The organism is Qipengyuania sp. (assembly GCF_042095715.1).
Taxonomy (GTDB): Bacteria; Pseudomonadota; Alphaproteobacteria; order Sphingomonadales; family Sphingomonadaceae; genus Qipengyuania.
On record NZ_JBELMO010000003.1, the window covers coordinates 1 to 56,159 of the forward strand.

Annotated in this window: 55 protein-coding genes (1 of these 55 running past the window's edge); 22 read left to right on the top strand and 33 right to left on the bottom strand. The window is 64.0% G+C overall.

What is annotated here, in order from left to right; translation table 11 throughout:
• A partial coding sequence (locus tag ACFDTG_RS01435) for a DbpA RNA binding domain-containing protein (RefSeq protein ID WP_375289301.1) occupies positions 1-920 on the top strand: 920 nt, incomplete at its 5' end.
• 34 nt (positions 921-954) lie between these two features.
• On the opposite strand, the gene uvrC is transcribed toward ACFDTG_RS01435, so the two are convergent.
• Positions 955-2,907 (bottom strand): excinuclease ABC subunit UvrC, encoded by a 1,953-nt coding sequence (gene uvrC, locus ACFDTG_RS01440; RefSeq protein ID WP_375289302.1) that lies wholly within the window; start codon positions 2,905-2,907, stop codon positions 955-957.
• Positions 2,908-2,992: 85 nt separating this feature from the next.
• Here uvrC and ACFDTG_RS01445 point away from each other — a divergent pair, with 85 nt between their 5' ends.
• Positions 2,993-4,150 (top strand): NAD(P)/FAD-dependent oxidoreductase, encoded by a 1,158-nt coding sequence (locus tag ACFDTG_RS01445; RefSeq protein WP_375289303.1) that lies wholly within the window; start codon positions 2,993-2,995, stop codon positions 4,148-4,150.
• Positions 4,151-4,415: 265 nt separating this feature from the next.
• Here the strand turns inward: ACFDTG_RS01445 and ACFDTG_RS01450 are convergent, their stop codons facing one another.
• Positions 4,416-7,355 carry a TonB-dependent receptor plug domain-containing protein gene (locus tag ACFDTG_RS01450; RefSeq protein WP_375289304.1) on the bottom strand — a complete coding sequence of 980 codons (2,940 nt, stop codon included), beginning with the start codon at positions 7,353-7,355 and terminating at the stop codon, positions 4,416-4,418.
• Positions 7,356-7,596: 241 nt separating this feature from the next.
• On the opposite strand from ACFDTG_RS01450, the gene infA reads away from it, so the two are divergent.
• From infA to ACFDTG_RS01480, 6 genes are all read left to right on the top strand, one after another.
• Positions 7,597-7,842 (top strand): translation initiation factor IF-1, encoded by a 246-nt coding sequence (infA, locus tag ACFDTG_RS01455; RefSeq protein WP_007163491.1) that lies wholly within the window; start codon positions 7,597-7,599, stop codon positions 7,840-7,842.
• Between the two features lie 13 nt (positions 7,843-7,855).
• Positions 7,856-8,428, top strand: coding sequence for a Maf family protein (locus ACFDTG_RS01460; RefSeq protein WP_375289305.1), 573 nt, complete (start codon positions 7,856-7,858; stop codon positions 8,426-8,428).
• Positions 8,421-9,404, top strand: a complete 984-nt coding sequence (locus ACFDTG_RS01465) for a ribonuclease (RefSeq protein WP_375289306.1) — start codon at positions 8,421-8,423, stop codon at positions 9,402-9,404. The genes ACFDTG_RS01460 and ACFDTG_RS01465 overlap by 8 nt, the downstream gene beginning before the upstream one ends.
• Entirely contained in the window at positions 9,385-9,573 is a 189-nt protein-coding gene (locus tag ACFDTG_RS01470; RefSeq protein ID WP_375289307.1) for a DNA gyrase inhibitor YacG, read from the top strand. The genes ACFDTG_RS01465 and ACFDTG_RS01470 overlap by 20 nt, the downstream gene beginning before the upstream one ends.
• Before the next feature lie 64 nt (positions 9,574-9,637).
• On the top strand, positions 9,638-11,791 hold the full coding sequence (locus tag ACFDTG_RS01475) for an RNA degradosome polyphosphate kinase (RefSeq protein ID WP_375289308.1): 2,154 nt from the start codon (positions 9,638-9,640) through the stop codon (positions 11,789-11,791).
• Positions 11,788-13,272, top strand: coding sequence for a hypothetical protein (locus ACFDTG_RS01480; RefSeq protein WP_375289309.1), 1,485 nt, complete (start codon positions 11,788-11,790; stop codon positions 13,270-13,272). The genes ACFDTG_RS01475 and ACFDTG_RS01480 overlap by 4 nt, the downstream gene beginning before the upstream one ends.
• Before the next feature lie 43 nt (positions 13,273-13,315).
• Here the strand turns inward: ACFDTG_RS01480 and apaG are convergent, their stop codons facing one another.
• From apaG to ACFDTG_RS01495, 3 genes are all read right to left on the bottom strand, one after another.
• Positions 13,316-13,714: a Co2+/Mg2+ efflux protein ApaG gene (apaG, locus tag ACFDTG_RS01485; protein WP_375289310.1), complete on the bottom strand. Its 399-nt coding sequence runs from the start codon at positions 13,712-13,714 to the stop codon at positions 13,316-13,318.
• A gap of 142 nt (positions 13,715-13,856) precedes the next feature.
• The gene (locus tag ACFDTG_RS01490) at positions 13,857-15,062 is read right to left on the bottom strand and encodes a trans-sulfuration enzyme family protein (RefSeq protein ID WP_375289311.1); all 1,206 of its coding nucleotides are present in this window, start codon (positions 15,060-15,062) and stop codon (positions 13,857-13,859) included.
• Positions 15,063-15,189: 127 nt separating this feature from the next.
• Positions 15,190-15,411 (bottom strand): hypothetical protein, encoded by a 222-nt coding sequence (locus tag ACFDTG_RS01495; protein ID WP_375289312.1) that lies wholly within the window; start codon positions 15,409-15,411, stop codon positions 15,190-15,192.
• Positions 15,412-15,608: 197 nt separating this feature from the next.
• On the opposite strand from ACFDTG_RS01495, the gene ACFDTG_RS01500 reads away from it, so the two are divergent.
• Positions 15,609-16,895 carry a phospholipid carrier-dependent glycosyltransferase gene (locus tag ACFDTG_RS01500; protein ID WP_375289313.1) on the top strand — a complete coding sequence of 429 codons (1,287 nt, stop codon included), beginning with the start codon at positions 15,609-15,611 and terminating at the stop codon, positions 16,893-16,895.
• Position 16,896: 1 nt separating this feature from the next.
• Here the strand turns inward: ACFDTG_RS01500 and leuB are convergent, their stop codons facing one another.
• The 10 genes from leuB to ACFDTG_RS01550 form a co-directional block, all read right to left on the bottom strand.
• Positions 16,897-17,967: a 3-isopropylmalate dehydrogenase gene (gene leuB, locus ACFDTG_RS01505; protein WP_375289314.1), complete on the bottom strand. Its 1,071-nt coding sequence runs from the start codon at positions 17,965-17,967 to the stop codon at positions 16,897-16,899.
• On the bottom strand, positions 17,964-18,572 hold the full coding sequence (locus ACFDTG_RS01510) for a recombination protein O N-terminal domain-containing protein (RefSeq protein ID WP_375289315.1): 609 nt from the start codon (positions 18,570-18,572) through the stop codon (positions 17,964-17,966). The genes leuB and ACFDTG_RS01510 overlap by 4 nt, the downstream gene beginning before the upstream one ends.
• Before the next feature lie 22 nt (positions 18,573-18,594).
• On the bottom strand, positions 18,595-18,834 hold the full coding sequence (locus ACFDTG_RS01515) for a hypothetical protein (protein WP_375289316.1): 240 nt from the start codon (positions 18,832-18,834) through the stop codon (positions 18,595-18,597).
• Between the two features lie 68 nt (positions 18,835-18,902).
• Positions 18,903-19,148, bottom strand: a complete 246-nt coding sequence (locus ACFDTG_RS01520; RefSeq protein WP_375289317.1) for an accessory factor UbiK family protein — start codon at positions 19,146-19,148, stop codon at positions 18,903-18,905.
• A gap of 31 nt (positions 19,149-19,179) precedes the next feature.
• Positions 19,180-19,743 (bottom strand): TspO/MBR family protein, encoded by a 564-nt coding sequence (locus ACFDTG_RS01525; protein WP_375289318.1) that lies wholly within the window; start codon positions 19,741-19,743, stop codon positions 19,180-19,182.
• A 125-nt stretch (positions 19,744-19,868) separates the two neighbouring features.
• Positions 19,869-21,233, bottom strand: a complete 1,365-nt coding sequence (gorA, locus tag ACFDTG_RS01530) for a glutathione-disulfide reductase (RefSeq protein WP_375289319.1) — start codon at positions 21,231-21,233, stop codon at positions 19,869-19,871.
• 68 nt (positions 21,234-21,301) lie between these two features.
• Positions 21,302-21,928, bottom strand: a complete 627-nt coding sequence (locus ACFDTG_RS01535) for a hypothetical protein (RefSeq protein ID WP_375289320.1) — start codon at positions 21,926-21,928, stop codon at positions 21,302-21,304.
• A 178-nt stretch (positions 21,929-22,106) separates the two neighbouring features.
• Entirely contained in the window at positions 22,107-23,558 is a 1,452-nt protein-coding gene (locus ACFDTG_RS01540) for a DEAD/DEAH box helicase (RefSeq protein WP_375289321.1), read from the bottom strand.
• A 431-nt stretch (positions 23,559-23,989) separates the two neighbouring features.
• Positions 23,990-25,318 (bottom strand): PQQ-dependent sugar dehydrogenase, encoded by a 1,329-nt coding sequence (locus tag ACFDTG_RS01545; RefSeq protein ID WP_375289322.1) that lies wholly within the window; start codon positions 25,316-25,318, stop codon positions 23,990-23,992.
• A 233-nt stretch (positions 25,319-25,551) separates the two neighbouring features.
• Positions 25,552-25,821 carry a hypothetical protein gene (locus tag ACFDTG_RS01550; protein WP_375289323.1) on the bottom strand — a complete coding sequence of 90 codons (270 nt, stop codon included), beginning with the start codon at positions 25,819-25,821 and terminating at the stop codon, positions 25,552-25,554.
• 262 nt (positions 25,822-26,083) lie between these two features.
• Here ACFDTG_RS01550 and ACFDTG_RS01555 point away from each other — a divergent pair, with 262 nt between their 5' ends.
• The gene (locus ACFDTG_RS01555; RefSeq protein ID WP_375289324.1) at positions 26,084-26,734 is read left to right on the top strand and encodes a PEPxxWA-CTERM sorting domain-containing protein; all 651 of its coding nucleotides are present in this window, start codon (positions 26,084-26,086) and stop codon (positions 26,732-26,734) included.
• A 198-nt stretch (positions 26,735-26,932) separates the two neighbouring features.
• Here ACFDTG_RS01555 and pgi read toward each other — a convergent pair whose 3' ends face one another.
• Positions 26,933-28,501 carry a glucose-6-phosphate isomerase gene (gene pgi, locus ACFDTG_RS01560; protein WP_375289325.1) on the bottom strand — a complete coding sequence of 523 codons (1,569 nt, stop codon included), beginning with the start codon at positions 28,499-28,501 and terminating at the stop codon, positions 26,933-26,935.
• A gap of 48 nt (positions 28,502-28,549) precedes the next feature.
• Here pgi and lepB point away from each other — a divergent pair, with 48 nt between their 5' ends.
• Genes lepB through ACFDTG_RS01580 form a run of 4 tightly spaced genes read left to right on the top strand, consistent with a single transcriptional unit; the run spans position 28,550 to position 31,396 of the window.
• Complete coding sequence (gene lepB / locus ACFDTG_RS01565; RefSeq protein ID WP_375289326.1) at positions 28,550-29,383, top strand: signal peptidase I; 834 nt, start codon at positions 28,550-28,552, stop codon at positions 29,381-29,383.
• Positions 29,380-30,051: a ribonuclease III gene (gene rnc, locus ACFDTG_RS01570; RefSeq protein ID WP_375289327.1), complete on the top strand. Its 672-nt coding sequence runs from the start codon at positions 29,380-29,382 to the stop codon at positions 30,049-30,051. Before lepB ends, rnc begins: the two co-directional genes overlap by 4 nt.
• Positions 30,048-30,938, top strand: coding sequence for a GTPase Era (era, locus tag ACFDTG_RS01575; protein WP_375289328.1), 891 nt, complete (start codon positions 30,048-30,050; stop codon positions 30,936-30,938). The genes rnc and era overlap by 4 nt, the downstream gene beginning before the upstream one ends.
• Positions 30,926-31,396, top strand: coding sequence for an ASCH domain-containing protein (locus ACFDTG_RS01580; protein WP_375289329.1), 471 nt, complete (start codon positions 30,926-30,928; stop codon positions 31,394-31,396). The genes era and ACFDTG_RS01580 overlap by 13 nt, the downstream gene beginning before the upstream one ends.
• Here the strand turns inward: ACFDTG_RS01580 and ACFDTG_RS01585 are convergent, their stop codons facing one another.
• The 7 genes from ACFDTG_RS01585 to plsY all read right to left on the bottom strand — a co-directional run bounded on the left by ACFDTG_RS01585 (position 31,397) and on the right by plsY (position 38,768).
• The gene (locus tag ACFDTG_RS01585; RefSeq protein WP_375289330.1) at positions 31,397-32,764 is read right to left on the bottom strand and encodes an MFS transporter; all 1,368 of its coding nucleotides are present in this window, start codon (positions 32,762-32,764) and stop codon (positions 31,397-31,399) included.
• Positions 32,765-32,864: 100 nt separating this feature from the next.
• Complete coding sequence (locus ACFDTG_RS01590; RefSeq protein ID WP_375289331.1) at positions 32,865-33,047, bottom strand: hypothetical protein; 183 nt, start codon at positions 33,045-33,047, stop codon at positions 32,865-32,867.
• Positions 33,047-33,421, bottom strand: coding sequence for a hypothetical protein (locus tag ACFDTG_RS01595; protein ID WP_375289332.1), 375 nt, complete (start codon positions 33,419-33,421; stop codon positions 33,047-33,049). The genes ACFDTG_RS01590 and ACFDTG_RS01595 overlap by 1 nt, the downstream gene beginning before the upstream one ends.
• Entirely contained in the window at positions 33,421-35,991 is a 2,571-nt protein-coding gene (topA, locus tag ACFDTG_RS01600; RefSeq protein WP_375289333.1) for a type I DNA topoisomerase, read from the bottom strand. Before topA ends, ACFDTG_RS01595 begins: the two co-directional genes overlap by 1 nt.
• Positions 35,992-36,069: 78 nt before the next feature.
• Positions 36,070-36,843 (bottom strand): sulfite exporter TauE/SafE family protein, encoded by a 774-nt coding sequence (locus ACFDTG_RS01605; RefSeq protein ID WP_375289334.1) that lies wholly within the window; start codon positions 36,841-36,843, stop codon positions 36,070-36,072.
• Between the two features lie 189 nt (positions 36,844-37,032).
• Positions 37,033-38,151, bottom strand: a complete 1,119-nt coding sequence (gene dprA, locus ACFDTG_RS01610; RefSeq protein ID WP_375289335.1) for a DNA-processing protein DprA — start codon at positions 38,149-38,151, stop codon at positions 37,033-37,035.
• Positions 38,151-38,768, bottom strand: a complete 618-nt coding sequence (gene plsY, locus ACFDTG_RS01615; RefSeq protein WP_375289336.1) for a glycerol-3-phosphate 1-O-acyltransferase PlsY — start codon at positions 38,766-38,768, stop codon at positions 38,151-38,153. The genes dprA and plsY overlap by 1 nt, the downstream gene beginning before the upstream one ends.
• A gap of 162 nt (positions 38,769-38,930) precedes the next feature.
• Between plsY and murI the strand changes: the two genes are divergently transcribed.
• From murI to ACFDTG_RS01640, 5 genes are all read left to right on the top strand, one after another.
• On the top strand, positions 38,931-39,701 hold the full coding sequence (gene murI, locus ACFDTG_RS01620; RefSeq protein WP_375289337.1) for a glutamate racemase: 771 nt from the start codon (positions 38,931-38,933) through the stop codon (positions 39,699-39,701).
• 126 nt (positions 39,702-39,827) lie between these two features.
• On the top strand, positions 39,828-41,048 hold the full coding sequence (gene hemA, locus ACFDTG_RS01625; protein WP_375289338.1) for a 5-aminolevulinate synthase: 1,221 nt from the start codon (positions 39,828-39,830) through the stop codon (positions 41,046-41,048).
• A gap of 248 nt (positions 41,049-41,296) precedes the next feature.
• A complete protein-coding gene (locus ACFDTG_RS01630; RefSeq protein ID WP_375289339.1) occupies positions 41,297-41,875 on the top strand; it encodes an FxDxF family PEP-CTERM protein in 579 nt (192 codons plus the stop codon).
• Between the two features lie 660 nt (positions 41,876-42,535).
• Positions 42,536-43,114, top strand: a complete 579-nt coding sequence (locus ACFDTG_RS01635; protein WP_375289340.1) for an FxDxF family PEP-CTERM protein — start codon at positions 42,536-42,538, stop codon at positions 43,112-43,114.
• A 302-nt stretch (positions 43,115-43,416) separates the two neighbouring features.
• On the top strand, positions 43,417-43,992 hold the full coding sequence (locus tag ACFDTG_RS01640; protein WP_375289341.1) for an FxDxF family PEP-CTERM protein: 576 nt from the start codon (positions 43,417-43,419) through the stop codon (positions 43,990-43,992).
• Between the two features lie 119 nt (positions 43,993-44,111).
• Here ACFDTG_RS01640 and ACFDTG_RS01645 read toward each other — a convergent pair whose 3' ends face one another.
• From ACFDTG_RS01645 to ACFDTG_RS01665, 5 genes are all read right to left on the bottom strand, one after another.
• The gene (locus ACFDTG_RS01645) at positions 44,112-45,314 is read right to left on the bottom strand and encodes a type III PLP-dependent enzyme (protein WP_375289342.1); all 1,203 of its coding nucleotides are present in this window, start codon (positions 45,312-45,314) and stop codon (positions 44,112-44,114) included.
• Between the two features lie 244 nt (positions 45,315-45,558).
• Positions 45,559-46,737: a carboxynorspermidine decarboxylase gene (locus ACFDTG_RS01650; protein WP_375289343.1), complete on the bottom strand. Its 1,179-nt coding sequence runs from the start codon at positions 46,735-46,737 to the stop codon at positions 45,559-45,561.
• A gap of 2 nt (positions 46,738-46,739) precedes the next feature.
• Positions 46,740-47,741, bottom strand: a complete 1,002-nt coding sequence (locus ACFDTG_RS01655; protein WP_375289344.1) for a peptidyl-alpha-hydroxyglycine alpha-amidating lyase family protein — start codon at positions 47,739-47,741, stop codon at positions 46,740-46,742.
• A complete protein-coding gene (locus ACFDTG_RS01660) occupies positions 47,708-48,220 on the bottom strand; it encodes an O-acetyl-ADP-ribose deacetylase (RefSeq protein WP_375289345.1) in 513 nt (170 codons plus the stop codon). The genes ACFDTG_RS01655 and ACFDTG_RS01660 overlap by 34 nt, the downstream gene beginning before the upstream one ends.
• A gap of 31 nt (positions 48,221-48,251) precedes the next feature.
• The gene (locus tag ACFDTG_RS01665; RefSeq protein ID WP_375289346.1) at positions 48,252-49,463 is read right to left on the bottom strand and encodes a saccharopine dehydrogenase family protein; all 1,212 of its coding nucleotides are present in this window, start codon (positions 49,461-49,463) and stop codon (positions 48,252-48,254) included.
• Positions 49,464-49,703: 240 nt separating this feature from the next.
• Between ACFDTG_RS01665 and ACFDTG_RS01670 the strand changes: the two genes are divergently transcribed.
• The 3 genes from ACFDTG_RS01670 (at position 49,704) to ACFDTG_RS01680 (ending at position 51,644) form a co-directional block, all read left to right on the top strand.
• A complete protein-coding gene (locus ACFDTG_RS01670) occupies positions 49,704-50,657 on the top strand; it encodes a threonine/serine dehydratase (protein ID WP_375289347.1) in 954 nt (317 codons plus the stop codon).
• Positions 50,658-50,748: 91 nt separating this feature from the next.
• Complete coding sequence (locus ACFDTG_RS01675) at positions 50,749-51,195, top strand: MAPEG family protein (RefSeq protein ID WP_375289348.1); 447 nt, start codon at positions 50,749-50,751, stop codon at positions 51,193-51,195.
• A gap of 8 nt (positions 51,196-51,203) precedes the next feature.
• Positions 51,204-51,644, top strand: a complete 441-nt coding sequence (locus ACFDTG_RS01680; protein WP_375289427.1) for an MAPEG family protein — start codon at positions 51,204-51,206, stop codon at positions 51,642-51,644.
• A 10-nt stretch (positions 51,645-51,654) separates the two neighbouring features.
• On the opposite strand, the gene trxB is transcribed toward ACFDTG_RS01680, so the two are convergent.
• The 5 genes from trxB to ACFDTG_RS01705 all read right to left on the bottom strand — a co-directional run.
• Complete coding sequence (gene trxB / locus ACFDTG_RS01685; protein ID WP_375289349.1) at positions 51,655-52,632, bottom strand: thioredoxin-disulfide reductase; 978 nt, start codon at positions 52,630-52,632, stop codon at positions 51,655-51,657.
• A gap of 60 nt (positions 52,633-52,692) precedes the next feature.
• Complete coding sequence (locus tag ACFDTG_RS01690; RefSeq protein WP_375289350.1) at positions 52,693-53,484, bottom strand: tyrosine-protein phosphatase; 792 nt, start codon at positions 53,482-53,484, stop codon at positions 52,693-52,695.
• Positions 53,481-54,605: a site-specific DNA-methyltransferase gene (locus ACFDTG_RS01695; protein WP_375289351.1), complete on the bottom strand. Its 1,125-nt coding sequence runs from the start codon at positions 54,603-54,605 to the stop codon at positions 53,481-53,483. Before ACFDTG_RS01695 ends, ACFDTG_RS01690 begins: the two co-directional genes overlap by 4 nt.
• 229 nt (positions 54,606-54,834) lie before the next feature.
• Positions 54,835-55,746: an oxidoreductase gene (locus ACFDTG_RS01700; protein WP_375289352.1), complete on the bottom strand. Its 912-nt coding sequence runs from the start codon at positions 55,744-55,746 to the stop codon at positions 54,835-54,837.
• Positions 55,743-56,159 carry the 3' portion of a ribonuclease HII gene (locus ACFDTG_RS01705; protein WP_375289353.1) on the bottom strand. The gene runs 225 nt beyond the window's last position, so only the last 417 of its 642 coding nucleotides appear in the window; its start codon lies beyond the right edge, outside the window — the gene reads right to left on this strand; the stop codon is at positions 55,743-55,745. Before ACFDTG_RS01705 ends, ACFDTG_RS01700 begins: the two co-directional genes overlap by 4 nt.

Consider the following 56,159-nt stretch of genomic DNA (forward strand, 5'->3'; position numbering starts at 1 on the left):
TATGCGTGGCGACCGACGTGGCCGCGCGCGGCATCGATCTTCCGACCTTGAGCCTGGTGGTTCATGTCGAAATCCCCCGCGATGCCGAAACGCTTCAACACCGCTCCGGCCGCACGGGCCGCGCAGGGAAGAAGGGGACCGCCGCTCTCATCGTCCCCTACAGTCGGCGCCGACGCGTGGAGAGCATGCTTCGCGGCGCGCGGATCGAGGCGGAATGGATGGACGCTCCCTCCCCCGAACAGATTCGGGAGCGGGATCGCGAACGTGTGCTGGAAAGGATGCTGGCCCCCGTCGATTACGACGAGGAAGATCGCCAGCTCGCCGCCACCGTGATGCAGAAGATGAGCGCGGAGGACATCGCCGCCTCGCTCGTGCGGGCGCACCGCGCCGCCATGCCGCAGCCCGAGGAACTCACGGCCAACACGCCGGATGGGCGCACGCGCGAAAAGGCGGAACGCCACCGCCCCGGTTTCGAGGATACCGTCTGGTTTCGTATCGCAGTAGGCCGACGTCAGCGGGCGGAGCCGCGTTGGCTGCTGCCGCTGATCTGTCGCCGCGGCCAGATCACCCGTAACGAAATCGGCGCGATCCGGGTCGGTCAGCAGGAAACCCATTTCCAGATCCCCCGCGCCATCGCCGACAAATTCACCGATGCGGTCCGCACGACTGCGAATGGAGACGACGAGCAGGATTCGATCGTCATCGAAGCCGCATCCGAGCCGCCACGGGAAACCGCCCGCGCCAACCGGCGCGAACATCGTCCCGGCAATGTCCAGCCGCGTCCGTTTCGCGACAAGGGCTCATCCGGCGAACGCGCCACCGGTGGCAAATTCGAGAAGCGCAAATTCTCGGGAAAGCCCAAACCCTACAAGAGCAAGGGACCGGGAAAGAGCCAGGGCAAGGGCAAACCGCGCGGCTGAGGTCTGACGGCGGCGCAGCGCGCCACCCGAAAGCTCACCCGCTGGCGTGATAGAAATCGTAGATCTGCTGCGCCACGGCGTGGCTGATGCCGGGAGCACGCCTCAAATCATCGAGCGCGGCGGCGCGGACTTTGCCGGCGGTGCCGAAATGCAGCAGCAGCGCGCGCTTGCGGGCCGGTCCGATCCCCGGGATTTCGTCCAGGGGGGAGGCGGTGATGGCCCGGCTGCGTTTCTGGCGGTGCGCGCCGATGGCATAGCGGTGGACTTCATCGCGCCAGCGCTGGAGCTGGAACAGGACGGGTGAATTCACCGGCAGCATCTTTTCCCGCCCGTCCGGGAAATGAAACACCTCGCGCCCTTCGCGGCCGTGATGCGGACCCTTGGCGATGGCGATCAGGGGCACGTCTTCGATCCCCATCTCCTCCAGCGTGTCGCGCACGGACGACATCTGCCCTTTGCCGCCATCGATCAGGACCAGGTCCGGCCAGACGCTTTCATGGCTGTTCTTGCGCCCCTCCCCACCATCGGGATTTTCCGCGAGATTGCGGAAACGGCGCCGCATCACTTCACGCATCATGCCGAAATCGTCGTTGGTCTGCGCGGTCTTGATGTTGAACTTGCGATACTGGCCCTTCTCGAAACCTTCGGGCCCGGCGACCACCATCGCGCCCAGCGCCTTGTCGCCCTGGATATGGCTGTTGTCGTAAATCTCCACGCGCTGGGGCGGGCTCTCCAGTTCGAGGAATTCGGCCAGTTCCTGCAAGGTCTTTGCCCGGGTGCCGCTTTCCGCCAGGCGCCTGTCCAGCGCTTCCACGGCATTGCGTTGCGCTTGGCTCATCAGCTTGCGCCGCGTGCCGCGCTGGGGAACGGATATCTCAACTTTGTGGTCGGCGGCCGTGGACAGCGCCTGCGCTACCAGATCCTGTTCGGGCAGCTCGCGATCGACCAGGATCGTGCGTGGCGGTGGAACCTCTTCATAGAACTGGAGGAGGACATCGGACAGGACCTCGTCCTTCTCCAGATCCTGCGTGTGGCTGGGGAAGAAGGCGCGGTGCCCCCAATTCTGCCCGCCCCGGATAAAAAAGGCCTGCACGCCCACCTGCCCGCCCTTGGCGGCGAGTGCGAAGATGTCCGCATCCCCCACCCCGCTGGCATTGATCGCCTGGCTGCCCTGGATGAAGGTCGCCGCGCGCAGCCGGTCGCGCAGGATCGCGGCGGTCTCGAAATCGAGATCATCCGCGGCCTTGGCCATCTGCTTTTCGATCTTCGCCTGTACCGCGCCCGATTTGCCGGAGAGGAAGTCCTTCGCCTCCGCCACCAGCTCCTTGTAACCAGCCTCGTCGATCCGGCCCACGCAGGGGGCGGAGCAGCGCTTTATCTGGTAGAGCAGGCAGGGCCGATCGCGGCGACTGAAGAAGCTGTCGGTGCAGCTCCTCAGCAGAAACAGCTTCTGCAATGCGTTGATGGTGGTGTTGACGCTTCCGGCGCTGGCGAAGGGGCCATAATATTCGCCCTTCGCCTTGCGCGCGCCGCGATGCTTCATGATGCGGGGAAAATCGTGATCCGCACGCAGCAGGATGAAGGGAAAGCTCTTGTCGTCGCGCAGCAGGACGTTGAACGGCGGACGATAGCGCTTGATAAGCTGCGCCTCGAGCAGCAGCGCCTCGGCCTCCGAATTGGTGGTGACGATCTCCATCGCCCGCGTCTGGCTGACCATGCGGGTGAGCCGGCCGGACAGCGCCTTGATCTGCGTGTAATTGGCCACGCGCGCCTTCAGGCTGCGCGCCTTGCCGACATAGAGGACGTCGCCCCGCGCATCGAGCATGCGATAAACGCCCGGCTTGGGCTTCAGGACCTTGACCGTCTCGCGGATCGCGGTGACACCCGCTTCGAGATCCGGCTGCGCGCTGGCGACGGTGTAGGTCGCGCGCTCCTCCAGGAACCGGTCCTGCCCGCGCGGATCGTTGGGTCTGCCTGCCTTCGCCATGGCCCTTCAGCTAGGTTTTGCCGCCGGGAAAGGGAAGAGGCGCAGTGGCTGGTTTCCCTTGGCTTTCGGAGCTAGGCGCCATGCGATGGACTATGACGCGATTATCCTCGGCGGCGGGGCGGCGGGGCTGATGTGCGCGGCCCGCGCGGGCCAGCGCGGCAAGCGCGTGGTGGTGCTGGAGCGTGCGCGCGAACCGGGGAAGAAGATCCTGATTTCGGGCGGCGGGCGCTGCAATTTCACCAATATCCATACCGCGCCGGACCGCTACCTTTCCCGAAACCCCCACTTCGCGAAATCCGCGCTGAGCCGGTATACCGCGCGCGATTTCCTCGATCTGGTCGAACGGCACGGGATCGCCTGGCACGAAAAGACGCTGGGCCAGCTTTTCTGCGACGGCTCGTCCCGGCAGATCGTCGCCATGCTGATGGAGGAATGCGCCAGGGGCGGCGTCGAACTGTGCTGCGGTGTGGAGGACACGGCCATTACCCATGCGGATGGCCAATTCGGTGTCGGCGATTGCCGCGCGCCCGCGCTGGTGGTGGCGACGGGCGGGCCGTCGATCCCTAAGATGGGCGCTACGGGGGATGCCTATGCCATCGCGCGCCGGTTCGGCCTCAAGGTAGTAGAGCCGCGCCCCGCGCTGGTACCGCTGACGCTTGGCGGGGATGACGTGCTGTTCCGGGAGCTTTCCGGGGTTGCGGCAGATGTCGTCGCCAGCGCGGGCAAGGCGGCCTTTCGCGAAGCGGCGCTGTTCACTCATCGCGGTCTGTCCGGCCCGGCGATCCTGCAGGTCTCCAGCTATTGGCAGCCGGGAGAACCGATCGGCATCGACTTCGCGCCCGACCGGGCCGAGGGCTGGCTGCTGGAAGCCAAGCGAGCGGCACCGCGCGGCGATCTCAGGGGCCAGTTACGCACCCTCCTGCCCGAACGACTGGCAGCCACGCTGGCGGAGCGGCTGGCGCTGCCGGGCGATCTCGGCAATTTGCCGGACAAGGCGCTGCGCAAGGCGGAGGCTCAGCTTGGCGGCTGGCGCTTCCATCCCAACGGCAGCGAGGGCTTCGCCAAGGCGGAGGTCACACTGGGCGGCGTTTCGACGGGCGATCTGTCATCCAAGACCATGGCCGCAAAGGCGGTGCCCGGCCTCCATTTTATCGGTGAGGCGGTCGATGTCACCGGCTGGCTCGGCGGCTACAATTTCCAATGGGCCTGGGCGAGCGGGGTCGCGGCGGCAGAGGCAATCTGAGCGAGACGTGGACCGCAGACCGGGGGGTTTTGCAAAACTGTCGAACTTCCCCAAACCACTGCTTCATATACGTTTTCTGCCCATTCCTCGCACCGACACCGTATACTTAGAATTTTTCAGTCGGCGCGGTGCTTCTTACCGCGTTCGGCGCGGTTGGTGCGGAAACGATGTCGGCAATTTCAAAGAGCGGGTCGCGGCGTTCTACCGCGAGCCCGACCCTGTAGGAAAGCAAATAGGACAGGTACCGTTTCCGGCGCGCCCACCTTCAGAACAGCTTGCGGAATTCGATCTCCACGAAGCGCCCCGTCGGATCGATCAGGAACGGCTGATAGCGCAGAGGCACCACTCCGTTTTCATCCGTCACCCGCTGGCGCGTGTCGAACAGATTGTTCACGCGAAGCGACAGGCGGGCATCCTTGAAGAAGCCCGGATCGCTGCCGACCAGCCATTGCTGCTGGTCCAGCGCCATGAACAGGCGCAGATCGAAGGTGACGAGATCGCCGAAGAACAGGTCGCTCGAACCCGGCAGGCCCGATCCGTTGACCCGCGTCGCGCCCCGGTAATTGCCGGAAAGACGAGCGCCCAGCCCGCGATAGAAGCCGCCGCCTTCGATTTCGAACTGATGGCGTGAAACGCCGCCGCCGCTGCCGGTGGCATCCCCGTCCAGCAGGTCGAGGAAGGGGCCACCGTCGGCGATCAGCACCGAATTGACCAGGTTGATGGTGTGATAGACACCCAGATTCCAGCGGCCCTGCCCATCGTTGCCGCCCCGTCCACCGCCACCGCCACGGCGGCTGCCGCCCTCACGGTTTTCGCCGCCCGAACCGCCGCTCTCGCCACGGTTCTGCGCGCCTTCCCCGCCGCCCTGGCCCGTTTGGGGCATGGCGCATATGCGGGTCTGAAATTCCTTGAGCCGGGCAGGATCGACCGTGCCATCCGGACCCTTCAACCGATCGAGCACGGCGGGCGGAAGGGCCGCGGGATCGGGCTCTTTCGCCGGATCGGCACAAAGCGCCTGCCGCATGGCGGCGAAGCGCTCCGGATCGAACCGCCGTTGCGCATCCGCGTTACAGAACCTTTCGCGCATCACGGCAACGCGCGCCGGATCGATCTCTCCGTTCTCACCTTTCAGCCGCGCGAGCATGGGTTCGGGAATGCCCGAAAGATCGGGAATCTGGCCTTCCGGGGTCGAACAGAACCGCTCCCTCAGCGCGGCCATGCGCTGGGGATCGAAGCTCATTCCGCCTGCGCCCTGACCGGCCCCTTCGCCGGAAGCGCCGGCTTGCCCGCTGGACCGTCCGCTGGATTGGCCACCGCCCTGGCCGGAACCCGCGCCGCGCATTGCCGCGAAGAGACCCCCGCGCCCGGCGCGGGCCGGCGCTTCTCCCTCGGCATAGGGCTTGCCCAACTTGCCGAAGATATTGAAGCCATAGCGCAGCCGCTCGCTGCGCGTCTCGGCGAAGGTGACCGGGCGGGTGTCGATCGCGGTCAGATTGCCGGCGGGATCGCGCGTGACGCGATCCGGGAAAGCCGCCTCGATTGCCGAAGTCAGCGCCGGGAAGGACGATGTCACGTCGTCGGACCGGTTGCGGTAATATTCGACGACGATGTTGGTCCGGTCCAGCAGGTCGAGATCGTAATTGGCCGAAAGCTTCAGATCGCGCTGTGTTTCCGCCAGCAGGTTCGGATTACCGCCGCTGGTCTGGGTGATCAGCACGCTCTGTCCGGTGGCGAAATCATAGTAAGGTACGTTGAAGCTCTGGGTCACCGGTCCGCCCAGCTGGCTGAGCCCAGGCGCCGCCTCCCTTTCGCTATAGGTGGCGTTGAGCGTCAGCGGCTCGGCCGGGCTCCACACCAGCCCCGTGGTCCAGTTGCCCAGCGTGCCGAAGTCCGACACATGGTTCACGCCGCCGCCGATATTGAAGCTGAGATCGCCGATCGCGTCCCATACTTCCGCCCGCCTGCTGGCGATGGGTATGGAGATATTGGCGCCGCCATTCAGATCGCCGCGCGTCAGCGTGATCTCGCCCAATCCGGTGCGGCTGTCCTCGCTTTCGATCCGGCTCCAGTTGTATCCGGCATCCAGGGTCACCCCCAGTTCGCCTGCGGGCAGATCGAACGGCTGACCGATCAGCGTCGTCTTGTTGCTCGCTGACCAGACGCGGCTTTGCGCAAAGTCCTGGATCACCACGCCCGGTGCCGTGCGTCGCCGGTCGATCTCGCTTTCGCTCTCGGCCAGACTGGCATCGAACGTGGTCTGGAACTGGTAATCGCCGAGCCGCGTGCTGAAACCCGCACCAAGCGAATAGGTGTCCGATCGGGTGTTCCGGGTGATGGGATCGAGATCGATAACGGCGGTGTCCCCATTGGCGAGCGTCTGAAGATCGAGACCTGAAAAGGATGTGCCGGTGTTGCGGGCGTATTGTCCGTTCAGTGTGAGCTGCCCGCCCATTCCGTCTTCGCCCAGCGCCTGCGTACTGGAGATATTGGCCTCGAACTTGTCGGACCGCCCCACCAGGGTGCGAAAATCGCCGATATCCGGGCTGCCCGCCACCGTGGGAACGGCCCCCGTCTGCACGATGCCGCGCTCCGCCTCCGTCAGGGCCGAGGTCCGCGCATATTCTGCGGATGCATTGAGGCGCTGCTTGCCGTTGATCCGAAGCTCGGAAAGCTCGACTTCGCCGATGGTATAACCGCCGTCGGTCGGCCCGCCGATTTCTGCTTCCACCTCGCGGCTGGCGTAATTGTCCTTCAGGATGAAGTTGATCACGCGCTGTTCGGCGGAGAAGCCGAATTTCAAGGCCACCTGCTCGGGCAGCACCTCGACCCGCTTCAGCGCTTCGGGAGGGTAGCGGAAGATTTCGCGGAAATTGGTGACGCGCTGGCCGTTCACCAGAAATACGGGGCGGCCCCCGCGACCGTTGCCCGATCCGACTTGCGGGGCGAGCTGGGCGACCAGATCCTGGATGGAGCTGGCCCCGTAGGATTCGATGTCCTTTTCATCCAGTTCAACGACCGGCGCGTTGTCAGTCTGAACCACCCCGCCCACCCTCGCGGCGGTTACGATGATTGCATTGACGTCTTCCTCGCCCAGCGGCGCGTCCGGGGGAGCAGCGGGGGAAGCCGGTTCGGATTGCGCGGTTTCGGGCGGGGTCTGCGCCAGCGTCGGGGACGCGGCGATCAGCGCCACCAGCGAAACAGACATCAGTTTACGCAATGGGGAAAAACCTTTCATCGGGATGGTTCTCCCCTAGACCATGCGCACTGCGATAAACATGAATGGATCGCAAGGTTTGGACGGTAACGCATTGTCGCTGGTCGAGCGATATCTGCCGTTCGTCAGATTCGCCCTCGGGAGCGACGCCGCCCTTCCCTTTTGCAAGGCTTGCGGCTATGGCGCGCCACCGAGCGGCAGTTTTGCCGCTTTTATGTTTGAAAAGGATAGTATGGCCAAGGAAGAGCTCCTCGAAATGCGTGGGCGCGTGGTCGAGCTATTGCCCAATGCGATGTTCCGGGTGGAGCTTGAAAACGGCCACGAAGTGCTGGGTCACACCGCAGGCAAGATGCGCAAGAACCGCATCCGTGTGCTGGTGGGGGACGAGGTTCTCTGCGAACTGACCCCTTACGACCTCACCAAGGCGCGCATCACCTATCGCTTCATGCCGGGACGCGGCGGCCCCGGCCCGCAATAAGCGCGCCTGCCCCATGGGCACGCCGCATCTCACACTCGCATCCGCCAGTCCGCGCCGCCGCGAATTGCTCGCCCGGCTGGGCATAGCGCCGGACGCGATCGCGCCAGCCGATATAGACGAGACGCCGACCAAGGGCGAGCTTCCGCGCGATTATGCCCGGCGCATGGCGCGGGAGAAGGCGCTGGCGGTGCCAGCCGCAGGTTTCGTGCTGGGCGGCGATACCGTCGTCGCGGCGGGGCGGCGCATATTGCCCAAGGCGGAAAACGAATCGACCGCGCGGCATTGCCTCGAACTGCTGTCCGGGCGGCGGCACCGGGTGTTGTCCGCAGTGGCGCTCGCCCATCCGGACGGCACGGTGCGCGAAAAGCTGAGCGAGACCATAGTACGCTTCAAGCGGTTTTCCGACAGCGAGATCGCAGCCTATCTCGCGGGCGGCGAGTGGCACGGCAAAGCCGGCGGCTATGCCATCCAGGGCACCGCCGAAGGGCTGGTCGAATGGATCCACGGGAGCCATTCGGGCGTGATGGGTCTGCCGCTTTACGAAACACGCTTGTTGCTCAAGGCGGCGGGATTTCCGCTTGGCTGAGTGGCTGGTCGAGGAGGGCATCGGCGAGAGCCGTGCCGTTTACGTCCACTCGGAGCGAATACTGGCCGCCTGCCTCGAATGGCATGGACAGGTGCAACCCGGATGGGTCGTCGACGCCCGGCTGGCATCGCGTGCCGGGGGCAGCCCGCGCGGCACCGTGCTGGTCGATGGCGAGGAAGTGCTGGTCGACCGTCTTCCCACCAGCGCCGCCGAGGGCGCGGTCATCCGCATCGCGATCACGCGCGCGGCCTTCGCCGGGCCGGGGCGCTTCAAGCGCGCGCAGGGTCGCCCCAGCGAGGCGCAGCTCGCCCGCCCCTCGCTGACCGAGCGACTGGCGGCGACCGGCACCCCGTCGAAGACAGTAAGGCGCTTCCCTGTCTCCGGCTGGGACGAGCTGGTGGATGAAGCGCTCACCGGCACGGTCGCCTTTTCCGGCGGGACGCTGTGGCTCACCCCCACCCCCGCGCTGACCGCCATCGACATCGATGGCGATCTGCCCCCCGCCCGCCTGGCCATGGCCGCCGTTCCCGCGCTGGCGGATGCGCTGCGCCGCTTCGACATCGGTGGGTCCGTCGCGGTCGATTTCCCGACACTGGAAGCCAAGATGGACCGCCGCGCGGTGGACGAGTTGCTGGCCCGACATCTGGACGGCTGGCCGCACGAGCGCACCGCGATGAACGGCTTCGGCCTGGTTCAGATCGTAGCCCGTGCCACCCGCCCTTCGCTGTTGCAACGCGCAAGCTGGCAACGCGGAGGACTGGTGTGGCGCAGGCTGCTGCGCCGTGCCGAAGCGCTGGAGGGCCCCGGCATTGTCGAACTCGCCATCGCTCCCGCGCTGAGGGCACAAGTGGTGCAGGCGCATATCGAAGAGCTGGAACGGCGCACGGGCAGGCGCGTTCGCCTGATCGACACCCCCGCCCTTGCCTTCGATGCCCCCCATGCCCAGCTTGTATCCGATGACCGACACGCCCCGTAGCTGCCCCGTCTGCGGCAATGCCCGCAGCGAGAATACCGCGCCTTTCTGCTCCTCGCGCTGCCGCGACCGCGATCTCGCCCGCTGGTTCAACGATGGCTATGCCGTGCCGGGGCCCGCCGCCACGCCCGAAGATATCGCACGCGAAGTGATCGGTGATCGGGGCGACTGACCCCGCACCGTCCGCTGGCGCATTCGGACTTGCGGTTGTAACACCGCCCGCTGAAAGGAGCGGCATGAACGCGCCGGAAACCATCGTCGCCGATCCCGACCCAGAAACGGATCGCTACGTCAATCGCGAGCTGAGCTGGCTGGCCTTCAACCGCCGCGTGCTGGCGGAGGCGGAAAACCCGCGCTATCCGCTGCTGGAGCGACTTCGCTTCCTTTCGATATCCGCCAGCAATCTCGACGAGTTCACCATGATCCGCGTCGCCGGGCTGGAAGGCCAGGCGAGCCGCGGGATCGAGACCACCGCGATCGACGGATCCACGCCGCGCCAGCAGCTCGACGCGATCCGCAGCGAGGTTCTCGATCTCGAGGAACGGCAGCAGGCGATCCTCAACGAACTGCGTCGCCTGCTGGCCGACGAAGGCGTTCTGCTCGCCGAGATCGACCAGTTGTCGGTGAAGCGCCAGGACTGGCTGCGCGATTATTTCGAAAACGATATCCTGCCCCTCATCACCCCGCAGGCGATCGATCCCAGCCACCCGTTTCCCTTCGTCGCCAATCTCGGAATGGGCGTGATCTTCGCGCTGGAGCGGGTGAACAAGGACACCGATCTCATGGAGATGGTGCTGATCCCCAGCGGCGTGCCGCGTTTCGTGCGGGTGCCCAACACCAAACCCGGCGAAACCGCGATTTATGTGGCAATAGAAAAGCTGATCGTGCGGTTCGCCGATCTGCTGTTCCCCGGCTTCCGCATCAAGGGCGACGGGCTGTTCCGCGTGCTCCGCGACAGTGACATCGAAGTCGAGGAAGAGGCGGAAGACCTGGTGCGCGTGTTTCGCAGCGCCATTCAGCGCCGCCGTCGCGGCCGCGCCGTGCTGCTGGAGCTGGACGATGAATGCGATGCGGAGGCCGAGGCCCTGCTGCGCGACGAGTTCGACATCGAAAGCGCCATGGTGGTGAAGACCGGCGGCATGCTGGGGCTCCACCATCTCGACGCGATCTGTTCCGAACCGCGCCCGGATCTCAAGTTCACGCCGTTCAGCCCGCGCTATCCCGAACGGGTGGTGGAACATGACGGCGACGCGTTCGCCGCGATCCGCGAGAAGGATATCATCATCCATCACCCATACGAGAGTTTCGAGGTGGTGAACGACTTCGTGGCGCAGGCCGCGCGCGATCCGGCGGTCGTCTCGATCAAGCAGACGCTCTATCGAGCGGGCGACCAGTCGCCGATCATCAATTCGCTCATCGAAGCAGCGCAAGCGGGCAAGGCGGTGACCGCCGTGGTCGAGCTGAAGGCCCGTTTCGACGAAGAGCGCAACCTGCGCTGGGCCAGCGAACTGGAACGCGCCGGGGTACAGGTGATCTACGGCTTCGTGGAATGGAAAACCCATGCCAAGGTCAGCCTGGTGGTGCGGCGCGAAGAGGACGGCTACCGCACCTACTGCCATTTCGGCACCGGCAATTACCATCCGGTGACGGCCAAGATCTATACCGATCTCAGCTATTTCACCGCCGATCCCGCCTACGGCCGCGACACTGCGAAGCTCTTCAATTTCATCACCGGATATGTCGAGCCGCGCGATATGGAGAAGCTGGCGATTTCCCCGATTTCACTTCGCGAAACGCTTTACCGACACATCGACCGCGAGATCGAACATGCCCGCGCGGGGCGGAAGGCAGGCATCTGGGCCAAGATGAACTCGCTGACCGAAAAGGGCGTGATCGACCGGCTCTACGCGGCCAGCGAAGCAGGTGTCGACATCACGCTGGTGGTTCGCGGGATCTGTTCGCTGCGCGCGGGCGTGCCGGGCCTGTCCGAAAACATCCGCGTCAAATCCATCATCGGCCGCTTTCTTGAGCACAGCCGCATCTGGGCTTTCGGCAATGGGTATGCCCTGCCCAGCCGCCGCGCCAAGCTGTTCATCACCAGCGCCGATGCCATGAGCCGCAACCTCGACCGCCGCGTCGAAGTGCTGGTACCCATCGTCAACAAGACCGTCCACGACCAGGTGCTCGACCAGGTCATGCTGGCCAACATACTGGATACCGAGCGAAGCTGGCGTCTGGACCCGAACGGGGATTATCACCGATTGGCGATTGGCGAAGGCGGCTTCAACTGCCACGGCTACTTCATGTCCAATCCCTCCCTTTCCGGACGGGGCGCCGCGATCGAGGAACACGATGTTCCGCGGTTGAGCCTGCGCGATCGCCGCAAGTGATCGCAGCAAACGGGCGCACGCCGCAATGGCGGCGGCGGCGCGAAAGCAGCGCCAGCGCGGTAATCGACATCGGATCGAATACCGTGCGCCTGGTGATCTACGGGGCTCCGCGCCGCGCGCCTACGGTGCTCTGGAACGAAAAGGTTTCGGCCCGTCTCGGAAGCGATCTGGCCGATACCGGACTGATGCCGGAAGCCGCGATGGAAGAAGCGCTGGCTGCACTCGACCGCTATGCGCTGATCGCTTCCGACCTCGGCGTACGCGATATGCAGATCGTCGCCACCGCTGCCCCGCGCGATGCGGACAATGGCCCGCAATTTCTGCGCCGCATCGCCGACCGCGGCCTTCCCGTGAAGCTTCTGACCGGCGAAGAAGAGGCCATGGCCAGCGCGCATGGGGCCATCGGCGCCTTCCCCGGCGCGCACGGCGTCGTGGCCGATCTTGGCGGCGGCAGCCTGGAACTGATATCCGTAAAGGATGGCAGCTGCCATGAAGGTGCCAGCTTTCCCCTGGGTACACTGCGCCTCCCCGCACTGCGGGCGAAGGGTAACTTCGAGCGCAAGGTTGCCAAGATGCTGAAAGCGCAGGACTGGGCGCGAAACCAGGACGGCCCCCTCTATATGGTGGGAGGGACCTGGCGCGCCCTGGCCGCCTACGCGATGCGGGCGATGGATTACCCGCTCACGGATCCGCATGGCTTCACGCTGACCACAGAAGACGCGCTGGCCTTCGCGAAAACCATCCAGCGGTCAAAGACATCCAAACTGGCGCAGATCCGCGGCATCAGTTCCATGCGCGCGGAAAAGCTGCCCGATGCGGCCGCACTGCTCCGCGTCCTGCTGGCCGACCTGATGCCCGAAGGGCTGGTGTTCTCCAGCTGGGGCCTGCGCGAGGGATTGCTGTTCCAGCGCCTGGACCCGCTGGACGGGGCCAAGGACCCACTGCTTGCGGGCGTTTCGGAATTTGCCGCCGAACGATCGGCCAGCGTTACCGATGCAACCCTGATCGCAGCGTGGACTTCCGCCGCCGCCAGCGGATCGGGAAACCGCACCGAGCGCCTGCGTCTGGCAGCGGCACAGCTTGTGCTGGCGCTTCACAGGGTCGAACCGAACTTGCGGCACGAACATGCCCTGGAATGGGCGCTCGACAAGCGCTGGATCGGGGTGGATGCGAATGGCCGCGCCATGCTGGGCGCGGCGTTGCTGGGGAGCCTAGGGACCACGGCCCATCCCGATCGCCTGACGCGGCTGGCCAGCGCGGGCGAGTTGAAGGAAGCCACCGGATGGGGGCTTGCTCTCAGGCTCGCCCAGAGGCTGGGCGCGGGCGCCAGGGCCGCTCTTTCGGCAAGCCGTTTGATTGCGGACGAGGGCACACTGACGCTGCGTGTCGAAGCGAGTCACGCAGGGCTGGTCACCGCAGTGGTGAAAAAGGATCTCGGCATTCTGGCCGAGTGGCTGGGGCTGGAAGCGAGCGTGGACTGAAGGCGGGCCGGATCGCCCGCCACAGGTCCGTGGACCCGAAGGCTCAGTCGGCGGTGGCGGGTGCTGCGAGCGGGAAGAAGGGTATCCTAACCTCCAGCGGTTCTCCATCCTCGCGCGTGAAGGTGTAGAAGCCTTCCATCGAGCCATGCGGAGTGTCCAGCGGGCAGCCCGAAACATAATCGTGGCTTGCTCCCGGCTTCAGCATCGGCTGTTCGCCGACGACACCGTCGCCATCGACGATAGCGACCTGACCGCGCGAATCGGTGATCCGCCAATGCCGCGTAATCAATTGCACGCTCTCGTGCGAGTGGTTTTCGATCCGGATATGGTAGACCCAGAACCACTTCCCGTCGTCTGGCTGCGACTGCTCCGGAAGAAAGCTGACCGCCACCCTCACGGCAATGCCGTGGGTTATCGCTGTATGCTGAAACAGTGCTTTCATCGACTCGCAGCCTAATGCTTCGTCCCCGCCATGCAAGGGCTGCGCGGTGGAATGCCCCACCTTTTCCCTTCCCCGGACCCTTCGATCGCCTGTTTGTCGCGCCGAAATTCGGCCCGCCCGCGTTGGGCGAAATGTCAGGCGATTAGAGCCCGGCGGCGGACAGGGCCTTGTCGAGATCCTCGGTCAGGTCCTCGATATCCTCCAGCCCCACGTTGATCCTCAGCAAGCCTTCCGTCACGCCCATGTCGGCGCGCACATCTTCGGATAGGCCGGCATGGGTCGTGCTTGCCGGATGGCACATCAGGCTGCGCGCATCCCCGATATTGTTGGAGATATCGATCAGTTGCAGGGCGTCGAGGATGGCGAACGCGGTTTCGCGATTGCCGGCGTCGATGGCAAAGATCGGACCGCAGGCCTCCATCTGTGTCATCGCCAATTCGTGGCGGGGGTGGCTCGGGAGACCCGGGTGCAAGATGCGCGGCACCCGGCTTTCCGCGAACTGCCCCAGCGCCAGCGCGTTCTCGCTCTGACGGCGGGCGCGCAGGTCCAGTGTTTCGAGGCCCTTCAGCACAACCCAGGCATTGAACGGGGAAAGCGTAGGCCCGGTGTTGCGCTGAAACGGCAGCAGCACCTCATTGATGAACTCCTCGCTGCCGCACACCGCCCCGGCGAGGACGCGGCCCTGGCCATCCATCAGCTTGGTGGCGCTATAGGCGACGACGTCGGCACCGAACGCCATCGGACGCTGCAAGGCGGGGCTGGAGAAGGCGTTGTCCACCACGGTCGTGATGCCGTGTGCTTTGGCGACCGAACAGACATGGGCGATGTCGACCACATCGAGGGTGGGATTGGCCGGGGTTTCGAAGAAAAAGACCTTGGTATTCGGCCTTATCGCCGCTTCCCACGCCGAATCGTCGGCACTGTCGATGGTCGTGCCTTCGATGCCGAACCGGGGGCAGAGACTATCGACGAGCCAGCGGCAGGAACCGAAGGCAGCCTTGGCGGCCACGATGTGATCACCGGCCGACAATTGCGACAATAGCGCGGCCGTCATCGCGGCCATGCCGCTGGCCTGCGTCCGGCAGGCCTGTGCGCCTTCCATCAGGGCGATGCGTTCTTCCAGCATGGCCACCGTGGGGTTCTGCAATCTGGAGTATGTCATCCCGTCCGCCTCGCCCGCGAAACGGGCGGCGACGGTGGCTGCATTGTCGTAACTGTAGCCCGAAGTCAGGAACAGCGCTTCGCTGGTCTCGCCCTGTTCGGACCGCCAGGTTCCTCCGCGCAGCGCCTGGGTGGCGGGGCGCCAGTTGCGCGTAATTTCGCGATCGGTTCCGGTTGTTCTCTTCATCGCGCGCCGCTGTAGCAGCGGTGCAGGCCCGCGCAAACCAAACGAACTTTGGACGGAGAATGCAGCCCGAAAAAGAAACGGGCGGGAAGTCGCCTTCCCGCCCGTTCGAAATCAGGTCTGCCGGTTATCAGGCACTGACCGCGTCGTCATCATCGTCATCGGCAATGATAATGATGCCGGCAATAACCGCAGCAGCGGCGAGACCAGCGATGATCAGGCCACTTCCAACGAGACCCTGCTCGCCTTCGGCAGGAGCAGCAGTACGCTCTGCAGCGTTTGCACTGACAGCAATAGGGGTAGCAACGAGGCCTGCCGCAGCAGCACCCATCACGATCGACTTAATAGACATAGAAATCTCCAACCCGAGAAAACTTACGGACACGAGATGATTTCCCCCACCTCGCTTGCCTTTGCCTTGAAGAGCCTTCTTCGCGATTGCAACAGTTTATTGTTCAGCCGTGATCATCGAGCGTTGAACCGAAACGGTCTGGCAACGGCCTGCCGGCGATTGCCAAGCAAACGGAGCTTTAGTACCGCCCGCGCTCGATGCGCTCCCCAGCTGTTCCTGACCGCGATCCGATCGGCTGGTGCCTCGTCCTGTCGCTCGGCTTCTGGGCGCTTTGTCTGGTACGCCTGACGACCCCGTCCAGCTTTTATTTCGACGAGGTCCATTACTTGCCGGCCGCGCGGGAATATCTCGCCCTGGGTTCGTTCACGAACCGGGAGCATCCGCCTCTGGGCAAGGAACTGATCGCGCTTGGCATCTATCTGTTCGGCGACAACGCCTTCGGCTGGCGCTTCCTGCCCAGCATTATGGGCGGGCTAACCCTTTTCGCCGGCATGAGGGCACTGTGGTTCGCGAGCCAGAGTCGTTTCGCCACGGTGGCCTACGGTATTCTGCTCGCCACCGGCTTTTATCTGTTCGTCAATGCGCGGATCGCAATGCTCGACATCTTCATGGTGGGCTTTGCCACGCTGGCGTTCTGGCAATTAGCAGCCGCAGTGCGCGAGCCGGAGACCAGCAGAGCCCGCCTTGCTTTTGCCGGGGTGGCCCTCGGCCTCTCCATGGCATCGAAATGGAATGTTCTCCTCGTGGCAATGCTGCCGGGCATCGTCTTTCTGGTCGCTCGCGCCATGGCAGGGCGCCGACGCCTGCTGATGTCGCGTCGAGGTGCCCCGGTGCCGGGTATCACCTTGCTCGAGGCGGCATTGTGGTTGGGCGTGGTGCCGCTAGCAGTCTATGCCCTCACCTTTATTCCGGCCTGGTTTTTCGCCAACGGTGCGCTCGGCAGTCCTGGAGCACCGTCAGGCCTGATTGCGCTGCACCATCAGGCCCTGACGCTGCAGGAAAGCGTCGTCAAATCGCACCCCTATCAGAGCCGGTGGCCCCAGTGGGTGCTCAACTCTCGTTCCATCTGGTTTCTGTACGAGGAGGTGGATGGCGCGCAGCGTGGAGTCCTGCTGATCGGGAACCCACTCACCATGCTCCTGGGCATTCCGGCCCTCGTTTGGGCCGCCCGCGAAGGCGTGGTGCGCCGCAACTGGGCGGCCCTGGGCTGCGTGCTGATCTATGCGGCCAGTCTGGGGTTATGGATCGCGGCCAACAAACCGGTTCAGTTCCTCTATCATTACTTCCTGCCCAGCATGGCGATGCTCGGCGCGCTGGCGCTGGCGCTCGATGCGATACGGCGGTCCGGACGACAATGGCTCGCGCTCGCCCCACTCGTGCTGGCGACGGGTCTCTTCGTCTATTTCTATCCGATCCTGAGCGCCGCGCCCCTCAGCGGCAACCAGGCATTCGTGCAATGGATGTGGCTCGACCGTTGGCGTTGAGCTAGGCTATCTGCCGCATTTCCTGCAGAACCGCATCGGTGATTTGGTCGGTGCCCGCGTCGCCGCCCAGGTCGGCGCCGCGTATGCCATTCCCCAGCACGGCCCCCACCGCCCGTTCGATCCGCGCGGCTTCCGCGGCACGGCCGAGCGAATGCCTCAACAGCATGGCCAGGCTCAGGATGGCGGCCATGGGGTTGGCCCTGTTCTGGCCCACGATGTCGGGCGCGCTGCCGTGGATCGGTTCGAACATCCCGAAGGTGCCGTATTGCGTCGAGCGCTCGCCCAGCGAGGCGCTGGGAAGCAATCCGATCGAACCGACGCAGGCGCTGGCCTGATCGGACAGGATGTCGCCGAACAGATTGCCCGTCAGAACCACGTCGAACTGGCCGGGGCTGCGCACCATCTGCATCGCCGCGTTGTCGACATACATGTGCTCCAGCGCGATGCCGCGATATTCGGCCGCCACCTCGCTTACGATTTCGCGCCAGACACGGCTGGTCTCGAGAACATTGGCCTTGTCGACGCTGGTCACCTTGCCGCGCCGGCGCTCGGCGGCGCGGAAGGCGGTGTGAGCAATGCGGCGGACCTCGCTTTCGCGATAGGCCATGGAATCCCAGCCCTCGCGCTCGCCACCCTTGGTCGTGCGCTCTCCCTTGGCGCCGAAATACACGTCACCGGTCAATTCGCGGACCACGAGCAAGTCGATGCCCCGGGCAAGTTGGGGCTTGAGCGGTGATAGATCCTCGAGGCCCGGCCATCCGGCGGCGGGGCGAAGATTGGCGAAGAGGCCCAGCTCCCGGCGCAAACCCAGGATCGCCTGTTCGGGACGCAGGTCCCGCGTCAGCGTATCACATTCGGGGTCCCCCACGGCACCGAACAGGACCGCGTCGGCGGACTTCGCGATCTCGAGCGTCTCGGAGGGAAGCGGCAGGCCATGGCGGCGATAGGCCGCAGCACCCACATCCCCTTCGAAGAGGGTGAGATCGGGAAGGTCCAGTGCGTCCAGGACCTTCAGCGCGGCCTGGGTTACCTCTGGCCCGATCCCGTCACCGGGAAAAACTGCAATCTTCATAGAATCATCCGCCCCAACCGCTCGGTCAGCAATGTACGGGCGGCCATAACATCGGTGCGGCTGTGAGCAAGCAAGCGGTGGGCAATCGGCGATTCGAGGCGCGCCAGCCAGTCCAGGCCCTCTTCCACTCCCGATATGTCGGGTCGGCCCACATCGCTCCCGCCATACCCGAGCTCGCGCAGAAGAAGCACCTCATACGCGACCAGCGCTTCCAGCCATCCCCTTGCGGACGGCGCCGAGCAAATCGCATCGAGCAGCGCGGACAGTCCCGCCAGCAGGGCCGGGTATGGATGGCGTTCTGGCAGAGTCGCCGCCGTCACGGCGGTGGCCCAGGCAATGGCGGCGGCGGCCAGCGGTTCGCCCAGCCAGGGGCCGCGACTGGTCACAAGTTCGAGCCGCGCATAGGGCAGCTGGCTGTCCGATCGGGCACGGATGTCCGCGGCCACGGTGTTGCCGGGAATGACGACGGGACGGAGCGTGCGTCCGCGTCCCCCCGCCACATAGGCTGCGACCACGCCCGCTTCTTCGGTAAGCAGACGAGCGATAACCGCAGTTTCACCGTGGGCTCGTGCGGCGATCAAAATGGCATGGGCGGCAAGTTGCATTATGCGCCTGGTTAGGCGCTGGTCAGCCGGTGGCCAAGCTCTCCTTAGAAGCCTTGACCGCCAGCGATTTCTTGCGTCCCAGCGACCAGTTCGCCTGCATCCTCACTTCGGGGTTGGGCGCGCACCAGATCTCGCCTGTGGCATCGATCGCCGTCACCCATAGCAGATTGTGTTCGGGGCCGTAGTCGATCACGGCCAGCGCGTAGCCATCCCCCCTTCCCAGCACATGAAGCGGAATGGGTGGATCGAGTTGAGTGAGCATGATGCGGGTGCCCTTTTCCAATGCAAGAGCAATCGCCGCCGTGGGCACGGTGTTCCCGCGATAAACCTTTATCGGCTGGACGCTTCCAGCGCCGCCACGCGGGACTTGAGATCCTCGGCCTCCTCGCGCGCCTTTGCCGCCATCGCCTTGACCGCTTCGAATTCCTCGCGGCTGACAAAATCCATCCCGCCCAGCGCTTCCTTCATCCGTTCGCGCGCGCCATCGCGTGCCTCGCGGGTCATTCCTGCGAAGGTGCCCGCCGCGGCGTTGGCGAGCTTGACGAAATCGGCGACAAGGGGATTCTGGGATTGCATGTCCGCTATCTAGGGTGGCGGGCGCCCGCGATCAATCGCCGATCCGCACGCGCGCCGCGGCCTCACCGGTGGCCGGCGCGCCGTCGGCACTTGGATTGAGTTCGAGAAACTGCCAGTTCAGCACCGTTGCGAACAGCGCCCAGGCCAGATAGGGGATCATCAGCAGGCCCGCCACGGGCCTGATGCGCCAGAACAGCACGGTTGTCACGATCACCAGAAGATCGAGCACCGCGATCACGATCAGCCCGCCGGTAATCTGATGGGCGCCGAAAAACACCGGGCTCCACGCCAGATTGACCACGAACTGCAGAGCGAACACCGCAATGGCCAACCCCCGGCCGCGTGCGCCCCATGCACTGCCCACCAGAGCCAGAGCCAGGCCCATCAGCGCATAAAGGATCGACCACACAATCCCGAATGTGGCGGGAGGGGGAAAGATGGCAGGCTTCGCCAGATTGTCGAACCAGACATTGTCCGGCCCGCTCTGTGCCAGTTGCCCGGACAGGAAGCCCAGCAACAGGCAGGCAGGGATGCAAATCAGCGCCCATCGCAAAAGGCTGCCGCGCAACTGCTCCCGCGAAGCGAGGAAATTCATCTCGATCGACCCCTTGGTTCGCGAATCGTGCGGCCATGTTTCTGGCGGGCGCGACGCCGCATGGCAATGCGGCGCGCGTTCCCGACGTGCGCAATCCACCGTCCTGCGCGTTGCGCCGACGACCGTCAGCGCATCAGGACAAGTTCTTCCGCCATCGTCGGATGTATGGCTGTCGTCGCATCGAAATCCGCCTTGGTGAGCCCGGCCTTCACCGCGATCGCGGCTGCCTGCATCATTTCGGGCGCATCGGGCGCGATCATGTGAATGCCCACGATCTTGCCGTTCTCGCCATCGCAGATCATCTTGATCAGGCTGCGCTCGTTGCGGCCCGCCAGCACGTTCTTCATCGGGCGAAAATCGCTGAGGTAGACCTTCACGCTGCCCAGCTTGCTCTTGGCTTCCCCCTCGGTCATTCCCACCGCAGCGATGGGGGGATGGCTGAACACGGCGCTGGGAATGCAGCCATGGTCCACCGCCACCGGATCGCCGCCGCCGAATACGGTATCCGCGAAAGCCTGTCCTTCGCGGATGGCAACCGGCGTCAGCTGTACGCGGTCGGTCACGTCGCCGACTGCATAGATGTGATCCACATTGGTCTTGCTGAAGCGGTCGACCTTCACCTCTCCCTGCTCGCCCAGCTCGACCCCGGCCGCTTCCAGACCCAGATCCTTGGTATTGGGGACGCGGCCGACTGCGAACAGCACCAGATCGGCTTTCTCCTCGTCGCAGTCGGAAAGCTTCACGAAATAGCCGCCCTCGTCGCAGGGCTTGATGTATTCGAAGGTGGTGTTGAAGCGGAACTTGATCCCCTTCATCGTGGAAATCTGCAAGAGCCGGTCGCGCACGCCTTCATCGTAGGATCGCAGCAGCCGGTCGCCCCGGTTCACGATGTGGACGTCGCAGCCAAATTCATTGAAGATGCCGGCGAATTCATTGGCGATGTACCCGCCCCCGGCGATGATGATCTTCCGGGGTAATTCATCGAGATGGAAGGCGTCGTTCGAACTGATCGCGTGTTCCGCGCCCTGGCATTCGGGCATGCGCGGATGGGCGCCGGTAGCGATCAGGATATAGCGCGCGGAAAATTTGGAGCCATCCGCCAGAGTGATTTCATGCGGCCCCGTGATCGTGGCGCGCTGCTTGAAAATCTCGACGTCGTGATTTTCGAGCGTGTCCGTATAGGCGCCTTCCAGTCGGTCCACGTCGGCAAGCACATTGTCGCGCAGCTTCTTCCAGTCGAAGCTCTTGCCTTCGATTTCCCAGCCGAACTTCTGGCAATCTTCGAGATCCTCGGCGAAGTGCGCGCCATAGACGAGCATCTTCTTGGGCACGCAGCCGCGGATGACGCAGGTCCCTCCGACGCGATGCTCCTCCGCGATCGCGACCTTGGCCCCATGAGCCGCCGCGACCCGCGAAGCCCGCACGCCGCCCGATCCCGCGCCGATGGTGAAAAGGTCGTAATCGTAATCGCCCGTCTGGGTTTGCGCCATGAATGCACTCCTTTGCGCGCGCTATGACGAGGGCGGGCGGGATTGCCAACCATGCAGACCCAGTGAAGTCAGTCCGCCGGAGGCTCACGAAGAATTGCGAGCGCGAGCGCGGCGACTGCGATAGAGCGGAGACTTGCGGGATCTAGATCCGCTCGCATCGTCAGCGTGGGTTCGCCGGAAAGGTCCAAAGCCCCCACCGCGCGTTCTCCGATCTCGAACACATAGCCCGCCGGCGTGATCGTTGTCATGCCCGTGCCTTCGATCGAATGGATGGAGTGGAAGCGCACCTCCCGGCCATCGAACCCGATCTCGCCTGCCCGCTCCTCACGGAACGCGGAAGCTTCGCGGCCCATTACCTCACGTAGTTCAAACCGCGCATTCAATCTTTGCCCGCCACGCTCGAAAAGGCAGCCGTAGGTTACCGGAGCGGTGGTAATTTCTGTACTGCCGAGGTCAATCGAACGACTGGTAACCTCGCAATTGGCGGTAACAGGTTCCGTCAGCGCGCCACCGCGAATTGTGAAGCTGGTCCAGGCCTGGCGCTTCCTGTCCCCCAGAAGAAGCGGCGACCGGGACATAGAGTTGTCGAAGCTTCCGCTGTACGGCCCCGCGACAAATGCGCCTTTCGTCGGGCCGTTGACCCCTTCGATGACTATTCGTGTTCCACCATCGGCGAGCCCGGCAGGAAGCCGCATTTGCGCGGGCGCGCATGACGCAACGAACAAACTCAATGCCGCGGTAGCTAAAGGTTTCATCCGAAGCCCCCCTTCGCGCGACGCCATTCCCGTAGGACGCCGTGTACCTGATCCAAAGGACAATGGCGACTTTCGGGATGAACTGCAGCTTACCGGATCACTGTATCCCGCTCGCCTGTCAGCTGCGACCGGCGCCGCCGCCAGACCTGCGGCGACGATTGCGACCGCCGCCGCCCCCACCGGAGCGCTGTGCCGGCTGGCCGCCCTGACCGGCGGACTGGCCGCCGCCCTGCCCATCACGACGCGGCTTGCCCGCGCGGCTGGGGTGCTTCTTCTTGGGGCGCGGATCGGTCCGGTCGCTTTCGTCCCCGCGCTGCGCCTGCCCACCACGGGGCGTAATCTTCGGCCTGGCGAGACGGGGCTTCTGTTCGCGCTTGGTCGGGCCGACGCCTTCCACCACAGCCCGGAAGTTCTCGGGCAGGTCGAGCCGCTCGAACTCGGCATCCGTCGTCTTGCGGATATCCTTGAGATAGGCGCGCTCGTCCTCGGCGCAGAAGGCAATGGCGATGCCGTCGGCTCCGGCGCGAGCGGTCCGCCCGATGCGGTGGACGTATTGCTCGGGAACGTTGGGCAGTTCGAAATTGATCACATGGCTGACGCCCGGAATGTCGATCCCGCGCGCCGCGACGTCGGTCGCCACGAGTACCGGGGTCTTGGCCGACTTGAACTCGGACAGCGCGCGTTCGCGCTGGGGCTGGCTCTTGTTGCCATGAATGGCGTTGGCCGGCACGCCGATCTGAGCCAGCTTCTTCACCACACGGTCTGCGCCATGTTTGGTGCGGGTGAAGACAAGCACGCGTTCCAGCTTGCCCGGGATCGGATGGCGCCCCTTGAGGATCATTTCGATCAGGGTCTGCTTTTCGTCCTGCTGGACCATGAAAAGATACTGCTCGATCCGCTCGGCGGTGGTGCTTTCCGGCGTTACCGACACCTGCACGGGCTCGCGGCAATATTGCCCCACGAGATCCTTGATCGCCTTGGGCATGGTGGCGCTGAAGAACAGGGTCTGGCGCTCCTTTGGCACCAGCTGGCTGATCTTGCGCAGCGCGTGGATGAAGCCGAGGTCGAGCATCTGGTCCGCCTCGTCGAGGACCAGGATCTCGACGCCGGAAAGTCCGAACGCCTTCTGGTCGATGAGGTCGAGCAAACGGCCTGGCGTGGCGACGAGAATGTCGGTGCCGCGATGCAGCTTGTTGCGATCTTTGTTGACCGAGGTGCCGCCGACGATCGACTGCACCTTGAGGCCCGCCATGGCGCCGTAATCCTTGGCGCTCTGCGCGATCTGGCCCGCAAGCTCTCGCGTCGGAGCCAGAACCAGCATGCGGCAGGACTTGAACGGCGTCTGGTTTTCGGCATCACGCAGCCGATCGATGCTGGGCAGCATGAAGGCGGCGGTCTTGCCGGTGCCCGTCTGCGCTATGCCGAGCAGGTCGCGGCCCTTGAGGACCGGGGGGATTGCTTGCGCCTGGATAGGCGTCGGCGTCGAATACCCCTTGAGGTCTAGCGCCTGGAGGACGGGCTGCGAAAGCCCGAGATCTTCGAAGCGAAGATTGTCTGAAGTCTGTGTCATGAAAACTCGCAATATATGCGGCGCGCAGCCGAAATGGCGCGCGGCGCGGGGGAGATAACCACCCGCGTGAAAAGGGAAGTCTGGAAAAAGAAACCGAGGCACGGCCGGGGCGGAGGATTTAACCCTTCCGCCGCTTCACGCTGGCTGGCGCGCTTCGACGGAGCGGCATGTGGCCGCTGCACCGCACAAAGTCAAGATCGGACGGGCGCGGACAGGACGCTCAATTACGCACCACGAGTGTCGCGGGCGCGGAAGTTCACGGTAAGGTCAGGCCAAAACGCTTGCCCATATGTCTGCCAAGTCCACCCGTTTCCCGGTTTCGAATCAGCGGCGTAACAGTGTCCGGACCACTCAATAGAAAGCCGCGGCGGTGTAGGAAAATCCTATTTGTGAAGGCTGTGTTGCCTACTGCCGCCACAGGTTTTTCAGTCTTACCGTGCGCCGTCGGCGACCAGTCCCAGAGCCAGGTTTCCGCTATCCGCATTGGTAAATTCCGGCTCTGCGCGCTCGGGCGCGCGCTCGCCCTCGTAGGTAATCCGATAGATCACGCCGTTTTCGTCATCGGACAGATAGAGAGCGCCGTCCGGACCCTGCGCCATCCCGGCCAGGCGGCCCATCTGGCCCCAGCCGGTTGGGCTTTCCTCGTCCTTCATCAGAAATCCGGTAAGGAAGGGCTTCATGGCTACTGGCCGTCCATTCTCGAAATCGACGCGCAGGACCTCGTAACCCGAAGGTGGCTGGCGGTTCCACGATCCGCGCATCGCGACGAAAGCATCGCCGCTGTATTCCGCAGGCAGGCGGCCCCGCGTGGCGAAAGCAAGCTGCATGGGCGCGGAATGCGGCGTGTGGAGACCGATCGGCTCCTGACTACCGGCCGCATAGTCGGAAAAGCTCTGGTCGGGCGGCGTATCCTGCGGATTGAACCGCGACATCGCGTAGACATAAGGCCAGCCATAACGCTTGCCGTCTTCGAGGCGATTGAACTCCTCGTGCTGCTCGTTGTCGCCTAACCAATCTATCCCGTGGTCGAAGCCATAGGCGGTGCCGGTCGCGGGTTCGAAGCCATATCCGATGGTGTTGCGAAGCCCGGACGCAAAAATGCGCCGATCGGACCCGTCGGGGTTGAGCGAGACGATTGTCGCGTTCTCATCATTGGTTTCGCCGCACGCGTTGCAGGTCGATCCCACCGAGACATAGAGCCGATTGTCCGGGCCCATGACCACCATGCGATTGGGATGTTGCCCGCCTTCCGGGAAATCGCCCGCGATCTTTTCCAGTTCCCCTAGCGTGCCGTCGGCATTCCGGGGGGCACGGTAGAGATCGTTGACGGTCATGAGATAGACCGTGTTTCCGGCTACCTCGATACCGTGCATCTGCTCCTTGCTCGCCGCCACGCGGTTGACGTCGGCCACACCATCGCCGTTCGTATCGCGCAGCATCAGAACATCGCCCTGCTTGCGGCGGGTGAGGTAGAGCGTACCATCGTCCGCGATCCGCATCATCCGCGCATTCTTCAGATCGCGGGCGAAAACATTAATCGCAAAACCGGGCGGCAGCGCCAACCGGTCCATCCGGTCCTGGCTCCATTCCAGCGGAACCGGCTTCAGCACATGGCCGGTGATCTCCACACCCTTGCGACCGCGATCCTCGTCGGCGGAAGGATCGCTGCTGCCGGCTCCGGCCTGTGCGACGGCGGGCGCGGCGGAGGCGAGCGCGCCAAGCGTTGCGAACGTAGCGAGACTGCGGGTGGCGAAGCGCATGGGCGTAATCCTGTGGCTAGGTAACCCTAACCCAGCGTTCCGCCGGCAAACCGGTTCCCCCGCGGAAATCGGCCTTTGTCAGCCCTTGGCGCTGAAAGGGCTATAGCTCCTGGGACGGCGGGGCCGGTTCGCGCAAACGGACGGGTGCAGCGCCACGTCCGCACAGCCGAAGGCCACCATCAGCGCGCTATGCTGACTTCTCACCGATGACCAAGCCAAAGGCCCCATGCCGGTCAGCAGTGGCAAGCATTACCCTTGGGTGTGATGCACCAATCGCATTCCGGCCCCAGTACATAAGCCTCGCGACCCACTTCTTGCCGGGCCTCGGGATCGATCCCCATAACTTTAAGAGCTTGCGCGGAGTCAGACTCCCAGAGCGCCTGGAATTCGGGTTCGGTTTCAAGCCGTTTTTGAAATGCTTCGATCTTTTCCAGAGCAGCTTCGGCCTTTTTACGGAACTCGCCGAGGTCCGCCGCCATCACTTTTGCAGTTTTTACGGTCATAGAGCATGCCTTCCAATCTTGCTGGTGGCTGCGACCTTCCTTGTTCTGTTTATGCCTTCGACATATCCCATTGCCTAATCCGGTTCAACCGCACCTTCGGCCGGTGACCCCCTTCATAAAACTGTATCGCGGCGGGACAGGGGCGGAGATTCCTACATCATATGATGCATCGTCAATCGCCTGACGCCTCGACGACGTGTATACACGCACTTGGAAGACGGTGCCGATTGTGCGGCTCCGCACAAGAAGAGACGATCCGACTATGCGCGTTAGAAATGCACTTTATCCCGCCGTTTTAGCCGCACTTGCGATCAGCGGCGCGCCCGCGCTCGCCAAGAACGGTGGCGGCAAACCAAACCCCGCGCCGGTCAATCTGTCTTGCGATACCACTTATGGCAGCGTGATCAGCGGTGCGGTGGCGTGCTTCGGCTTCGTGACGGGCAATGCCTTCGGTGGCAGCAGCGACAAGATCAACCTTCAGAACCTGGGCCTCGGCGGCCTGGGCAGCACGGTCACCTTGACCGGCGGCAGCAATTCGGCGGGATCGCTGGGCTGGAACGATGTTTTCAAAACCACGTCGCTGGGCGGCGCAGGTAGCGACACCATCCAGTTCGGCCAGACTCTCTACGGCAAGCAGATCGTCGGTGCGCACTTCGGTAACATGGCCGGTCCGGCGAAGAATGTCAGCGTGTTCTGGCTGTTCGATTTCGGCAAGACCGGTGCGAGCGGCGTGACACTCAAGAACACCCAGGGCTTCTCCAACGCCCAGGTTTACAACGGGGCATTCCCTGGCGGCAATGCGGGCGCGGTTCCCGAACCTGCTACCTGGGCGATGCTCATCCTCGGCTTCGGCGTAGTCGGTGGCGTGATGCGCCGCGCCGCGAAGCGCGTGTCGGGCCTCTCGCTGGCCTGAACAAGGCGCCGCCACTGGCGGAATTGCCGAACCCCACTGAAATCTTCGCATCGTTCGAGCGTGCAGTTGTCAGGCCACGCTCGGGCGGTGCGAATTCGTTTCGTTCGGGTGCGATCCTCTAGATTGTCATCCTTGCCGCCGCCGGTTCGGGTCGTCGGACTTCCCATTTCACGCGGACGGTTTTCCCCGCGCCCGCGGTCATGCGTTGATGCCCGCCGCTGACAGCAAGGCCTCGGTACTGGCATCGAAGCTTTCGCCGCCTTTTTCGATCTTGTTCGCGATCTGCTTGCCCAATTCCACGCCGAACTGATCGAAGGGATTGATTCCCATCAGCACGGCGTTGGCGAAGGTGCGATGTTCGTGGAAGGCGATGAGCGCGCCCAGCGTCGCCGGATCGATATCGTCGCACAGGATCGTGGCGCTTGGCCGGTCTCCGGGATAGTTTCGCGCCGGGTCTTCCCCCTCCTTGCCCGCCATCAGCGCCGCGCCTTGCGCAAAGCAGTTCATCAGCAGGATGCGGTGATGCGCCGGATCGAGCATGTCGCCCGGCGCCACGCTGGCGATGAAATCCACCGGCACCTCCACGGTGCCCTGGTGCAGGAGCTGAAATACGGCGTGCTGGGCATCCGTCCCCACCCCGCCCCAGGTGATCGGGGCGGTAGGACCATCCGCGGGCTTCATATCCGCCGTGACCCGCTTGCCATTCGATTCCATCTCCAGCTGCTGGAGATAGCTGGGAAACAGCGCCAGCCGCTCGTCGTAGGCGAAGACGCCGCGCGTCTGGCATCCGCGCAGGCGCGTGTAGAGCTGATCCGCGAAGGCGGCCCGCAGCGGCAGGTTGTCGCGCCCCTCGGTCTCCGCGAAATGCATGTCCACCGCCTGCGCGCCGGCGAGCATGGCTTCGAAATCCTGCCACCCTGTGGCCATCGCCACGGGAAAGCCGATGGAGGACCACAGCGAATAGCGCCCGCCCACGCTTTCGGGGAAAGGCAGAATGCGGGTTTCGTCCACCCCCCATTCGACCGCCTTTTCCGGGCTGGCGGTCAGAGCGACGACGCGCCCATGCGGATCGGAGACGCCGTTGTCCCTCAGCCAGGCCAACGCACTCTGCGCGTTTGTCATCGTTTCGATGGTGGTGAATGTCTTGCTGGCGACCGCGATCATGGTGGTCGCCGGATCGCAGGCCGCACACGCCGTTTCGAGCGCCACGCCATCGATGTTGGAGACCACATGCACGTCCGTCTCGGCGAAATCATAGGCCAGCGCGCGTACCGCCAGAGCTGGCCCGAGCGCGCTGCCGCCGATGCCGATATGGATGAGGTGATTGATCTCGCCAAAGGTCCCGCTGTGGATCGCCTCGACCAGCATGCGCATCCGCTGATGAAGCGCGGCGGCCTCCTCCACGTCGCTTTCCGAACCAACCCCTCGCTGCGCCGTATGGGTGGCGGCCCGGCCCTCGGTCACGTTCACTGTCTCGCCGCCTAGCAGCGCTTCTCGCTTGTTCGCGAAGCCGCATGCCTCGGCAAGTGTCTCGAAACCGGCCAGATAGGCGTTGTCGAGGTGGGTTTTGGACCAGTCGAACAGGATTCCCGCCGCCGTGGCGCCTTCGCCCCATTCGATACGATCGCTCAACATGGAGACGCGATCCGCACCGGCCGGTTCATCACCGCCCTCGCCCCCGTCGCGGGCGGCGCTGAACAGTTCGCCCAGCGTGGGGCGCGGCAGGTTTTCGAGATGCTTCCAGGCGGTCGAGATGGCGTCGGACACGCGAAATTCCTTTCGGGTTGCTCCCAAACGCGACTAGGGACTGCCGCGATGAATGCAAACCCCGAGATCGCCTCCGCGGCTTCCTCGACACGGCCCCGCGCCGCGGGGAGCCGCCGGCGCAGTTTCTGGCCCGTTTTTCTGGGTGTGCTGGCAGGGGTGGTCGCCTTCCGCAGCTTCGTGTTCACGCCTTTCACCATTCCCAGCGAGAGCATGCTGCCAAGTCTGGTCAACGGGGATTACCTGGTCGCGGCGAAATGGCCGTATGGCGTCTCGCGCTGGTCGCTTCCCTTCGACGCTCCGCTGATCGAGGAGAAGATCGGTGCCGCCATGCCTAGACGCGGGGACGTGGTGATTTTCCGTCACCCCGTCGACCACAGCGAATATATCAAGCGCGCCATCGGCCTTCCCGGCGACACGGTGGAGATGCGCGCGGGCAGGCTTATCCTCAACGGCGAAGCGGTTAAGAGGCGCCGCATCGACGACTTTCTCCTGGCGGTAAGCCCCAATACGCGCTGTGCATGGGGCGCGTCGCAGCAGACCGATGGCGATGGCCGCGATCTTTGCCGCTATGCCCGCTTCAGCGAGACGCTACCTTTCGGCAGCAGCTACACCGTGCTGGATTTCGGAGCCACGCCGCAGGACGATTATGGCCCCGTCACGGTGCCGCCGGGGCACGTCTTCATGCTGGGCGACAATCGCGACAACTCGCAGGACAGCCGCTTCCCCGCGCGGGCGGGCGGCGGCGTCGGCATGGTCCCGGAAAACCTGCTGGTGGCGCGCGCCGAGATGGTGCTGTTTTCCACCGACGGTTCGGCCCTGTGGTATAAGCCATGGACATGGTTCACGGCGGCGCGCTGGGGCCATATGGGCGAGAAATTATGAGCAAGCTCGAATCACGAACCCTCAAATGGCTGGCCGATACAGGTTTCACCGTTCGCACGCCCGCCATGTGGACCGCCGCGCTGACGCACGGCAGCACCGGCGAACATGACAATTACGAACGGCTGGAATTCCTCGGCGACCGGGTCCTGGGCCTGTCCGTCGCACATTGGCTGTACGATGCGATGGCCGAACCGGAAGGCACGTTGGCGACGCGGCTGAACGCCATGGTCAGCCGCCAGATGTGCGCGGAGGTCGCGCGCGGAATCGGCGTCCCCGAGCATGTGCGCGTTTCCAAACAGGCCGACAGCGACGGCGGGCGGGACAGCGACAATATCCTTGGCGATGTGATGGAGGCTCTGCTGAGCGCACAATATCTCGACAATGGGTTCCAGGCCGCGTTCGATCTGGTCCATCACCTTTGGCGTCCGGCGCTCGAAAGCGGGGACGGCAGCCGCAAGCATCCCAAGAGCGCGCTGCAGGAATGGGCCGCGGGCAACCAGCGCAAGCCGCCCGAATATGAGGTGATCGGCAAGTCCGGCCCTGACCACAAGAAGTCTTTCACCGTGCGCGTGCGCGTTCACAAGGTCGGCGAAGCGGAGGGCACCGCTTCCAGCAAGGGCGCGGCGGAACGGGAGGCGGCCAGGGCCTTCATGGAGCGTTACGGATGACTCGCTGCGGTCTCATTGCCGTTATCGGCGCGCCCAACGCGGGCAAGTCGACGCTCGTCAACGCGCTGGTCGGCCAGAAGGTCGCGATTACCAGCGCCAAGGCACAAACGACGCGTGCGCGGATGCTGGGCATCGCGATCGAGGACGATACGCAGATGATCCTGGTGGACACACCCGGCATCTTCGCTCCGAAAAGGCGGCTGGATCGCGCCATGGTAAGTGCCGCCTGGGAAGGCGCCGAGAGTGCCGATGCGGTTCTGCTGATGGTAGATCCCGTGAAGCAGCGGCGACACGAACTGGAACCCCTGCTGGAGGCGCTGGCCAACCGGCCCGAGAAGAAGATCCTGGTCCTCAACAAGGTCGATGTCGCCAAGAAGGAACCTTTGCTCGCGCTGGCACAGGATCTGACCGGTAAAGTGGAGTTCGCCGAAGTTTTCTTCATCTCCGCGCTGACAGGTGACGGCGTGCCCGAAATGAAGACTGCGCTCGCGAGCATGATGCCCGAGGCGGAATGGATGTACCCGGAAGATCAGGTCTCCGACGCGAGCGAACGCCTGCTCGCCACGGAAATCACCCGCGAACAGCTTTACCGCCAACTTCACGAAGAACTGCCTTACGACAGCGCCGTCCGGCCCGAACTGTACCAGCACCGCCCCGATGGAAGCCTGGAAATCCACCAGCAGATCGTGGTCGTGCGCGACAATCAGCGCGCCATCGTTCTCGGCAAGGGTGGTAGCAGGATCAAGGCAATCGGCGAGGCTGCGCGCAAGGAGCTGACCGAACTGCTTGGCGTGAAGGTTCACCTGTTCCTGCATGTGAAAGTGGAAGAGAACTGGAGCGAGGACCGCGAAATCTTCGAGGAAATAGGTCTGGAATGGACGAAGTAGCGCGACAAAGCGTTGCCGCCATGTGGGCTCGCTTCCGCGAAAGCTGTCCGGACCTGCCCGAAACCCCTCCCCTCGCATTCCATTTTTGCGACAATCGCGACGATGCCGACGAATGCGCCAATCTGGTTGTGATCGGTCAGAAGCAGGCCACCGCGGCATCGCTCAAGGAATTGGAGATAGCCGGTCAGGAAGTGGCGCGCCCGGGCGACTATTTCGTCATCACCGATTACGATGGGACCGCACGCGCGGTCATCAGGACGACATCGGTCGAGATTACCCGCCTTGGCGATATCGACGCAGCGTTCGCCTGGGACGAAGGCGAAGGGGATCGCACGCTCGAATGGTGGCAATCAGTGCATCGGGCCTATTACAGCCGCGTGCTGGCCGGGACCGGGGTTGCGGTGGACGACGATCTGCTGATCGCCTGCGAAAGGTTTGAGACCGTTTTTACCGGCTGATCATGGCGCAGGCGCTCGCTGCAGCGCGCGAAAACGGACCATGCTGCACACTGCGGCGACGGCCGCCAGGACGGCGGCAAATGTCATGGGAAGCGGCCCCGTGCCAAGACCGCCCGCCAGCAGAATTCCGATCATCACCGCGCCCAGCGTCTGACCAAGTAGGCGTGATGTGGACAGCAGTCCGCCCGCCGCGGCCGCGCGGCTCTTGGGCGCGCGACCGATGATAAGGCGCGAATTGGGCGAAAAGAACAGGGCGAAGCCGAACGCGGCGACGCCAAGACGCCATGCGATGCCGAAGGGACCCGGATCGCCATTCATCAGTGCCAGCAGGCCTAGGCCAACGATCGCGATGGACATTCCCGTCACCCCCAGCTTGGTCGCATCGATCCGGTCCGACAGCCAGCCGGCCGTGGGAGAGATCACGAGCATCGTGAGCGGATAGGGCAGCAGCAGCAGCCCGACCTCGGACGGCGAATATCCGAAGCCCTGCTGGAAACGGAACGGCAGGGCCACCATCAGCGCCGCGCTGGCCATGAAGGCCGCGATCGCGGCGAGGGACGAAAACCCCAGCACCGGGCGCGCCAGCAGATCGACGGGCACCACCGGGTTTGCGCGCGCCTTCTCCCGGCGGACGAGCCAGATAGCCGATAGCGCGCCGGCGATCACCGCTCCGATACCCGGCCACTGCGTTGCGCCGTGGGTGGCCCATTGCAATCCCCCGATCAGAAGAAGCACCGTGATCGCGCTCCACAAGCCGCTCACGATCTCTCGCTTGCGGTCTGGATGTGCGACTGGATCGGGCAGGCTGCGGCCCAGCAGCAGGGAAACGATCGCCATGGGCGCCGCCGATACGAACACCCAGCGCCAATCGAGATGCTGGACGATAAAACCCCCCAAGGTGGGGGCCAGCGCCGCGGAACTCGCCACGATCACGCTGTTGATGCCCAGCCCGCTACCGAGCTTTGCCGAAGGATAGATATTCCTCAGCATGCCCGCCGATACGCTGAGCGCCATGCCTGCCCCCAGCGCCTGTCCGACACGCGCAACCAGCAGCCAGGCGAAATCGGGCACCAGAAAGGTCAGGGCCGACGCGACGAGGAAGATCATCTGCCCGGCCTGATAGAGCTTTCGATGGCCGATGCGATCGCCCATGCTGGAAAATGGCAGCAGCGCCATCACCAGAACCAGCTGATAGACGGTCACGACATTCGTGACGGCCCCGTTCCCCACGCCCAGTTCGCGCGCGATCGTCGGCAGCGCCACATTGGCCACGGCGCCATCCAGCACGAACAGCGCGCTGCCGAAGCTGATCGCGGCGATCGCCCAGACACGGCGCGGCATGGGAAGGCCGTCGCTTTCCTCGGTCACTGGCCCACGTGTCAGAGTTTCGCTCAGATCTCGCAATTGCGGCATCAAACCCTAACGCGGGACTGCCCGATAAGGGTCAGCACGCACGGAAAACGGACCGTCAACGCTTCTTGGCGATGGTGATATTGTTCTTCTTGGCGAAGTCCTTGGTCGATTCCTCGCTCCGGTTGAGCGCCCTGGCGATTTCCTTCAGACCTTTGCCCTTGCCTGCCAGCGTGCGGAGCTGCCCAGCCTCTTCCCCGTTCCACAGCTGCTTGTGCCGTTCGAAGCGTTCCTTGGCCATCAATCGACCTTCTTCATGATGTAATCCCCGGCGTCCTCCATCTGTTTGCCGCGTCTGGTCAGCTCCGCCCCGCACCGCTCGAACAGCTGCGGCATTTCTTCGGGATCAAGCGATTGAGCAACCGAAAGCAACGCCGCGCTCAGATCGATGTCGGGGTTCGCACCAAAGATCTTTCCTGCAAAGAATACGGACCCCATCATCCCCATGGATTTCGTCTCGGCATCGTCGCTCATGACGAGCTGCGAAACCGCGCCAAAGCATTTCAGATCCTCCTGAAGCGCGGTGTCCTGAGCGGACAATGCAGAGGCCGACATCGTCGAGCCGACTAGCGACAGGGCCATCAGAGCACCGCGCGAAGTGAGCTTGCAGGTCATTACGCCTTGGCCTCCTTTTTGGCCGGAGCCTTCTTTGCGGCAGGCTTTTTTGCCGAAGCCTTCTTCGCCGGGGCCTTCTTCTTGGCGGGCGCCTTGCGCTTCTTCTTTGCCGGCCCCTTGGCGGCGCGCGCGTCGATCAGCTCGATCGCCTGCGCTTCGCTCAGGTCCTCCGGTTTCACGTCCTTGGGAATGGTCGCGTTGGTGGTGCCATCGGTGACATAGGGGCCATATCGGCCCGGCATCACCTTCATCTCGCCGCCGCTGGTGGGATGTTCGCCCAGCGTCTTGATCGGTTCGGCCTTGGCGCGCCCACCGCCGCGGTTGGCGGCTTGCGCCAGAATGTCGACCGCGCGGTTCATGCCAACCTCGAAGACCTCCTGCGTCGACGACAGCTTGCCGTATTTGCCGTCGTGGCGAAGATAGGGCCCATAGCGGCCAATGGCGGCCTCGATTTCCTTGCCCGTTTCGGGATGCGTGCCGACGATGCGGGGCAGGCTGAGCAGCTTCAGCGCCCATTCGAGGTCGAAATCGTCCAGATCCTTGGGGATGCTCGCGCGCTTGGCTTCCTTCCCCTCTCCCAACTGCACATAGGGGCCGAAACGGCCCGTCTTGCGTTCAACGGGCAGGCCGGTTTCGGGATCCTCGCCCAGCACCGCGTCTTCCTCTGCGCCCTCCCCGCTGCCGCCCGGTTGCGCGAACTGGCGGGTATATTTGCATTCGGGATAGTTGGCGCAGGCGACGAAGGCGCCGTATTTGCCGCCCCGCAGCGCCAGCCGCCCGCCATCGCGTCCTTCGGCATCGCACTGCGGGCACCAGCGGGGCTCGTGGCCGTCCGCCCGCTCGGGAAAGAGGAAGTCGGACAGGAACTCGTCGAGCACCTCGGTGACTTCCGAAGGCTTCTTCTCCATCACCTCTTCGGTCTTGGGCTTGAAATCGCGCCAGAAACTCTCGAGCAGCTTCTTCCAGTCCTCGCGCCCGTCGGAAACCGTGTCGAGCTCGTCTTCCATCCCCGCCGTGAATTCATAGGCGACGTAGCGCTCGAAGAACCGCTCGAGAAATGCGGTCAGAAGCCTGCCGCTTTCCTCGGGGAAGAAGCGCTTTGATTCCATGCGGACATAGGCGCGGTCGCGCAGGGTCTGGATCGTGGCCGCATAGGTGGACGGCCGGCCGATGCCCAGTTCCTCCAAACGCTTGACCAGCGAAGCTTCGGAAAAACGCGGCGGCGGCTGGGTGAAGTGCTGCGTGGCATCCACGCTCTTCTTCGCTGGGGCATCGCCCTTGCGCATCAACGGCAGCAGACCGTCCTCGTCCTCTTCCGAATCGTCGAACCCTTCCTGATAAACCGCCAGGAACCCTGAGAATTTCACCACCTGTCCGGTGGCACGCAATTCGTGCTGGCCCGTGGGATCGCGCATGGTGACGGTGGTGCGTTCGAGCAGCGCAGTCGCCATCTGGCTCGCCATCGCGCGCTTGAAGATCAGATCGTAGAGCTTCGCCTCGTCGCCCGATCCCACGCGGTCGCGCTTGAAATCGGTTGGGCGGATCGCCTCGTGCGCTTCCTGCGCGTTCTTGGCCTTGGACGAATAGAAGCGCGGCTTCTCTGGCACATAATCGGGGCTGAACCGATCGCCGATGGCGTCACGCGCGGCGTGGATCGCGCCCATGTCCATCTGCACACCGTCGGTACGCATATAGGTGATGGCGCCCGCCTCGTAGAGCGTTTGCGCCAGGCGCATGGTGTGGCTGGCGGAAAAGCCCAGCTTTCGGGCGGCTTCCTGCTGCAGGGTGGACGTGGTGAACGGCGGGGCCGGGTTGCGCTTCAGCGGCTTGGTCTCGACCTCCTCGACCGTGAAGCGCGCGCCGTCCACAGCGGCTTTGGCGGCCATGGCGCTTCCCTCGTCGCCCAGGGTCAGCTTGTCGAGCTTCTTGCCGTCGAAGCGAACAAGCCGGGCGGTAAAGTCGGTCCCGTCATGCGCCATCTGCGCCGCGACCGACCAGTATTCCTGAGCCCGGAAAGCCTCGATCTCGCGCTCGCGGTCGACGATCAGGCGCAGCGCCACCGATTGCACGCGCCCTGCGCTCTTGGCCCCGGGCAGGCGCCGCCACAGCACCGGGCTGAGCGTGAAGCCATAGAGATAATCGAGCGCGCGGCGGGCGAGGTAAGCGTCGATCAGCGGCTGATCGAGCTCGCGCGGGGCCTTCATCGCCTCGGTCACTGCCTGCTTGGTAATGGCGTTGAAGGTGACGCGCTCCACCTCTTTGGGTAGCGCCTTGCGCTTGGCAAGCAGTTCGCGGACGTGCCAACTGATCGCCTCCCCCTCGCGATCGGGGTCGGTCGCCAGGATCAGGCGGTCGGCCTTCTTGGCGTTGTCGGCGATGTCCTTGAAGCGGCTCTGCTTGTCGCGATAAAGCTCCCAGTCCATCGCGAAGCCTTCGTCCGGGCGGACGCTGCCGTCCTTTGGCGGCAGGTCTCGGACATGGCCGTAGGAGGCGAGGACCTTGAAGTCCTTGCCGAGGTATTTTTCGATGGTCTTGGCCTTGGCCGGGGATTCTACGATAACAAGCTGCATGATTTTTCCGGGGCGTTCCTTACGCGTGTACGTGTACGCGAAGGTGGTGCCCCTCCTCACCCAGCGTCAAGCGCCATTTTAGAAGATCGGCCATGCTTTCCATATTGCGAACATGCTCGTCGCGATCAGCACGACCGAGACCGCAAGCAGCAATGTACGCGGGCTGATGCGCTTCACGATGATCGCACCGAAAGGTGCGGCCACGACTCCGCCGATAATCATTCCCACCGTGGCAAGGCCGAACGCCTCGAAGCCCATGGTCAGGATGAAAGCGATCGACACCGACAGCGCAAGCAGGAATTCGGACGTGTTGACCGTCCCCACCGTCTTGGCAGGATCGCCGCCCTGTATAAGCAGGTTCGATGTGACTACCGGCCCCCAGCCGCCCCCGCCTGCCGCGTCCAGGAAGCCGCCGGCAAGGGCCAGCGGCCGTGTGGTCTTCGGATCCTCGAACGTGTGGTGATTAAGACGGAAAGCTTTTACAAACAGATAGATGCCAACGCCCGTCAGATACATCATCACGAAAGGCCGGGCGACGCTGGCATCGATGCTGCTGAGCAGATAGGCACCGATCACGCCGCCCGCGACGCCAAAGGGCACCAGCCGCTTGAACAAGCCCCAGTCCACGTTCTTCTGCCAGATATGGCTCGCGCCCGAGGCCCCGGTCGTGAAGACCTCTACCATGTGCGTGCTGGCCGATGCGGCGGCGGGCGGCATGCCCAGTAGGCTGACCAGCATAGTCTGCGAAATCACTCCGAACGCCATTCCCAGCGCGCCATCGACGATCTGAGCGGCGAAGCCGACCAGGATGAAAGGCAGAATGGCGCTGAGATCGAACCCGAAAATTTCCATGACACACACTCGCAAAGAAGCTGCGCCCGGATTTTTCGGCCGGTCGTGTCACTGCAAATAACGGGTTCTTCAGCGCACGGAAGTGGGAATCGCTTACCTCACGCGGAAAGCTCGGCGGTTGAACCAATTCACTTCTTTTCTCTCATGAGAAGTTCGGACGCGTTTTAAGGTGGGAGGCCGGTTGGTTATTCACCCACGCAAGCTCACCCTTCCCCCCGCGTGCCGTTCCAGCCGCCCGGCTATCTCCAGCTCCAGCAGAGCCAGCTGGACGGCCGCGGCCGCAGCGCCGGATTGGCGAATGATCTCATCCACCGCCACCGGTGCGGTCGTCAGGAGACTGGCGATGTCGGCAGGCTCCGCTTCGGCCAGCTCTTCTGGTGCGTAATCGAAGCTGATCGCCGGCTCGCGGAAGGTCGAACGCGGCGTGCCGTCGAAGTTCGACAGCAATTCGATCACGTCGGCGGGATCCTGCACCAGTACGGCGCCTTCGCGGATGAGGTGGTTGCAGCCATGGCTGCGTGCCTCCAGCGGGCTGCCGGGAATGGCCATCACCTCGCGCCCCGCCTCGCCCGCAAGTCGCGCGGTGATGAGGCTACCGGATTTCACCGCGGCCTCCACCACCAGCGTGCCGCCGCACAGCCCGGCGATGATGCGGTTGCGGCTGGGGAAATGGCTGCCGCGCGGTTCGGTGCCGGGCGGCTGTTCCGCGATCAGCAGGCCTTCGCTGGCGATCCGCTCCTGCAACGCGGCATGCTGCGGCGGATAAGCGATATCGATTCCGCTCGCGATCACGCCGACGGTCCCGGCCTTGCCGGGCCCCAGCGCGCCTTCGTGCGCCGCCCCGTCTATGCCACGCGCCAGGCCCGAAACGATGACGAAGCCGGCTTCCGCCAGCGCCCCGGCGAATTCGCGCGCCAGCTTGACCGCCGCCGCACTGGCATTGCGCGCGCCCACGATCGCCACGGAGGGGTTTGCCGCGAGCGCCGCATCGCCGCGCACCACCAGGATCGGCGGCGCGGTATCGAGTTCGGCCAGCAGCGGGGGATAGGTCGGCTGGTCGTGAAACAAATAGCGGGCACCCGCCTTGCGAACCGCCTCCACCTCGCGCTCGATTCGCTCTTTCGGGGCGGCGCTGTATTGTCGTCCGCCCTTGCGCGCCAGATCGGGAAGCCCCTCCAATGCGGCAACGGCGTCGCCGAAGCGGGCCAGCAGCTGGGTGTAGCTGACAGGTCCGATGTGGGGCGATCGCAAGAGGCGTATGCGCGCGAAAGCCTCTTCCTGGCTCAGCGCGGCGGCTGGCGCGTGCATCAGCCTTTCTTGCCGCCCACGCGGGGCTCCTCACCCCGAGAAAGCCGCCCGATGTTCTCGCGATGCAGCCACAGTACGATCGCCGCGATCACTACCAGAACCGGCACGAACTGCGGAAAGCCGAAAACGGCAGCGGCCAGCGCGGCGGCGATCACGGCGCACATCCCTGCCAGAGAACTGATGCGCGACACGGCAAGCACACCCAGCCAAACCAGCGCATAAGCCAGACCGATGGGCCAGCCGAGCCCGAAGCTGACCCCCGCATTGGTCGCCACGCCCTTGCCCCCCTTGAAGCCCAACCACACCGGGAAGCAGTGCCCCAGTACCGCGCCCAACGCGGCAGCAGGAACGGGGCCGGCCTGATCGAACAGCAGTTGCGGATCGTTGCTCGGGAAGAACTGCTTCACCAGCGCCACAGCCAGGAAGCCTTTCAGAAGGTCGAGCAGCAGCGTGAGCGCCGCGATTTTCTTGTTGCCGGTGCGCAGGACGTTGGTCGCGCCGATGTTGCCGCTGCCGATCTGCCGCACATCGCCGAGCCCGGCCGCCCGCGTCAGCAAAAGGCCGAAGGGGATCGAGCCAAGCAGATAGGCCGCAAAGAATGCAAGAAGCGTTGTCATTAGCGCTATCGCCCACGTCGTTCGCCCCGATCTTGTCGAAGACCGGCGCTTATCCTAGGCGCTGCATGTGACGAAAAACCAGGGGTTGGGCAATGCTCAGCTTCGCTTCGGGCCAGCCAAGCCTCCGGGGATCGAATTTTGCAGGCGCATTCCCCTATTCTCATGTTCGATTCCGGTGTGGGCGGGCTCACCGTTCTGGCCGAAGTGCGCAAGGCGTTGCCCGACGCCCCCGTGATCTATGCGGCCGATATCGCCGGACTTCCCTATGGCACCAAGACCGAGGCGGAGGTCGCTGCGCGGGTCTGCGGGCTCCTGGGCCGGATGGCGGAACGCTGGCATCCGCGCCTGATATGCATCGCCTGCAACACCGCCAGCACGATCGCCCTCGCCATGGTTCGCGACGTGCTGGAAGTGCCGATCGTCGGCACGGTACCGGCCATCAAACCCGCGGCGGCTATCACCAAAACGGGCGTCATCGGGCTGCTCGGCACGGAAGCGACCGTGCGCCAGGGGTATGTGGACCGGCTGGCGTCGGAATTTGCCGCGGGCAAGACATTGATCCGTCATGGCGCCAACGGACTGGTGACCCTGGCCGAAGCGAAACTGCGCGGCGAGATCGTCGCCCCCGATGCCCTCGCCGCCGAACTGGACGGCTTGCTGCGCCATCCGCAGGCGAAGGATCTCGACACGCTGGTACTCGCCTGCACGCATTTCCCTTTGCTGGAACTTGAACTGAGCGCCGCGTTCGGGGGCAGGACCGCCTTCGTCGATGGCGCAGCGGGCATTGCCCGCCGCATCGCGCATCTCACCAAGGGTCAGCCGTTCGCGCGTCCCAGCCCTGACCGTGCCGTGACCACAGGCGATCTCGTAGATTTCGAGCGGTTGTCGCCCGTGTTGGGGCAGTATGGTCTGGAAGAGCTGGAAATCTTCTGAGCGTTCTGCGAACGATTCGCAAAGATCGTTATGGTTTCTCCAACTGTTTCCCCTTAAGGGAGCCTCCTCCCCGAGCGGCCGGGAGGGGACGATCCGGCGCTCATGGTTACGAGGCTAGAGGCCCGCATGAATTACGATCATATCTTCGACCAGGCTATCGACCGCTTGCATGAAGAAGGGCGTTACCGCGTCTTCATCGATATTCTGCGCAACAAGGGCGCGTTCCCCAATGCGCGCTGCTTTGCGGGGCACAACGGGCCCAAGCCGGTCACGGTATGGTGTTCCAACGATTACCTCGCCATGGGTCAGCATCCCAAGGTCATCGCCGCCATGGAAGAGGCGCTGCACGATGTCGGCGCCGGAAGCGGCGGCACGCGCAACATTGGCGGCAACACGCATTACCATGTCGAACTGGAGCGCGAGCTTGCCGATCTGCACGGCAAGGAAGGTGCGCTGCTGTTCACCAGCGGCTACGTTTCCAACGACGCCACGCTTTCGACGCTCGCCAAGCTGCTCCCCGGCTGCGTGATCTTTTCCGATGAGCTCAACCATGCCAGCATGATTGCGGGCATCCGTAATGCCGGGTGCGAGAAGCGCGTCTTCCGCCACAACGACGTGGGCCATCTGGAAGAGCTGCTGGCTGCCGAGGATCCGTCCCGCGCCAAGCTGATCGCTTTTGAAAGCGTTTATTCGATGGATGGCGATGTCGCCCCGATCCACGCGATCTGCGACCTGGCGGAAAAGTACAACGCCCTCACCTATATCGATGAAGTCCATGCCGTCGGCATGTACGGCGCGCGGGGCGGCGGGATCTCCGAACGGGACGAAGCGGCGCACCGTATCGACATCATCGAAGGGACGCTGGGCAAGGCATTCGGCGTGATGGGTGGCTATATCGCTGCCGACACGCGGATCATCGACTGCATTCGCAGCTATGCGCCCGGCTTCATATTCACAACATCCTTAAGCCCGGTGCTGGCGGCAGGCGTCCTTGCTGCGGTGCGGCATCTCAAGTCATCGAGTGAGGAACGCGAGGGCCAGCAGCACGCTGCCCAGCGCCTCAAGACGATCCTTGCCGAACACGGTCTGCCGGTGATGGACAGCACGACCCATATCGTGCCCGTGATGGTGGGTGATCCCGTGCGGGCGAAGCGTATCAGCGATATCCTGCTGGCCGAGTACGGCGTCTATGTTCAGCCCATCAATTTTCCAACGGTTCCAAGGGGTACGGAGCGACTACGCTTCACCCCCGGGCCTGCGCATACGGAAGACATGATGGTCGATCTCGCCAGGGCGATGGCCGAAATATGGGACCGGCTGGAGATCACTTCGCGCGCTGCGGCCTGATCGACGCCGCCTGATCGATCGGTTGGGAGCCCGATGCGAGCGCAAATACGTGCCGTAAACTCCAACCGTCCCATGCTGGCACAGGTTGTTTTTGAAGCGCGTTTTCTCGCAGTTGCGATATTGTTTGTTCTTTCAAAATCCTAAAAATTCGCTATACGACTCGCAAAGCCGCATGGAGCCATGGGACTTGCTCCACGCTAAAGGTCGTATGTGAGTCTCGATTGTGAATGATTGAGGAAGGGTCTTCTATGTTCAAGAAAGTTGCTTTCGCGACCGCAGCTGCGGTTGCTCTCACTGCGGTTCCGGCATCCGCCGCCACCGTCATTTACACGTCTGGTTCGACAATCGGTCTTATTGCTGGCCCCGGGGGTAACTTCTCCGGTGGTTTCGAAGCCAGTGTCGTAACCGGCACGGGTGCACAAGCTGGTCCTAACTTCACGGCTACCTTCACCTTCGGCTCGCCCACCACGGGTTCGGCTGCGGGTTCGGCGATCAGCATCGCTCTTGGTAACCAGTCGAACATCAACTTCACTGGCGTGACGCTGAACGGCGTAACTGGCACCGTGCAGAACGGCCCGGTCGACACAGCAGTGGTGTTCGGTGCCCCAGTCACTTTCGGTGCAACCAACGAGCTCGTGTTGACTGGCCAGCTCAACCCGCCGAGCGGCATGGGTAACGGTTCTTTCGGTGGCAACGTGACCATCGCTGCCGTGCCTGAGCCGACCACCTGGGCCCTGTTCATCCTCGGCTTCGGCACGATCGGCGCAGCTCTGCGCCGCCGTAGCAGCCAGGTGCGCACTGCCAAGGCTGCGATCCGCTTCGCGTAATAGCGAAGTCGATTTGAAATGCGGGAAAGGGGGGCTTCGGCCCCCCTTTTTTGTTGTCGTCGGTTATTCCCCATCCCTTCCGTCAGCGAAGGTGTCGGACTTTTAACAAAGGCGCTGGTCACGATGATAAGTGCCCGCTCATCTGCCGTATTCACATCCTCACCTGCCCACGCACGAGAACGCTGCATTAGCCTTTAGGGATTGGCGGGGCCTTCTCGACCTAAATGCGACTCGTCCGGCAACCTCCAGTCCCATTTTGGAACTCCCGTATCTTGAGGCGTGCCATTTCCGGAACCATCTTCGGCCACCAAATTTTTCAGCTTGATCCTCCCCACACTTAGGGGGCCCGCCAAATCGCCTAGATCCCGTCATCGGACACATGAAATCGGAACAACCCGGGTACATCGTGTCGATGTGAGACACATTCGCGAATGCAGCATTTTTTTTGCGCTTTGCGAATAAAACTTGGGAACTGGCTAACGCGCCAAACATATCTTCGGTGGAGCCGGGAGGTTCCGCAGAAAAGAACATCAACCAGCTCGGTGGGTCGCTGCGTGGGAGCGGCTGTCGACGGCAATCAATCGGGATTGCCGCCCGTGGTCTTGCGCCTTTCGCGCACTCCGCGGGCGGTAAGCTCTTCGTTTTTGGAAGGAAACGACAATGAAGCTTACTCTTACAGCCATCGCACTCGCGGGCGCCGCAACCGCCCTCGCTGCCCCAGCCCACGCGGCAACGACAGTGTCCTATCCGGGCGGCTCGACCGTCGCGCTCTCCGCTTCACCGAGCGGCCAGACGCTGGTCGGCTCGTTCGCGGCCGAGGTCGCAGGCAGCGGCGATTTCAGCAGCACCTTTAGTTTCTCGGTACCGACCGCCGGCGTGGTTTCCATTGCCGGGATCTCGATCCTGTCCGGTCCTTCGAGCGATATCGATTTTACGAGCGGCCTCCTCGACAACACCATTCCCTTCAGCATCTCGAACGGTTTCATCGACATCGCCAATGTGGCGTTGCAGGCAATCGGCGCCGGGACTCACAGTTTCACCCTCAACGGGCAGCTCAAGGCTACTGGCACGACTGGAAAAGGCGGCTTCGGCGGTAACATCAGTTTCGCACAATCGGGCGCCGTTCCCGAGCCGACCACCTGGGCGCTCTTCATACTTGGTTTCGGGCTGATCGGTGGCGCTATGCGCCGGCAGACAACCCGCCATAGCAAGCTGCGCGCGGCGATCAGCTTCTCCTGATTTCATCGCTGAAATATCACGCTGCGGGGGGCTTTAGGGCCCCCCGTTCGCGTGTCTGCCTCAGGATAAGCGTCCCAAACAGGGACATGGTAAATTTACGATAAAGGTGCCGGAACAAACCTAACATTCATTCATAATGTGGGTGGAAGGCAGGTGGGAAGCCGGCCCAAAAAAACAATTTCCGCATGGCCCGCAACGGCGGGCTTTACGTTTATCGAATCCCTGGGTCGCATTCTGTTTTCAGACTTCTTCGTCGAAGCTTGTGAACAGGGTTTCCTTCGGGGTTTTGGAAGGGACTACCAATGAAGACATTTTTTGCTTCCAGCTTTATCGCTGCTGCGCTCTGCACCGCAGGCGCCGCGCAGGCCGCCACCACTGTTACTTACGACGAAGGTCCGGAAGTTGATCTGACCGCATCTGCCGATGGTTCCACCTACAGCGGTATCTTCGGCGCCACCATTGGCGGGGAAGGTGACTTCACCACCGAATTCTTCTTCGACGTTCCCGTGGCCGGCACCGTTTCGATCGCGGGCATCACCATCCTTTCCGATGCAGCGTCCAACCTGACCTTCACCGATGGCCTGCTGAACGGGACCACCCCTTTCACCATCACCAACGGCACGATCGATGTGGCGCAGCTGTTCCTCAAGCCAATCGCTGCGGGCCGTAACACCTTCACGCTCAACGGCACCTTCTCGCCTGCGACGGTCGACGGTGTCGGCGGGCTCGGCGGTAATGTCAGCTTCTCGGTTGGCGGAGCCGTTCCTGAACCTGCCACCTGGGGCCTGTTCATTCTCGGCTTCGGAGCCATCGGCGGCGTGATGCGCCGTCAGGCCCGGTCGAACACCGCCGCGCGCGGACGTATCAAGTTCGCTTGAACGCTTTGATCCGGCCGGGGAAACCCGGCCGGACCTTTTATACGGGGCGGCCCAGGCCGCCCCTTTTTTTGTGTCTTGCTTGGTACGAAGTCAGGGTCGGAGCGATCCGCGACGGCAGATCAGCGGAGGCTGACGACGTTGTCCCGGCGTTCCACCACGCGGCTGCCATCGTAAAGGCTCGCCATCGGTTCATCCTCGGCAATGACCCGTGGTGACGAACCGAAACCGTTGAAATCCGTCTTCATCGCCGCGCCATAGGCGCCGATCATTCCGATCTCGATGAAATCGCCCGCCTGAATGTCCGATGGAAGCGCGAAGGGCCCTTCCATGTAATCTGCATCATCGCAGGTCGGCCCGTAGAAGGCGAAATCCTCCAGCGACTTGATGAGATCGTCTTCCAGGGCGCGGACCGGGAACTTCCAGCCGACATGAGCGGCATCGAACAGGGCGCCGTAGGCCCCGTCATTGATGTAGAGTTCCTGCCCGCGGCGCTTCTCCACCTTCACGATCAACGAGCTGTATTCCGCAGAAAGCGCCCTGCCCGGCTCGCACCACAGTTCCGCGTTGTAGGCGATCGGCAGCGCTTCGAACTGCCGGTGGATGATCGCGAAGTAATCCTCGAGCGGCGGCGGCTCCATGCCGGGATAGACGCTGGGAAAGCCACCACCCACGTCGATCATGTCGATCACCACGCTGGCCTCGCCAATGGCGACGCGGGCACGCTCCAGCGCCTGCACGTACGCGAAAGGCGTCATCGCCTGGCTGCCGACGTGGAAGCAGATGCCCAGCCAGTCGGCATATTGGCGGCATGCCTGCAGCAGGCCCGGGGCCTCCGTCAGGTCGCAGCCGAACTTGCTGGCAAGGCTGAGCTCGGAATATTCGCTGGACACGCGCAGCCTGACGCACAGACGCAGGTCCTTCGCAGGTTCGCCATCTTCGTCGCGCGTGGCGGCGACGATCTTTTCCAGCTCTTCGACCGAATCGAGGCTGAAGGTCCGCACGCCATGATCGAAATAGGCTTCGCGGATTGCGCCCGGCGCTTTCACCGGGTGCATGAAGCACAGCACGGCCTGAGGCAGCGCGGCGCGGACCAGCCTGACCTCGGCAATGGAGGCGACGTCGTAATGCGTGATGCCATTGGCCCACAGCACCTCGATCAGATCCGGCGAGGGGTTGGCCTTTACCGCATATAGCGACTTGCCCGGAAACCGCTCGACGAAGAAACGCGCCGCGCGCGCCGCAGCGTGCGGGCGATTGACCAGGATCGGTTCGTCAGGCGCGAGGGCGCGAACTACAGACCGGGCGTCGGGATAGCTGGACAATTCAAGGGACCTCCGAACGGTTCGTTTTTCACAACTGCTGCCGTGCGGTTTGGAAGTCCCCCGATGGTCGGGGCCGGGCAGCGGAAGCGCGCATATAGGGCCGGCATGCTTAATCGCAAGTGAAAGTTTGGGCGCGCCCGAAAACGCCCGATTCTCTAGCCAAAACGCTCGCCACACGACCTCTGTTCCGGGCCGATAGGCTTTAACCGAACTCCCGCGATTCGCGTCGCACGCCCAGCCCGGTTCAGCTCAAGCGTGAACGGAAATCCTCGTATTCGAAGCTCCTCACCTGATCCAGCGCATCGGTCTCGCTGTCCCACAGCCAGATCGAGGGCAGCGGAACGCCGTTGAAGGTGTTTGTCTTGACCATCGAATAATGCGCCTGATCCAGAAAGGCGAAGCGCGCCCCCGGCTCGCAGGGCACGGGCAGGCGATAATCGCCGATCACGTCGCCCGCGAGGCACGACGGGCCCCCAAGGCGCACGGCATCACCCCGCCCGGCCTCTTCCTCGCCCAGCATCGCGGGGCGATAGGGCGCCTCGATCACGTCGGGCATGTGGCAGGTAGCCGACACGTCCGTGATCGCGACGGGCATGCCGTTGTATCCGGTGTCGAGCACCGTCCCCACCAGAATGCCGGCATCCAGCGCCACGGCTTCTCCGGGCTCGAGGTAGATCTCGGCCCCCGTATCCTCTTTCGCATCCCGCAGGAATTCGATCAGCTCCTCGCGCTGGTAATCGGCGCGGGTGATGTGATGTCCGCCGCCCATGTTGATCCATTTGAGCTGGCCGAACCATGGCTCGATCGCGTCGAATACCTTGTCCCAGGTTTGTTGCAGCGGCTCGAAATCCTGCTCGCACAGATTGTGGAAGTGAATGCCGTCGACCCCCTCCATGATTTCGGGCGTCAGCTGGTCGATGGGAAAACCCAGCCGGCTTCCGGGGCTGGAGGGGTCGTAGCGCGGCACCTCGCCCGTCGGCACTTGCGGGTTGATCCGCAGGCCGACGTCGAAATCATGGCCGGAACCGCGCGCGATCTCCATCAGCGGGGCATAGCGTTCCAGCTGGGCCGGCGAATTGAAGATCACGTGGTCCGACAGGCGGCAGACCTCCGCCAGCTCGTCCGGCTTGTAGGCGGCGCAGTAGGTGGCGATCTCGCCGTCGTAGAACTCGCTGGCCAACCGCGCTTCCCACAATCCGCTGGTGCACACCCCATCGAGATATTCACCGATAATCGGCGCCACCGACCACATGCTGAACGCCTTCAGCGCAGACAACACCTTGATCTCCGCCTCGTCGCGGATCTCCGCCAGTATCTGGCAATTGGCGCGCAGCCTGGCCGCGTCCACCACGAAGGCGGGGCTGTCCACGCGCCCCAGGTCGAAGCGCGCGAAGGCTCCGGGATCGCCGGCTCTCGTTTCCATTGTCAGGGACCTTCCATACTCAAATCGATCTTGGCCACCCGCCCCGCCTCGACATCGGCCATATATATCGCACCGCCCGGCCCCACCGCGAAATCGTGGCCGCGGCTGGGCCCGGACATGGGGCTGGCGTCGAGTGTGCGGTCGAGTTTCCAGTCCTTGCTCCATATGCGCAGGACCGCGCCTTCGCGGTCCTGCCCGTCGCGCCCCTCCAGCGTCGCCAGCATTCCCCCGCCCACGCGCTTGACCGCATAGGGGCGGCCGCCATCGGGCATCGGGACCGCCTTCACGAAGCCGCCGTCCAGATCGAACACCTCCACGCGTGCGTTCTCGCGGTCGGCGACCAGTATCGCCTGCCCGTTCAGCGCGATGGAATGCGGCACGGCGAACTGCCCCTTGCCGCTGCCCTCGCTGCCGAATTGGCCGATAAAGCTGCCATTCCTGTCGAAGATCGCCACGCGCCCGTTACGGTAGCCATCGGCAACCAAGACGCGGTCGCCATAGACGAGCACATCGGTCGGGCGGCCGAAATGGCTGGCATCGTCGCCGGTAACGCCGCGCGTGCCCAGCGTAAGTTCCAGCTTGCCGTCGGGCGAATAGCGATAGACCTGCTCGCGGGCGGCATCGGTGATCCATACCTTGCCCTCTTCATCCACCGAAAGGCCATGCGGCATTACGAATTGCCCGGCGCCCCAGCGATCGAGCAGCGCGCCGCTTTGCCCGTCGAAAACCAGCACGGTATCCTGAGCGATCGGTTCGGTCGGGAAGGGCTCGGCCCAGGCCCGGTCCCCCCGTTGCAGCACGAAGACGCGGTTCTGCTCATCGACATCGACCGCGGTTACCTGCCCCATCGCCACGCCCTCCACTCGCTGCGGCCAGGATGTATCGACGAAGGCGCGCGGCATCGGCTGCACGACAGGCTCCTCGGAACACCCCGCGATCAGTATCGCGGCCAGGCATGCCAGTGCGCGCGTCACGCCGTCAGCGCCGCCTCTATCGCGCGGCATGCCTCATCGCCGAAGCAGACCAGAACGATGCGGTCGAAAGCGTCCGGATGCTCATCCAGTTGGTTGCGGACCGTATCGACCGCGATCCGCGCGGCCTGGTCGGGCGGATAGCCGTAAATCCCGGTCGAGATCGCGGGGAACGCCACGGTCCGCGCTCCGATCTCCCGCGCACGCGCCAGCGAATTGCGATAACAGGCGGCCAGCAGGTCCGGCTCCCCGTTGTCGCCACCGCGCCACACCGGGCCGACCGTATGGATGATGTGGCTCGCGGGCAGGTCATAGCCCTTCGTCACCTTGGCCTCGCCGGTCTTGCACCCGCCCAGCAGGCGGCATTCGCGGACCAGCTCCATGCCCGCCGCGCGGTGTATCGCGCCATCGACCCCGCCCCCGCCCAGCAGCGAGGAATTGGCGGCGTTGACGATGGCATCGACATCCAGCTTCGTGATGTCGCCACGGTGGGTTTCGAGCACGGCGGTCATGGCGAGTGACGGAGAGCGAGTGCCCACCGCATCAAAAGTCGACCGGGCCGGACAGCTCCTCCACCTTCCACGGCAGGCCCTGGGTGTTCAGCATGTCCATGAAGGGATCGGGATCCAGCTCTTCCATGTTGAAGACGCCATCGCCTGTCCATTTGCCGGTTACCATCATCGCGCTGCCGATCATCGCGGGGACGCCGGTGGTATAGGACACCGCCTGGTTGCCGGTCTCCTCATAAGCCGCCTCGTGGCTGCAGATGTTGTTGATGTAGAAGGTCTTCTCACCCGATCCGTCAAGCGCTTCGCCCGTGGCGATCACCCCGATGTTGGTGTTGCCCTTGGTGGTTTCGCCCAGCGTTTCGGGCTTGGGAAGCACGGCGGCGAGGAATTGCAGGGGGATGATCTCCCTGCCCTGATATTTCACGGGGTCGATCCGCGTCATGCCCACGTTCTGCAGCACGGTGAGGTGCGTGATATAGGCATCGCCGAAGGTCATCCAGAAGCGCGCGCGCTCCAGCTCGGGCACGAATTTGGCGAGGCTCTCCAGCTCCTCGTGATACATCATGTACATGTTTTTCTTGCCCACGGCTTCGAAGTCGAATTCGACCTTCTTGCCCATGGCGGGCGTTTCCACGAACTCGCCGTTTTCCCAGTGGCGCGCGGGGGCGGTCACTTCGCGGATGTTGATTTCCGGATTGAAATTGGTGGCGAAATGCTGGCCGTGGTCGCCGCCGTTGCAGTCCAGGATATCGAGCTGGCGAATGGTCTTCAGCTTGTGCTTCTTCAGCCACATGGTGAAGACGCTGGTCACGCCCGGATCGAAGCCGGAGCCCAGCAGCGCCATCAGCCCGGCCTCCTTGAACCGGTCGTGGTACGCCCACTGCCACTTGTATTCGAACTTCGCCTCGTCCTTGGGCTCGTAATTCGCGGTGTCGAGATAGTTCACGCCCGCTTCCAGACACGCGTCCATGATCGGCAGATCCTGATAAGGAAGCGCCAGATTGACGACGAGGCTGGGCTGGATCTTGCGGATCAGGTTGACCATCGCCGGCACTTCCTCGGCGTCGATCTCGTAGGTTTTCACCTCCTGCCCGGTGCGATCCTTCACGGATGCGGCGATGTTGTCGCATTTGGTTTTCGTGCGGCTGGCGAGATGGATGTCGGAGAAGATCTCCGCATTCATGGCCATCTTGTGAACGCATACGCTGCTGACGCCGCCCGCGCCGATGACAAGGACTGTCGACATGTTTGCTCCCATGGAATTCAATGGCGCCCACATAGGTGAATGCTTGGCGTGGGCAAGTCGGTCCCGCCGATTTGGCTTTCCTACATGCATGCGATTTGCCTAGGCTTCGGCCATGCCTGTGCCTTGCCCTCATTCACTGCCCGCCGCGCGGTCCGATTGCTTCCTCACCGCGGCCTGGGTTTCGAGTCCCAGCATTGCGTCAATTGCGTCAACCCGGTGTCAACTTGAGCGGTCGCGGGCATGAGCGAATCGACCATGCCCAGCGAAGCCGGCGTGCACGCCGCCGCCGCCTCCATCGCGCAGATTCTGCCGCCGACACCGCTTTTGCCGGTCGAAATCGGCGGCGTTCGTTGCTGGGCGAAAGCGGAAACGCTGCAACCGGTGGGGGCCTTCAAGATTCGCGGAGGCTGGTGGCGCCTGTCCAATCTGCCCGAAAATGAACGGGCGCGCGGCGTGGTCGCGGTATCCAGCGGCAATCACGCGCAAGGCGTCGCCTGGGCGGCGCGGCGGCTGGGCATTCCCGCCGTCATCGTGATGCCGCGCGATGCGCCGAAGGTGAAGCTGGAGGCAACCCGTGCGCTGGGTGCAGAAATCGTGCTCTACGAGCGCCCCGGCGAGGACCGCGATGAAGTCGCGGCGCGCGTGCTCGAGGAACGCGGCGGTACGCTGGTTCACGCTTTCGGCGACCCTTGGGTGATCGAGGGGCAAGGCAGCGCGGGGATCGAGATCACCGAACAGCTCGGCGCGCAGCCCAGCCGCATTCTCGTTTGCTGCGGGGGCGGAGGGCTCGCGGCGGGGCTTGCCCTCGCCTGCCCCGACGCGGCGATCGTGCCGGTCGAGCCCGAAGGTTGGGACATGGTGGGGCAGGCGGTGCGCAGCGGCGAGATCGTGCGCGTGGCAGCCGATGCACCCGCCACCATTTGCGATGCGCTGCGCCCCGACGCGACCAAGCCGATCAATCTCGCCGTTCTGAAGGACCGGGCTGGCCCCTGCCTCGCCGTGTCGGACGAAAAGATCCGCGCCGCGCAGCGCTTCGCCTTTTCCGCGCTCAATCTGGTGGTCGAACCGGGGGGCGCCGCGGCGTTGGCGGCGGCGCTGGCGGGCAAGGTGGCAATCGACGCTTCCACCGTCATCATGCTGACGGGCGGTAACACCGACGCGGAAAGCTTCGCCAAGACCATCACCGATCTGTAAGGATCACCGCCGTCAAACTGCGTTGCGATTGACAATGCAAATACCCCGGCGCAGCATCGCTTCCGGGGGCCGAACCAGGGGAGAGAATTTCATGCAGGCACAAATGCTCGCACCCGCCGCCGTGCTGGTGGCGTGGTCGCTGATAATGCTGATCTGGATGGCGGGGACGCGCCTTCCGGCGATGAGCAAGGCCGGCGGGGGACTGGGCAAGGCCAAGCCCGGCGGACGTGGGCAGGATCTGGAAGGGGTCCTGGACGATCGCGTGAACTGGAAGGCGCATAATTACGCCCATCTGATGGAACAGCCCACGCTATTCTATGCCGTCAGCCTGATCATCGCCCTGCTCGGCGCTGCGGCAGGCGACATGGTTGCGGCCTGGATCTATGTGGTGGTGCGTATCGTCCATTCGATCTGGCAGGCGACGGTCAACGTGGTGTCGGTGCGCTTCCTGCTGTTCTTGCTCTCCACCGTCGCGTTGATCTATCTCGCCTACCGCGCCGTGGCACTGACCCTGTTCGCGGATCTGACCACCCTGTGATGGCCCCGATGACGGGGATGGAGATCCTGAAACCCGTCATCGTCCTGCTCGCCTGGACGATGGTGATGTGGGTGTGGATGTATGCCACGCGGCTGCCGGCGATGCGCAGCTCAAACGATGTCGACCCGACGACGAAGGTCGGCGGCACGGGTCGCCAGCTCGACGACATCCTGCCCGAACGGGTCCAGTGGATCGCGCACAATTACAATCACTTACACGAAGCGCCCACTCTTTTTTACGCGGTAGCGCTGGTGCTGGCGGTCGTTGGACAGGGTGACGGGGCGAATGCCGTCATCGCATGGATATATGTCGGCCTCAGGATCGCACACTCGCTGGTGCAAGCCACGGTCAACCGGGTACTCGTTCGCTTCGCCCTGTTCGCGCTATCGACGTTGGCGCTGTTCGCCTTGATCCTGCACGCGGCGATGGCGGTTTTCGCCTGGCACTGAGCGGCGGGCGTTACTCCGCCGCTTCGGCGTGCCCGTCCAGTTCCACTTCCAGCCCGGCGATGTAGCGTTCCGCGTCGAGCGCGGCCATGCATCCCGTGCCCGCTGCGGTCACCGCCTGGCGATAGACCTGGTCCATCACGTCGCCGCAGGCGAACACGCCGGGGATCGCGGTGCGCGGCGTGCCGGGTTCGACCACGACGTAACCACCATCGTCCAGTTCCAGCTTGCCTTGGAAAAGCTCGGTCGCGGGGGCATGGCCGATGGCGACGAAGGCGCCGTCCACCGCGAAATCCTCGTCCGCGCCAATCTCCATATTGCGCAGGACCAGATGGGTCAGCCCCCCAGCCAGCGGATCGCCGGCGAAGCGTTCCACCACGTGATTCCACTTTACCGAGATCTTGGGATGCTTGAACAGCCGGTCCTGCAGGATACGCTCTGCCCGCAACTCGTCCCGGCGATGGATCAGGGTGACGTGTTCGGCATGGTTGGTAAGGTACAGCGCTTCTTCCACCGCCGTGTTGCCGCCGCCGATCACCGCCACCTTCTTGCCGCGATAGAAGAACCCGTCGCAGGTGGCGCAGGCGCTCACGCCCTTGCCGCCCAGCTCCATCTCCCCCGGCACGCCCAGCCACTTGGCCTGCGCGCCGGTAGCGATCACCAGCGCATCGGCGACATATTCGTCGCCGCTGTCGCCGATCGCCCGGAACGGCGGGCCCTTGTCCAGCTCGACCTCGACGATGGTGTCCCACATCATCCGCGTGCCGACATGCTCTGCCTGGGCCTTCATTTCTTCCATCAGCCAGGGGCCCTGAATCACGTCGCGAAAGCCGGGATAGTTCTCGACATCGGTGGTGATGGTCAGCTGCCCGCCGGGTTGAAGGCCCTGCACCAGGATCGGCTCCATCATGGCGCGCGCCCCGTAGATGGCGGCGGAATAGCCGGCCGGGCCGGAACCGATGATCAGAAGCTTGGTACGATGCGTGGCCATGTCGGGCGATCCTGCTGGGAAACTGAAACGGCGCCGATATGGGACGCCGCCCGCCCAATGTCACGCCACCAGCCGGTCCCGCAACCTCTGCCGCAGGGTGTCGTCCACACCTATCCGGTCCTCCAGCCAGGCATCGAGCGAACCATGGCCCTCTCGCACGGTTTGGTGGAAGCGGGTCAGGTAGTCCTCGTGAACTTCCAGCAGGGCGCGGATCGCGCTCTCGTCCAGCTTGCGGCCCAGCCGCTGCTCGATGCCGGGGACAGACTGGTCGCGCAGCACCGCCAGCGTGGGCGCGCTGTTGGTGCGCAGGAATTCCGCCATCTGGTCCTGCGGGCTGACCCCAAGGATATGCAGAAGCAGCGTGGCGGCGATCCCGGTGCGGTCCTTGCCGGCAAAGCAATGCACCAGGCTGGCGCCGTCCCGTTCGGCCAGGATCCCGAGATAGCGCGCGAACATGTCCTGCATCGCCGGGTTGTCAGGCATGCGCGTATAGACCGCCATCATCCGCTCGCGCGCATATTCCGCCGTGGTGACGCTTTCGTCCACATCCATGTGCGGGGGCGAGGAGGAGGTCTCGCCATCGTAGAACAGCACTTCGCCGGAAAAGCCTTCCACCCTGCGGCAGGGGTTGCGTTCGCGCTCGCTGGTGCCGCGCAGGTCGATCACGGTGCGTATGTCGAGCGCGCCGATCAGAACCAGGTCCTCGTCCGTCGCGCCGACATGCTGGCCGGAACGAAACAGCAGGCCGCGGCGGACCTGCCCGCCCCCGTCCGTGCGCCATCCGCCATAGTCGCGGAAATTGTGAATACCCTCGGTGGCGAGAAACGGTCTGGCGTCGGAGATAGCGGTCATTCCTCGATGCTAAGCAGGTAAAGTTGCCGAACGGCGTCGATCGGTTCGATCTTTTCGCCGCTTTCCCGATGCCAGAATGTCCAGCCATTGCAACTCGGCGCGTCCTGCAAGGCCTTGCCCAGCGCATGGATGCTGCCGGTTTGTTTTTCGTACGACAGCGATCCGTCGGCGCGCACGGTGGCCGTCCAGCGACGCTTCTTGTCGAACAGCTGCGTGCCCGGTGGAATCAGCCCCGCCTCCACCAGCGCACCGAAGGCGACCTTGGGCGCGGAACGGCCCGCCTGCATCGTGGCGAGCGCGCTTTCGTCGAGCGGCAGCTCGCGTTCGATCCGGGCGTAAGCCGCCTCGCGATAGCCGCCTTCGCGTTCGCAGCCGATCCATTCGCGGCCCAACCGCTTCGCCACCGCTCCGGTGGTGCCGGTGCCGAAAAAGGGATCGAGCACGACATCGCCCCTCTCGGTCGTGGCGAGCAGCACGCGATAGAGCAGCGCCTCCGGCTTCTGGGTCGGGTGGACCTTGTGCCCGCCCTCCTTCAGCCGCTCCTGCCCGCCGCAGATCGGGATCACCCAGTCGCTGCGCATCTGAAGCTCGTCATTCAGCGTCTTCATGGCGCGATAGTTGAAGTGGTAGCGCGCCTTTTCTCCCTGGCTCGCCCACAGCAGCGTCTCGTGCGCATTAGTGAAGCGCGTGCCCTTGAAGTTGGGCATGGGGTTCGATTTGCGCCAGACGATGTCGTTGAGGATCCAGAAGCCGAGGTCCTGAAGGATCGCGCCGACGCGATAGATGTTGTGATAGCTGCCGATGACCCACAGCGCGCCGTCTGGCTTGAGGACGCGCTTCGCCTCGGTCAGCCATGCCTTCGTGAACGTGTCGTAGGTCTCGAAACTGGCGAACCGGTCCCAATCGTCGGTGACGGCATCAACCGCGCTGCCATCAGGCCGCGCGAGATCGCCGCCGAGCTGCAGGTTGTAGGGCGGATCGGCAAAGACCAGGTCGACCGACTTGTCGGGCAGCGCGCGCATCGCGGCCACGCAATCGCCGGGCAGGATCTGCCCCAGCGGCAATTCTACCGCAGTTTCGAGGACGCGCGTCCTCACCTCGGTGGTTTCGATAACCCCCATGCCATCCCCTGTTTTCAGTCACACTTATCCACAGGGTGAGTCCAAGCGCCGGGACAGTCAAGACGAAACCCGGCGGTTGCATGAATCGCATCGCCGGTTCCTCAGGTGGAACAGACAGAGTCCCCGACAAGATGTTGAGCCCGCGTCGGAATGCGGCACCCCAAATCATGCGGGTGTGGCGCGGAAGACTCAGACGGGTGGGGATTTGGTAATGCGGCCGAACCGCGGATCAGGCGGGGGCGAGGCCGGGGTCGACGCCCGTCAGTTCGATCGACTTGTCCCACAGCTTGCGTGCGAGCTCCGGGTCCCGAGCGCGCGCCGTCGCGAAGGCTCTTCCCGATTTGCTCCCGGATGCTTCGCCCAGCCCATAGGGTCCATAGTAATCCCCGCCGTTCGCATCGGGATCGGTCGCCGCCTGAAGTGCAGGCAGCGCCCCCTGCCGGGCGTCATTCAGCAGCAGTCCGACCAGATGCCCCGCGATCTTCAACGGGCCGAGGTGGCGCATCAACTCGGTCTGCGCGATCCCGGGATGGCACGCAATCGCCGCGACGGGCGAATTGGCAGCGCGCAGACGCCGGTCCAACTCCATCGCAAACAGCAGGTTCGCCAGCTTGCTCTGATTGTAGAACCGCTGGCGTGCATAGCCTTGGGCGCCATCCAGATTGTCGAAGTCGATCCGGCCGCCACGGTGGGCCAGGCTGGACTGGACGACGACCCTACCCCCGCCATCCGCCGCCAGCTTGTCCAGCATCAGCGCGGTGAAGGCGAAGTGCCCGAGGTGATTGACGGCAAATTGCGATTCGGCGCCACCCGTCCCGTTCGATAGCGGCGGCATCATGATCCCGGCATTGTTGATCAGCAGATCGATCCGCTGCTCCTTGGCCGCCGTTTCCGCCGCGTTGCGGACCGACGCGATATTGGCGAGATCGAGATGGAGATAATCCACATCGACACGCTCCGGCCCGTCCGAAATCCTGTGCCGGGCCTCGTCGGCCTTGTCGCCGTCCCGGCATGCGAGCAGCACCCGTGCACCCTTGCGGGCCAGTTCGCGGGCGATCTCCAGCCCGATGCCCGTATTAGCCCCGGTAACGATGGCGGTCTTACCGCTCTGGTCGGGAATGGCGGCAAAACCGAAACTCATGCGAACATCTCCAGCTGCGCGACCGGAGCGAAGCTGCGGCGGTGCAGCGGGCTCGGCCCGTACCTACGCAATGATTCAAGATGCGCGGGCGTTCCGTAGCCCATGTTGCGGTCCCACCCGTAATGCGGATGCGCCGCATGATAGCCGCGCATCAAGCGGTCGCGGTGTTCCTTGGCGAGGATCGATGCGGCCCCGATGCATTTCTCCTTCGCATCGCCCCCCACGATCGCCCGCGCCGGCCAGCGCCAATCCGGCGTGCGACCGTGGGGCGTCAGGTTGCCATCCACCAGCACCGCCTCCGGCTCGCAATCGAGGGTGGCAACCACCCGCGAAACGGCCAATGTCATCGCCAGCATGGTTGCCTGAAAGATATTCATCCGGTCGATGGCCTCGACATCGACGACGCCGATGCC

Coding starts and splice junctions, on each gene's coding strand:
- ACFDTG_RS01520 (WP_375289317.1), bottom strand. CDS start 19,148: ATGCAATCCCAGAATCCCCTTGTCGCCGATTTCGTCAAGCTCGCCAAC.
- ACFDTG_RS01690 (WP_375289350.1), bottom strand. CDS start 53,484: ATGACCGCTATCTCCGACGCCAGACCGTTTCTCGCCACCGAGGGTATT.
- ACFDTG_RS01660 (WP_375289345.1), bottom strand. CDS start 48,220: ATGACCGCCGTGCTCGAAACCCACCGTGGCGACATCACGAAGCTGGAT.
- ACFDTG_RS01700 (WP_375289352.1), bottom strand. CDS start 55,746: ATGAGTTTCGGTTTTGCCGCCATTCCCGACCAGAGCGGTAAGACCGCC.
- topA (WP_375289333.1), bottom strand. CDS start 35,991: ATGCAGCTTGTTATCGTAGAATCCCCGGCCAAGGCCAAGACCATCGAA.
- ACFDTG_RS01460 (WP_375289305.1), top strand. CDS start 7,856: ATGGGCACGCCGCATCTCACACTCGCATCCGCCAGTCCGCGCCGCCGC.
- ACFDTG_RS01490 (WP_375289311.1), bottom strand. CDS start 15,062: ATGAAGAGAACAACCGGAACCGATCGCGAAATTACGCGCAACTGGCGC.
- ACFDTG_RS01495 (WP_375289312.1), bottom strand. CDS start 15,411: ATGTCTATTAAGTCGATCGTGATGGGTGCTGCTGCGGCAGGCCTCGTT.
- ACFDTG_RS01545 (WP_375289322.1), bottom strand. CDS start 25,318: ATGCGCTTCGCCACCCGCAGTCTCGCTACGTTCGCAACGCTTGGCGCG.
- ACFDTG_RS01550 (WP_375289323.1), bottom strand. CDS start 25,821: ATGACCGTAAAAACTGCAAAAGTGATGGCGGCGGACCTCGGCGAGTTC.
- ACFDTG_RS01580 (WP_375289329.1), top strand. CDS start 30,926: ATGGACGAAGTAGCGCGACAAAGCGTTGCCGCCATGTGGGCTCGCTTC.
- ACFDTG_RS01675 (WP_375289348.1), top strand. CDS start 50,749: ATGCAGGCACAAATGCTCGCACCCGCCGCCGTGCTGGTGGCGTGGTCG.
- ACFDTG_RS01540 (WP_375289321.1), bottom strand. CDS start 23,558: ATGACACAGACTTCAGACAATCTTCGCTTCGAAGATCTCGGGCTTTCG.
- leuB (WP_375289314.1), bottom strand. CDS start 17,967: ATGAAGATTGCAGTTTTTCCCGGTGACGGGATCGGGCCAGAGGTAACC.
- ACFDTG_RS01525 (WP_375289318.1), bottom strand. CDS start 19,743: ATGAATTTCCTCGCTTCGCGGGAGCAGTTGCGCGGCAGCCTTTTGCGA.
- ACFDTG_RS01655 (WP_375289344.1), bottom strand. CDS start 47,741: ATGCCGCGCGATAGAGGCGGCGCTGACGGCGTGACGCGCGCACTGGCA.
- ACFDTG_RS01470 (WP_375289307.1), top strand. CDS start 9,385: ATGACCGACACGCCCCGTAGCTGCCCCGTCTGCGGCAATGCCCGCAGC.
- ACFDTG_RS01535 (WP_375289320.1), bottom strand. CDS start 21,928: ATGCGGCTTCCTGCCGGGCTCGCCGATGGTGGAACACGAATAGTCATC.
- ACFDTG_RS01515 (WP_375289316.1), bottom strand. CDS start 18,834: ATGCTCACTCAACTCGATCCACCCATTCCGCTTCATGTGCTGGGAAGG.
- ACFDTG_RS01450 (WP_375289304.1), bottom strand. CDS start 7,355: ATGTCTGTTTCGCTGGTGGCGCTGATCGCCGCGTCCCCGACGCTGGCG.
- ACFDTG_RS01590 (WP_375289331.1), bottom strand. CDS start 33,047: ATGGCCAAGGAACGCTTCGAACGGCACAAGCAGCTGTGGAACGGGGAA.
- ACFDTG_RS01555 (WP_375289324.1), top strand. CDS start 26,084: ATGCGCGTTAGAAATGCACTTTATCCCGCCGTTTTAGCCGCACTTGCG.
- trxB (WP_375289349.1), bottom strand. CDS start 52,632: ATGGCCACGCATCGTACCAAGCTTCTGATCATCGGTTCCGGCCCGGCC.
- murI (WP_375289337.1), top strand. CDS start 38,931: ATGTTCGATTCCGGTGTGGGCGGGCTCACCGTTCTGGCCGAAGTGCGC.
- ACFDTG_RS01605 (WP_375289334.1), bottom strand. CDS start 36,843: ATGGAAATTTTCGGGTTCGATCTCAGCGCCATTCTGCCTTTCATCCTG.
- hemA (WP_375289338.1), top strand. CDS start 39,828: ATGAATTACGATCATATCTTCGACCAGGCTATCGACCGCTTGCATGAA.
- ACFDTG_RS01670 (WP_375289347.1), top strand. CDS start 49,704: ATGAGCGAATCGACCATGCCCAGCGAAGCCGGCGTGCACGCCGCCGCC.
- gorA (WP_375289319.1), bottom strand. CDS start 21,233: ATGGCGCAAACCCAGACGGGCGATTACGATTACGACCTTTTCACCATC.
- era (WP_375289328.1), top strand. CDS start 30,048: ATGACTCGCTGCGGTCTCATTGCCGTTATCGGCGCGCCCAACGCGGGC.
- uvrC (WP_375289302.1), bottom strand. CDS start 2,907: ATGGCGAAGGCAGGCAGACCCAACGATCCGCGCGGGCAGGACCGGTTC.
- ACFDTG_RS01595 (WP_375289332.1), bottom strand. CDS start 33,421: ATGACCTGCAAGCTCACTTCGCGCGGTGCTCTGATGGCCCTGTCGCTA.
- ACFDTG_RS01680 (WP_375289427.1), top strand. CDS start 51,204: ATGACGGGGATGGAGATCCTGAAACCCGTCATCGTCCTGCTCGCCTGG.
- ACFDTG_RS01665 (WP_375289346.1), bottom strand. CDS start 49,463: ATGTCGACAGTCCTTGTCATCGGCGCGGGCGGCGTCAGCAGCGTATGC.
- ACFDTG_RS01640 (WP_375289341.1), top strand. CDS start 43,417: ATGAAGACATTTTTTGCTTCCAGCTTTATCGCTGCTGCGCTCTGCACC.
- ACFDTG_RS01445 (WP_375289303.1), top strand. CDS start 2,993: ATGGACTATGACGCGATTATCCTCGGCGGCGGGGCGGCGGGGCTGATG.
- apaG (WP_375289310.1), bottom strand. CDS start 13,714: ATGAAAGCACTGTTTCAGCATACAGCGATAACCCACGGCATTGCCGTG.
- ACFDTG_RS01500 (WP_375289313.1), top strand. CDS start 15,609: ATGCGCTCCCCAGCTGTTCCTGACCGCGATCCGATCGGCTGGTGCCTC.
- ACFDTG_RS01695 (WP_375289351.1), bottom strand. CDS start 54,605: ATGGGGGTTATCGAAACCACCGAGGTGAGGACGCGCGTCCTCGAAACT.
- infA (WP_007163491.1), top strand. CDS start 7,597: ATGGCCAAGGAAGAGCTCCTCGAAATGCGTGGGCGCGTGGTCGAGCTA.
- plsY (WP_375289336.1), bottom strand. CDS start 38,768: ATGACAACGCTTCTTGCATTCTTTGCGGCCTATCTGCTTGGCTCGATC.
- ACFDTG_RS01635 (WP_375289340.1), top strand. CDS start 42,536: ATGAAGCTTACTCTTACAGCCATCGCACTCGCGGGCGCCGCAACCGCC.
- ACFDTG_RS01475 (WP_375289308.1), top strand. CDS start 9,638: ATGAACGCGCCGGAAACCATCGTCGCCGATCCCGACCCAGAAACGGAT.
- ACFDTG_RS01510 (WP_375289315.1), bottom strand. CDS start 18,572: ATGCAACTTGCCGCCCATGCCATTTTGATCGCCGCACGAGCCCACGGT.
- ACFDTG_RS01650 (WP_375289343.1), bottom strand. CDS start 46,737: ATGGAAACGAGAGCCGGCGATCCCGGAGCCTTCGCGCGCTTCGACCTG.
- rnc (WP_375289327.1), top strand. CDS start 29,380: ATGAGCAAGCTCGAATCACGAACCCTCAAATGGCTGGCCGATACAGGT.
- dprA (WP_375289335.1), bottom strand. CDS start 38,151: ATGCACGCGCCAGCCGCCGCGCTGAGCCAGGAAGAGGCTTTCGCGCGC.
- lepB (WP_375289326.1), top strand. CDS start 28,550: ATGAATGCAAACCCCGAGATCGCCTCCGCGGCTTCCTCGACACGGCCC.
- ACFDTG_RS01630 (WP_375289339.1), top strand. CDS start 41,297: ATGTTCAAGAAAGTTGCTTTCGCGACCGCAGCTGCGGTTGCTCTCACT.